Below are 55063 nucleotides of genomic sequence, written 5' to 3'. Positions count from 1 at the left end.
CACTCGTTGACATGGGCGATGCGGACCGCCCAGCCGAGTTCGCCGCCGTTCTCGCCGTCGCCATCGGCGGGGCCGTCAGTGGGCACGTGGCGCTCCAGTTCGCGCACGGCCGACCGTGCGACCAGCGCATTGCGGTGCACGCGCAGGAAGCGGTCGCCGAGCCGCTGCTCCAGGTCGCTGAGGGAGCCGTCCATCACATGGCTCTGCGTCGCGGTGCGCAGCGTGAGGTACTTGAGCTCGGCCTTGAAATAGAGCACCTCGGCCAGCGGCACGCGCAGCAGCCGTCCGCGCTCGGTGATGTTGATGACCGGCGCCTCGGTGCCCGGCGACGACTCCTGCCCGTTGGCATCGCGCTCCTCGCGCGCCTTGGCCGCCGTCCGCTCGTCGATGCGCTGCATCGCCCGCGCCAGGCTGGCCTGCAGGCGCTCACGCCGCACCGGCTTGGTCAGGTAGTCCAGCGCCTCCAGCTCGAAGGCCAGCAGCGCGTGCTGCGCATGCGCGGTGACGAACACGATGGCCGGCGCGAAGGGGCGCCCGCGCAGCGCCTGCGCCAGCCCCAGCCCGTCCAGGCCCGGCATCTGCACGTCGAGCAGGATCAGGTCGCAGGCGTGGTCCTTGAGCCACGCCAGCGCCTGGTCGCCGCTGCCGGCCTCGGCCACGACCTCGGCGCGGGGTTCCTCGTTGGCTTCGACCAACCCCCGCAGACGCAGCCGCGCCAGCGGTTCGTCGTCGACGATCAAGACCCTCAGCGGCGGATGCGTCAGCATGTCCTTCCCTCCCGTCCCGGTGTGCTCATTGCTCTCGTTGCTTCCGTTGTTCGTGCGGTTCCCGTGAGCGCCGCCTCAGCGCGGCATCACGATGCGCACCACGAAACGTCCCTCGCCGGGACTGGCCTCCAGGCGCGCCGCCACATCGTGCATCAGCCTGAGCCGCTGCCGCACGTTGCGCAGCGCCAGCCCGTGCCCCTTGCCGCGCGTCGGCAATCCGACCGTGTTGACGACGCGGATCTCGATCTCGCTGCCGCGCGCCCGCGTCACGATGTCGACGTCGCCGCCGCCGTCGTTGGGCTCGACGCCATGGCGCACGGCGTTCTCCACCAGCGGCTGCAGCAGCAGCGGCGGCACGCGCGCCTCCGCGGCATGCGGATCGAGCTGCCAATGCACCCGCAGCCGGTCGCCGAAGCGCAACTGCTCGATCGCCAGATAACGCCGCGCCAGCTCGACCTCCTGGTCGAGCCGCACGCCTTCGGCCGTGGGCCCCGCGTCCGCCAGCGCCACGCGGAACAGCTCGGCCAGGTCCTCCAGCACCTCCTCGGCGCGGTTCGGGTCGACGCGCACCAGCGCGATCGCGGTGTTCAGCGTGTTGAAGAGGAAATGCGGCCGGATGCGCGACTGCAGCTCGACCAGACGCGCCAGCGCGTCGGCGGGCGCCTGGGCACGCTCGCGCAGTTTCAGCCAGCTGAGCAGCGCCCCCGCCGCCAGCGCCCCCGCCAGCAGGGCCGCAGCCCGCTGCAAGGCGCCGAGCACGCCGATGTCCACCGCCTCCAGCAGCAGCGTCCCGCCATGCGCGCACAGCGCGCCGAGCACGATCGGCAAGGTCCACTGCGCCCACTCGGGCAGGCGCGCCAGCACCCGCTTGGACGCGCACACGATCAGCAGCCAGGCCAGCACCCCGCTCAGCGCCGCGACCGAGGCGCCGCCCATTGCCCAGGTCCATTGCGCCAAGGTCTCGGAGGTCATCGCCAGGCCCAGCGACAGCACCAGCTGCACGCCCAGCACGGCGCGCATCACCAGGCCGACATGGCAGACGTCGAAACGCCGCTGCGCGTCGATCAGGCGCGGCGGCTCGGCCGGCCGCGCGTCCAGGCGGGTTTCCTCCCAGGCGGGCTGCATCGGCATCGGCCGGCTGTCCAGGGGCTGCGTGCTCAGCGGCTGGGTGGACGGCCCCCGTGGATCCGGCGCCGGCGGACCCGCACGCCCGTCGCGCGACGGCCGGGTCGAGCGCGACGGATCCTTCCCCGGCGTTCTCCCGTTCGTTGCCTTCGTGGCCATCGGCTCCTCCCGTCCCCGCACTGTCCTGCCCTCTGACTGCAGCCCCTCGGGCGCCACGGCGGCGCCCCTTTAGAATCGGCGGCTCATTCTCACCCAGGCGTCCGTCCGCTTCCCATGCGGATACGCCCGGGGTGCCGCGAAGTCGTAACGCCTTGCAAGCCGATGTCCTCCTCCCCTACTGACCAGCCTTCCACTCCCCAGGTCGCCGACAACCAGCTCGCCAACAAGACGCAAGCCTGGTCCGCCCTGTTCTCCGAGCCCGTCAGCGAGCTGGTGAAGCGCTACACCGCCAGCGTCGACTTCGACAAGCGCCTGTGGGCCGCCGACATCCAGGGCTCTCTGGCCCACGCGGACATGCTGGCCGCGCAGGGGATCATCGGCGCGGACGACCTCGCCGCGATCCAGAAGGGCATGGCGCAGATCCGCGAGGAGATCACCTCGGGCCGCTTCGAATGGCAGCTGGACCTGGAGGACGTCCACCTGAACATCGAGGCCCGCCTGACCACGCTGGTCGGCCTGGCCGGCAAGCGGCTGCACACCGGCCGCAGCCGCAACGACCAGGTCGCCACCGACGTGCGCCTGTGGCTGCGCGGCGAGATCGACACGCTGGCCGGCCTGCTGGCCGAGCTGCAGCGCGTGCTGGTCGACCAGGCCGAGCGCCATGCCGACGTGATCCTGCCGGGCTTCACCCACCTGCAGGTGGCGCAGCCGGTGGCCTTCGGTCATCACCTGCTGGCCTACGTCGAGATGTTCGCCCGCGACGTCGAGCGGCTGCTCGACACCCGCAAGCGCGTGAACCGCCTGCCGCTGGGCGCCGCCGCGCTGGCCGGCACGAGCTATCCGCTGGACCGTGAGCGCGTCGCGCGCACGCTGGGCATGGAAGGCGTCGCGCAGAACAGCCTGGACGCCGTCAGCGACCGCGACTTCGCGATCGAGTTCAGCGCCGCGGCAACGCTGGTCATGGTGCACATCTCGCGCCTGTCGGAGGAGCTGATCCTCTGGATGAGCCAGGCCTTCGGCTTCATCGCGCTGCCGGACCGGTTCTGCACCGGCTCGAGCATCATGCCGCAGAAGAAGAACCCGGACGTGCCCGAGCTGGCGCGCGGCAAGAGCGGCCGCGTGGTGGGTCACCTGATGGGCCTGATCACGCTGATGAAGGGCCAGCCGCTGGCCTACAACAAGGACAACCAGGAAGACAAGGAGCCGCTGTTCGACACCGTCGACACGCTGAGCGACACGCTGCGCATCTTCGCGGAGATGATGGCCGGCCTGACGGTCAAGGCCGACGCGATGGAACGTGCGGCGCTCAAGGGCTACGCGACGGCGACCGACCTGGCGGACTACCTGGTCAAGCAGGGCCTGGCCTTCCGCGACGCGCACGAGATCGTCGCGCACGCGGTGAAGACGGCGCAGGCGCAGGGCATCGACCTGTCGGCGCTGCCGCTGGAGGCGCTGCGGCAATTCGATCCGCGCATCGGCGAGGACGTCTACGAGGTGCTGTCGCTGACGGGCTCGCTGAACGCGCGCAACATCCTCGGCGGCACGGCGCCGGCACAGGTCCGCGCGCAGGTGGCGCGCCACCGCGCGCGCCTGGGTGCGTCCGGCACCGACGGCGCCGCCTCCTCCGTCGTGAAGGCCTGACCATGAGCGCCCTGGCCTGGACCGACGAGCTCGTGCTGAATCAGCCGGAGCTGGATCACACGCACGAGGAATTCGTGACGCTGCTGAACCGCTACGCCGACGCGCTCGATCGTGGCGAGGACGCGCTGCCCGCATTCAAGGAACTGCTCGCCCACACGGAGGAGCACTTCGCGATGGAGGAGCGCTGGATGGCGGCGACCGGCTTCGAGCCGGAGAACTGCCACAGCAGCCAGCATGCGATGGTGCTGAACGTGATGCGCGAGGTGGTGCGCTATGCCGAGGACCTGGGCGACCGCGAGCCGCTGTCCATCGTCCGCACCGAGCTGTCGCAGTGGTTCCCCGGTCATGCCGAGATGATGGACGCGGCGCTGGTCTACACGATGGAACAGCGCGGCTTCGATCCGAAGACCGGCGAATGCCGCGATCCGATCCGGGCCGCGGGGAATGCCGATGCCAAGGCCGAGGAGGCCGAACTGGCCGAGCAGACCGTCTCGGCCTGTGGATCGACGAGCTGCGGACACTGACCGTCGCCGGCCCTGCTGACAGCGAGTGTCAGCGCCGGCGCTCACAATCCCTCGCATGGCCGAGCCGACGCCAGCGCTGCCCGATCGTCTGATCGCCCACCTGGACATGGACGCGTTCTACGCGTCCGTGGAGCTGCTGCGTTATCCGGAGCTCAAGGGCCTGCCGGTGGTGGTCGGCGGCCGGCGCGCCCACACGCCGCAGGAGCGGCCCGACGGCACGCGCGAGTTCTTCAAGCTGGCCGACTACACCGGCCGCGGCGTCGTGACGACGTCGACCTACCCGGCGCGCGACTTGGGCGTGTTCTCCGCGATGGGGCTGATGAAGGCGGCGCTGCGCGCGCCGCAGGCGATCCTGCTGCCGGCGGACTTCGATTCCTACCGGCACTTCTCCCGGCTGTTCAAGGCGGCGGTGCGCGAGATCGCGCCGGTGGTCGAGGACCGCGGCATCGACGAGATCTACATCGATCTCACCGACGTGCCCGGCGCGCGTGAGGCGGTCGGCCACGACCCGCTCGGCGGCGTGCGCGCGATTGCGCGGGAGATCAAGAACTCGGTGCAGCGCGCGACCGGGCTCACCTGCTCGATCGGGGTGACGCCCAACAAGCTGCTGTCCAAGATCGCGTCGGAACTCGACAAGCCCGACGGCCTGACGCTGATCATGATGGAGGACCTGCCGACGAAGATCTGGCCGCTGCCGGTGCGTCGCATCAACGGCATCGGCCCGAAGGCCGGCGCGAAGCTGGAGGGGCTGGAGATCCACACGATCGGCCAGCTCGCGGCCGCGGCGCCGGAGCTGCTCCGGCAGCATTTCGGCGAGGGGTACAGCGCCTGGCTGCACCAGGCGGCCTGGGGCCTCGACGAGCGGCCGGTGGTGACCTACAGCGAGCCGGTGTCCATCAGCCGAGAGACGACCTTCGAGCGCGACCTGCATGCCAAGCGAGACCGGCCGGAGCTGTCGCGGATCTTCACCGCGCTGTGCGAGCAGCTTGCCTCGGACCTGCAGCGCAAGGGCTACCTGGGACGCACGATCGGCATCAAGCTGCGCTTCGAGGGCTTCCGCACGGTGACGCGCGACCTGACCCTGGACGCGCCGGTGCAGGACGCGGCCTCCATCCGGCACGCGGCGGGGCTCTGCCTCAAGCGCGTGGACCTGAGCCAGCGGCTGCGGCTGCTCGGCGTGCGGGTCGGGAAGCTCAGCCGGGCCGGCGATATCGAGCCGGTGCGGCGCACGCGCAGCGCCGCCAGCAAGAGCGGCCCCGCGAGCGCGATGCCGAAGCCTGAGAACCTGCAGCTGTTCAGTTGAGGCGCCCAGGACCGTCCGCGAGGGATAGGTCGCCACGAATGTTGATGCAACGAGCGGAATCGTTGATCAAGCCGTGGGAAGGCGCCAAAGCCAGAGGCCGACCGCCAGGCAGCAGACGGCCGGTAGCCACGGCACGACCGGCATGACGAAGGCGGAAATGATCGAGCTGATCGCCATCATTCCCCAGGCCATCTGCTTGGCCCGGAGCGGCACCGCGCGGTTGGCGCGCCACTGGACGATCATCGGCCCGAAGCGCGGGTGGCCGACCAGCCACGCCTCGCAGCGGGCAGACCCGCGCGCGAAGCAGAACGCGGCCAGCAGGACGAACGGGGTCGTCGGCAGCAGCGGCAGGAAGATGCCGATCACGCCCAGCACCAGGCTCAGCGCGCCGCCTACCATCCACGGCAGACGGCGCCACAGGGACGCCTGCTCCAGCACGCGCACGGTGGCGTCGTCGGCAGCGGCCTCGTCGGCAGCAGCGGTCAGGCTTCTCTCGGGAACTTCGGACATCGCGCCACTGTAGCCGCGCTCTGAGGCCCCTCGTGCGCTCGCCATCCGGCATCCCTGACGGGTCCGGGGGACCCGAACGCGCCGGACGCTACAGTCGCGCCCATGAGCGATTCCTCGCGCCACGCCCCCGGCGAGCCCTTGGCCGACACCTTGCGCCTGCCCTCCATCGACGGCCTGCTGGCCTTCGAGGCGGCCGCGCGCCTCGGCAGCCTGGAACGCGCCGCGGAGGTGCTCCACGTCAGCGCGAGCGCCGTCGGCAAGCGCATCGCGACCTTGGAAGAACGACTCGGCCAGCCGCTGCTGACGCGCAATCCGCTACGCCTCACCGCCGCCGGCAAGGAGTACCTCGCGCAGGTCCGCACTGCGCTGTCGCTGCTGGCCGACGTGCCGCTGCACCGGCGCGAACAGCAGCGCGTTGTCCGGCTCGGCATCACCAGCCCGCCGACCTTCGCGCGTCAGGTGCTGGTCCCCGCCCTGCCCGGCTTCGAGGCCGCGCATCCGGACATCGAGCTCGAACTGCTGCTGTCGACGCCCTACCTGGACCAACCCGCGCCGCCGGCCGACGTCGAGATCTTCGCCGGCGCCATCCCGGCGGGCGGCGAGGTGCTGCTCGACGACGTCGTCACACCGATGGCGGCCCCGTCGCTGCTGGCGCGCCTGCCCGCGGTCCACGCGCTCGCGGACCTCGCCTCCGCGCCGCTGCTGCGCACGCCGCTGCAACCCTGGCAACCGTGGCTGCGCGCCGCCGGCCTCGACTGGCCCGAGCCCGCGCAAGGCACACGCTTCGTCGACCTCGGCCTCACCCTGGAAGCCGCCGCCTGCGGCCAGGGCATCGTGCTCGGCCGCCCGAGCCTCGCCGCCACCTACCTGCGCGGCGGCGCGCTCAAGCGGCTGTTCGACCTCGCCGTGCCCGCGGCGATGCCCTACGGGCTGGTGCGGCATGCCGACAGCGACGCCGCGCGCTCCTTCGCGCGCTGGCTCGTCCGGCATTGCCAGTCGCTGAGCGACCAGTCAGGCACGACTGCGGACGCGGACGCAGGCGCGGTCGACGGCGCGGCCTGACCGGAACGCCCCGGGAAGTCCCTGAGCCCGTCGGAACGTTCTTCCGAGCCGGCCCGCGAAACTTTCCGGCCATGGCCCGCCCGGTTCGCCTAGCATCCGGCGCATGAGCGTCATCACCTGCATCGAAGACCTGCGCGTGCTCGCGCAGAAGCGCGTTCCGCGGATGTTCTACGACTACGCGGACTCCGGTTCCTGGACCGAGAGCACCTACCGCGCCAACGAGGCGGACTTCCAGTCCATCAAGCTGCGCCAGCGCGTCGCGGTCGACATGGAGGGCCGCAGCACCGCGACCACGATGATCGGCCGCCCGGTCGCGATGCCCGTCGCCATCGCGCCGACCGGCATGACCGGCATGCAGCACGCCGACGGCGAGATCCTCGGCGCCCAGGCGGCCGAGGCTTTCGGCGTGCCGTTCACGCTGTCGACGATGAGCATCTGCTCGATCGAGGACATCGCCGCGAACACGACGGCGCCGTTCTGGTTCCAGCTCTATGTGATGAAGGACAAGGGCTTCATCCACAGCCTGATCGACCGCGCCAAGGCCGCGAAGTGCGAAGCGCTGGTGCTGACGCTGGACCTGCAGATCCTCGGCCAGCGCCACAAGGACCTCAAGAACGGCCTGTCCGCGCCGCCCAAGCTGACGCTGCCCAACCTGATCAACATGGCGACCAAGCCGCGCTGGTGCCTGGGCATGCTGGGCGCGCAACGCCGGCACTTCGGCAACATCGTGGGCCACGTGAAGGGCGTCGGCGACATGAGCTCGCTGTCCGAGTGGACCGCCAAGCAATTCGATCCACAGCTGAGCTGGAACGACGTGCAGTGGATCCGCGACCGCTGGGGCGGCAAGCTGATCATCAAGGGGATCATCGACGAGGAGGACGCGAAGCTCGCGGCCGCTTCCGGCGCGGACGCGCTGATCGTCAGCAACCACGGCGGCCGCCAGCTTGACGGCGCCGAGTCCAGCATCCGCGCGCTGCCCCGCATCGTCGAGGCGGTCGGCGATCGCATCGAGGTGCACCTGGACGGCGGCATCCGCTCCGGCCAGGACGTGCTCAAGGCCTGGGCCTTGGGCGCGCGCGGCACCTACATCGGCCGCGCGTTCCTCTACGGCCTTGGCGCGATGGGGCGGCCCGGCGTGACCCGGGCGCTGGAGATCATCCACCGCGAGCTCGACCTCACCATGGCCTTCTGCGGCCATCGCGAGCTGCGCAACGTCGGCCGCGACATCCTGCTGCCGGGCACCTTCCCGCAATGAGCGTCTGAAACGAGAACGCCCCGCGCGAGGCGGGGCGTTCATCGGATCCATCGTCCGGATCGCTCAGCCGAGCGACCCGGGGGAACGCGCGATCACAGCGCGTTCATTTCCTTCAGCAGGCGGTCCGCCTTGTCGACGACCTTCATCTGCCACAGCATGTAGCGTGCATCCAGGCAGATGCTGCGGTTCATGTGGTCGTTGAAGTCCCAGTCGGAGATCACCGCGTCCAGCGTGCCGTCGAACAGCAGCCCGACCAGTTCGCCGTTGCCGTTCAGCACCGGCGAGCCGGAGTTGCCGCCGGTCGTGTCCAGCGTCGCCAGGAAGTTCACCGGGACCGAGTCCAGCGCCTTCACGCCGTACTTGTCGAACTGGCGCGCCTTGATCGCGGCGAGCTGCTCGGCAGGCGCGTTGAACTCGCCCGTGCCGGTGTGCTTGGCCACGATGCCGCGCAGCGTCGTGAACGCCGTCCAGGTCGTGCCGTCCACGCCCGGCGTGCGGCTCTTCACCTGACCGAAGGCCACGCGCAGCGTGCTGTTCGCGTCCGGATAGACCGGCTGGCCTCGGCTGGCCTTGAAGTCGATCTCGGCCTGCATCGTCGCCGCGTAGGCCTGCTGCGTCTTGCCGGCCAGTTCCTTGTCGCGGATCTCGCGCGCCTCGTCGTCGGCGTGCAGGGCCACGGCGGCCTTGACCAGCGTGTCGGCGCTGCCTTCGAAGGCGGCGGCGTCACGCGACAGCCAGGCGGTGCGCTCGGCCTTGTCGGTCAGCTTGGTGCCCGCGTACAGCGCGTCCACGCGCGCCGTCACGGCGGCGGCGTCCATGCCGGCGCGCACGCCCAGCGCGTTCAGGAACGCGGCGTTCAGTTGGTCGGCCGGCAGGGCCAGGTATTGCGTCAGGAAGTGGCTGACCACCTTCTTCTCGGTCATCTCGTCGAAGCGACGGTCCAGCGTTTCCACGGCCTGCTTGCGGCGCAGCTGGTCGCGGTCCTGGTAGCCGGACTTGCGCTCGGCATCCGGCTTCTTGCGCTGCAGCGCCTGCTCGTACAGGTCGCTCGCGCTCTTGACCAGCGACGGCGTCGCGTAGCTCAGCAGGAACTCACGGCGCACGATGCCCTGGCGTTCCGCGATCAGGCGTTCCACCTCGACCAGCGACGGCCCATAGGCGGCGCGACGCTTGGCGTCCGCGTTCACCCAGGCCTTCATCTCGTCGAAGGCCGCCTGCTTGCGCGCGAGGATGTCGCTGCCCGCGTAGCTGGCCATCTGGCCCTGGTAGTTCTTGTAGTAGTTGTTGACGCCCGCGACCGTGTTGGCCAGCTTGATCTCGGCGTCGCGGCGGCCGGCCGTCGATTCCTTGATCAGGTCCAGCTGCTCGCCCATCGCCTTGACGCGATGCGGGAAGTCCCACGAGAACGCGAAGTCGACTTCCGTCGGCAGACGATGGCGGTTCGTGCGGCCCGGATAACCGGCCACGGCCACGAAGTCGTTCTCGTTCAGCGGCGAGCTCGCCATCTTCAGGAACTGCTGCGGCTGGAAGGGCTTGTTGTCCTTGCTGAAGTCCGCCGGCTTGCCGTCCGGACCGACATAGGCGCGGTAGAAGCTGTAGTCGCCGGTGTGGCGCGGCCACATCCAGTTGTCGGTATCGCCGCCGAACAGGCCCACGCCTTCGGCCGGCGCGTGGACCAGGCGCACGTCGCGGATCTCGAGCTGCTTGGTCAGCTGGTACATCAGGCCGCCGTAGAACGCGCCCACCGAGCAGCGGTGGCCGGCGTCCTTCTCGCACGCGGCGACCAGCGACTTCTCGTTGGCCTCGATCGCGTCGATGCGGGCCTTGCCCTGCAGCGCGGCGGTCTTCTTGTCGATGACCTTGTCGGTGACGTCGGTCAGCGCGACGGTCACCAGGATGCGGCTGCCCGGCGCGGCCGGCAGCTCGTCGGCCAGCGACGCGGCCAGGAAGCCGTTCTTCAGCAGGTCTTTCTGCGGCGTCGAGTTGTACTGGATGCTGCCGAACGCGCAATGGTGGTTGGTCACCACCAGGCCTTGCGGCGACACGAACGAGGCCGTGCAACCGCCCAGGCTCACCACCGCGCCCATCGGATAACCCAGCGGCTGCGACAGCCGGGCCGGGTCGAATTTCAGGCCCAGGGCCTTCATGTCCTTGGCCACCAGCGGCAGCTGCTGCGGCATCCACATGCCTTCATGCGCCTGGGCGCCGGCCGCGGCGTACAACGCCAGCGCGGCCCACATCAGTCGTTTCATTCGCGGGACTCCTGTCCACCTTCTGAGAAGGGGCGAACCATACACGAGGCGGCAAGGCCGGACCCGTGCCGGTCGGCACCCGGCCCCCATGCCGCATGGCGGGATAACCCGCAGCTCCACTCGGGCTCCACGACCGTGGGATGGGGAAACCCTGACTCCAAACTTACACTTCCAACCCTTCCGATCGCCGCCCGTTCCGGGCGCTCCGCCCCTTCGCCCGTCGTCCAGGAGCCCGCCATGACCCTCACGCAGCTCAGCCAGGTGAAGCGCTGGATGGTGATGCACAGCGCGCGTCACCCGGTCGAGCTGGCGGTCTGGAACGTCGTGCTGACGATCTGGATGCTGGGGTTCATGGGTGTTCCGGGCGCGTTATTGATCCGGGCATGGATCGCACTGCCGTTGTGCCTGATGGCCTGGCTGTTGCCGATGGCTTACACCGGCGGTCGACGCAGACTCCACCGATCGGGTCGCCTGCGCTGCGACTGGCTGACGGCCCTCTGACCGACAAGACGAGCCCGGCCCCGGGGTATCTCGCAGCCGGCGGAGCCGGTGCCCCTCGAAGCGAACCCTGAGCGAAGCGAAGACTGTGAGCGCCGAGGGGCACCGGCTCCGCCGGCTGCCGCTCGGTCTCCGCAGGCCCCCCGAACCGCCACCCCTGCCTTGACATCATCGTCACTTCTGACGATGATCCGCCGCATGAAGTATCCAGGCGGCAAGGGCAAGACGTACCAGCACGTCATCAACCTGATGCCTCCGCACCGGGTGTACATCGAGACGCATGTGGGGGTGGCGCGGTCCTGCGCCACAAGCTGCCGGCGGAGCGGTCGATCGCCATCGATGCCGACGAACGGGTCATCGCGCGCTGGCGCGACCTGGCCCTTCCCGGCGTCGCGCTTGTTCACGGCCGTGCCGAGGACTTCCTCGCGCGGCACGTGTTCGAGGGTGATGAGCTGGTCTATGTCGACCCGCCCTATCACCCCGAGACGCGCCGGCAGACGCGCATCTACCGGCACGAATACGGCGCGGCGGACCACGAGGCGCTGCTCGCGCAGCTCGCGGCGCTGCCGTGCCGGGTGATCGTGTCGGGCTACGCGCATCCGACGTACGACGCCCTCCTGCGGGGGTGGCGCACGGCGGAGTTCCGCGCGAAGACCCACACCGACGTGCGTACGGAGACCCTGTGGTTCAACTTCGAACCGCCCGAGATGCTTCACGACAGCCGGCACCGCGGAGCCACCTTCCGCGAGCGCCAGACCCACAAGCGGCGTCTCGAACGCCTTCAAGAGCGTGTCCATGCCATGGATCCGGTCGAGCGCGCCGCGTTCGCCCAATGGCTGAACACCACCTATCCAGCCGCCCAGAGAGGCGGCGCTCCCCTTCTCCCATGACCCAGATCGTTGCCCTCGTCTCCCGCCACGGCTCCCTCCAAAGAGAACTTCCCGATCCCCACCATCTCCTGCTGACCGGCGTGCGCTGGGGCGCCGTCGAGGAGTTCCCCACCCCGGCCTACTGGACGCAGCAGGCGCTGGCCCGTCGCCTGGATCGTCCCGGCGCGGCACTGCCCGTGGCGTCGGGCCGCTCGCTGGCCGAGGAGGTCGGCGCGTCGCTGCTGGGCGGGCCCGGCATCCCGGCCGCCGTGGGCCTCGCGGCGTTCGCGCGCGTCCGCGAGCGCGGCGCCTTCGTGCAGCCGGGCGTCTGCGAGCTCACGCTCACCGCATGGCTCAGCGAGCCGCTGGAGGTCGAAGGCAAGGTCCTGGGTTTCCGCTTCGCGGCACAGAAGGCGAAGCACCTCGCGGCGGTGATGCCGGCGCTGCTCTCGGCGCCGGACTTCGAGGCCGGGCAGGACGTGCGCAACTGGCTGATGGAACTTCCCGGCGTCGGGCCGAAATCGGCGTCCGCGATCGTGCGCGGCTGGTTGGCGTCCGAGGACGTCGCGCTGCTCGACGTGCACCTGCTGCGCGTCGGCCAGGTGATCGGACTGTTCTCACGCAAGCTGACGGTGGAGCGGCACTACCTCGAGGCCGAGGCGCGCCTGCTCAAGCTGTGCGCGGCGATGGACGTGCGGCCGTCCGAACTGGAAGCGGTCGTCGCGGCGGAGATGATCCGCTCGCCGGAAACGGCGCGCTTCCTGGTCGATCACCTGAAGGCGACCGAGCCCGGCGCGAGAACGACGGCGGCCTCCTCCGCCTCGTCCAAGACCCGCGGGATGCGCGAGCCGGAGCAGATCTCGCTGGTGTTCACGGCGTGACGCCGAGACCTAGTTGGCCAGCCTGAACCTCGCCACCACCTGACTCAGCCGCGCGGCCTGCTCCTTCAGCGCCTCGGCCGCGGCGGCGGATTCCTCGACCAGCGCGGCGTTCTGCTGCGTCATGCTGTCGAGCTGGGTCACGGCCGCGTTGACCTCCGACAGGCTCTGCGTCTGCCCACCGGTGGCGTCGGCGATCTCGCGGATCAGCTGGCTGACCTGCTTCACCGCGTCGACCACCTGCGTCATCGTCGTGCCCGCGTCGCCGACGGCGCGTGAACCGGTCTCGACCTGCTCGACCGAATCCGCGATCAGGGTCTTGATCTCCCGCGCCGCCTGCGCGCTGCGCTGCGCGAGGCCGCGCACCTCGGAGGCCACCACGGCGAAGCCACGCCCCTGCTCGCCCGCGCGGGCCGCCTCGACCGCGGCATTGAGCGCGAGGATGTTGGTCTGGAAGGCGATGCCGTCGATCACGCCGATGATGTCGGCGATGCGCCGCGACGACTGCTGGATGCCCGCCATCGTCGAGACGACGCGGCCGACCATGTCCCCGCCACGGCTGGCCACGCCGGCCGCGTCCTGTGCGATGCGGCTGGCCTCGTCGGCGCTGGTGGCGCTCTGACGCGCGGCGTCGGTCAACTGGTGCATCGCCGCGGAGGTCTGCTCCAGACTGGACGCGGCCTCCTCGGTGCGGCTGGACAGGTCGCTGCTGCCGGTGGCGACCTCGCGGCTGGATTCGGCGATCTGATCGGCGCTGGAGCGGACCGTCGACACCGACGCGTGCAGCGCGTCGCGCATCTTGCCCAGCGCCCGCAGCAGGTCGCCGAGTTCGTCCCGGCGGGAGGCTGCGGCAATGTCGCGCAGGTCGCCGTCGGCGATGCGGTCGGCCGTCTCGGACGCCGCGCGCAAGGGCTGCGTCAGCGAGCGCGTCAGCAGCCAGCCGACCACCGCGCCCAACGCCATCGCCGCGACGACCAGGGTCCAGATCGCAGTCAGCACGACGCGATAGTCGGCGCGCGCCTGCTGGTGCGCGTCGTCCGCGCCCTCGGCGTTGATCTTCACGAGCTCCGATTGCCGCTGGGTCGCGCCCCGGAACGCGTTGCGCGAATCGCCCCGCAGCAAGGTCACGGCCTCGTCCCGCTGTCCGGCGCCGAGCGCCGCCACGTAGCGCTCCTGGACCGCGCGGTAGGCCTTCACCTGCCGTCCCAGTTCCTCGAAGACCTGTCGCTCCTTGTCGCTCGCGATGAGCTTCTCGTAGGTCGACAGCAGCCCGGGCAGCACGCCCCACTGCTCGGTCAGCCGCGCCGCCTCGTCCGCGACCGCCTTCGCATCGCCGCCGACCAGCATCTGCAGCTCCGCGCGACGCATCTGGTTCATCGAGTCGCTGATGGTGCCGAGCAGACGCGTGCTCGGCAGCCAGTTGATGGCCAGGTCGTCGACCTTGGCCTGGACCTGCGCCACGCGGCTCGCCGAGAAGGCGCCCATCGCCAGCATCAGCAGCAACAGCAACGCGAAGCCCAGACCGAGCCTCACGCCCACCTTCAAGTCGGACAGCATTCCCATGTGATCCTCCTGTCGGCGCCGGTTGTGGCGTCGTCCTCGCAAGCTAGCACCAGTCCGCGGGCCTGCACAGCCCCGGTGGAAGGGGCAGCGCGGACCGCGATCAAGGGGAAGCCCCGGTGGGAGCCCGTCCGCGGGATCCGGTTCGGGGGTGCTCGCGGGACCGCCCGGGAGATCGGGAAGATCTGGACGGACACCCGCCGGAACGCGCAGCCAATAGCGTCGACGCGTCGCCCGCTCGCAGTCGTTGAGCGGGACGGAACGGCGATCGCTGCGCCAGCGCCATGCGCCGCAGTCGACGGTGTTGAGCAGCAGCACCCCGGCGGCGACGTAGCGCGCCACGACATCCGGCTTCGGATGGCCGAAGCGGTTCAGGTAGCCCGACTGGACCGCCGCCACCCGGGGCGACACCGCCCGCACGAATGCCGCCGTCGACGAGGTCCGGCTGCCGTGATGCGGCACCACGAGGACCTCGGACCGCAGGCCGTCTTCGCCGTCCTCGCGCACCAGACGCGCCTCCTGCGGCGCCTCGATGTCGCCGGTCAGCAGCACGCGGCGGCCGGCGGCCTCGATGCGCAGCACGCACGAGGTGGCGTTGCGCCTGGCCTCCTTGCGGGTCCTGCGGGTCTCGCCTTCCTCCACCGGCGACAGCACTTCGAAGCGTACGCCGTCCCAGGTCCAGCGCTGACCGCGCCAGCAACCCTCCCCGCCCGGCACGGCACCGAGCCGGCGTGCCACCGGCATCGCCGCGAGGATGCTCGCCGCGCCGCCGAGGTGGTCCTGGTCCGCATGGCTGACCATCAGCAGGTCCAGCCGCCGCTCACCAAGCCCCCACAGCAGCGGCAGCAGCACCCGTTGCCCGGCATCGGACCCGGGCCCCCACGACGGCCCGGCATCGAAGACCATCGCGTGGCTCGCCGTCCGCAGGATCGCCGCCCCGCCCTGGCCGACATCGGGCACCCAGAGTTCCAGGTGGCCAGGCGCGGGGCGCTCGGTCACCGGCCAGAACATCGGCACGCACAGCGCGAGTCCGCCCAGCCGCAGGCGCCACGGCCACGGCATCGCCAGCACGGCGCCGCCGATCAGTCCCAACGCCTGCGCGCCCGCCGTCGGCCACGGCAGGTGCCAGACCGCCAGCGGCAGGACGCGCAGCGCCTCCAGCATCGCGTTCATCAGCGCGACGCACCACGCGCCGAGCGTCCACAACGGCGGGCACAGGATGCCGAGCATCGCCAGCGGCGTGATCACGTAGGACACTAGCGGAATGGCGAAGGCGTTCGCCACCAGGCCCACGATCGACAGCTGCTGGAACAGCAGCAGCGTCAGCGGCGCCAGACCGAGCGTCACCACCCACTGCGTGTGCCAGGCGTTGCGCAACGCGCCGCGCCAGCCGGGATCGGCGCGGTGGTCCGCGGCCATCAGCAGCGCGACGGCGCAGAACGACAGCCAAAAGCCGGCCTGCGTGAGCGCCCACGGGTCCGCAGCGCATACGCCGGCCGCGGCGGCGCACAGGCTCGTCGGCCAGGGCCAGCGCGCGCCGGCCTGACGCAGGAGCGCGAGGATCGCCAGCAGCCCGACCGTGCGCTGCGACGGCACGCCCCAGCCGGAGAACAGCGCGTAGAGCCCGGCCGAGACCACGCCGATCCACATCGCCGCGCGCGGCGCGGGCCACCACAGGCACAGTCGCGCGCTGCGCCGCCAGACCCAGCCGGCGGCAGCGCCGGCGAGCCACGCGAACATCGTCACGTGCAGCCCGCTCACGCTGAGCAGATGGGACACGCCGGCATCGCGGTACAGCCCCCAGTCGGCCGCATTCACCGCACCTTGATCCCCCAGGCTCAGCGCGGCCAGCACGCCGGCGCCGCGGCGGTCGCGCCGCTCGCCCAGCTGGCGGTCGATCGCGTCGCGCATCGTCTGCCGCAACGCGTCGACGCTGAAGCCGCCCGCTTCCAGCCGCTGCTGACCCTTGCTGCGACAGCTGCCGGCGGCGGGCAGGTCCTGGTCGAGCATCCACAGCGCCTGGTCGAAGCCGTGCGGATTCATCAGGCCGTGTGGACGGCGCATCTTGACGTCGAGCCGCCAGCGCTCGCCGGCGCGCGGCGGGACCGGCATCTGATAACAGGACAGCAGCACGCGCGGCGGCGCACCGGCGCCGACCGCGGTCGGCTCGACCTCGAGGATGAAGCGCCATCCCTCCATCCCGCCGATGCCGTCGGTGCGCTGGGGCAGACTGTCGATGCGCCCGCTGAGCGTCATGACCTGACCCTCGCGATCGACGGGCGGCACCTCGGCCATGCGGGCGCCGGCCCGGGCGGCGGTGAGTCCCGACCCGGCGATCGCCGCGAGCATGGTCCAGGCCAGCCAATGGCGACCCCAACGCGCAAGCGTCAGCGCCATCGGCAGTCCCGTCGGCAGCGCGATCGGCAACGCCATCGTGGTCGCCAGCGCCACGGCGATGGCGGCCCAGGCCCGCCAGACGGCGGGACCGGGCAGTTCCGGCAGGACATGGACCAGCCCCATGCCGAGCAGGGCTGCCAGCGGGACGAGTGTCCAGCGCCATGCCGGGGTGTAGGATTCCCGGCGATTTTTTCCACTTCCGCGCAGATCCTCATGACCACTTCCGTCTACGACCGCCTGACCCAGCTCGGCATCGAACTTCCGCCGGTGGCGGCGCCGGCCGCGGCCTACGTGCCGTTCGTCCGCACCGGCAACCTCGTGTTCCTGTCCGGTCATATCGCGAAGAAGGACGGCAAGCCCTGGGTGGGCCAGCTGGGCAAGGACACCGACACCAAGACCGGCCAGCAGGCCGCGCGGGCGATCGCGATCGACCTGCTGGGCACGCTGCACGCGGCGGTCGGCGACCTGAACAAGGTCACACGCGTCGTGAAGCTGATGAGCCTGGTCAACAGCACCGGCGACTTCACCGAGCAGCACCTGGTGACCAACGGCGCGTCCGAGCTGATCGGCGAGGTCTTCGGCGCCGAGAAGGGCGCGCATGCGCGCAGCGCCTTCGGCGTGGCGCAGATCCCGCTCGGTGCCTGCGTCGAGATCGAGCTGATCGCCGAGATCGCCGACTGATGCGAGCGCTGACCGCCTCGCGCGTGCTGGCCTTCAGCGCGCTGGTCTCGCTCGCCGCCGTGGCGGCGGCCCTGGTGGCGCAGTACCAGTTCGGCGTCAAGCCGTGCCCCTGGTGCGTGATGCAGCGGGGGATCTTCCTGCTGATCGCAGTGGTGAGCGCCCTGGGTTGGGTGCTGCACCGCGTCGGTGCCGTGCGCGTGGTGGCGCTGCTGCTGTCGGGCGCATTGGGCGTGGCCGGGCTGTTCGCCGCCGGTTACCAGCATGAGGTCGCCTCCAAGCTGGCCAGCTGCGACATGACCTTCGCGGACCGCGTGCTGACGGCGCTGAAGCTGGAAGATCGGATCCCGAGCATCTTCATGGTCACGGCCAACTGCAGTGAAGCGTCCGCGTATTCGCTGCTCGGTCTGCCCTACGAGATCTGGAGCGGCGCCCTGTTCACCCTGATCGCGCTGCTGTGTCTGCTGACGCTCAAGCGCGGAGCGGTGCATCGTCGGTGAGACCGGGCGGATGCGTCGTTGAGATGCATCAACAACGACGCAAGACGTCCAAAGCAACGGGGTCCCGATCGGGACCCCGTTTTCCTTGGCCGGGCGCGGTGGCTACAGCTGCTTCAGCGCCTGGGCACGCACCTTGCGCGCCAGCACGACGAAGCGCTCGAATCGCTGATTCGCCGCCGTCTCCAGGCCGGCCGCGCCGTTGGCGTCGACGTAGCCCTGCAGCATGGTGTCGTAGGCCTTGCTGATCGCGGCGGCGAACGCCTCTTCGATGCTCTGCAATTCTGTCGGATTGGCCATTTGCGTCTCTTCCTGGTTGAACGGGTCGCGCAGTCTAGTCGCGGTGGCGCTCGCCCGACCGGGGCGCTACGCTCCGGCATTCGTGACGACTGGAGTGGTGGAATGAAACGAGTCACCGGCATCGGCGGCATCTTCTTCAACGCCAAGGACCCGGCGGCCCTGCGCGACTGGTACAGGACCCATCTCGGTGTCGACGTACAGGCGTGGGGCGGCGCCGCCTTCACCTGGACGGATGACGCGGGCCAGCCCACGGGCGGCTCGACGATCTGGTCCATCGGCGCGGCCGAGGGCGGCGACGGCTTCGGGCCGAACAAGGCGCCCTTCATGATCAATTACCGCGTGGCGGATCTCACCGCGCTGCTGAAGGCGCTGCGCGACGAAGGCTGCAACGTCCTGGAGAAGAGCGACGACTCCGAGTACGGGAAGTTCGGCTGGGTCATCGATCCGGAGGGCAACAAGGTCGAGCTGTGGGAGCCGCCGGCGGGGCAGTGAGAAGAGACGGCCTTTGACGCCGACTCTTCGGTCAACGCTCAGAAGTTCAGTTGCCCGGGTCGGATGCCCAATGCATTCGCAATCCGCTCCCGCGACGAGCGTCGTGGACGTCCGCTCGCCTCCAGCTGTGCATACGCCCCCTGTGTAATTCCGAGCCGATCCGCGACCACCTGCTGCGTCAGTCCCAGGTGCGTGCGCCATGCTTTGGCGCCGGTCATGTTCTCGTTGAACACAAGCTGCGCAACGGCGTCGGGAATCAGGTCGCCCACAGCCTCAAAGTGCCGCACGAACTCGTCATAGGGAAGCACGACGAATGCGGGCATTCCATCGGCGCCGAGGATGGTCTGGAAATCAATACGTTTGTTCATCGCGCTTCTTCACTTCCTCGATGGAGACGATCCGGACCTCGGCCGCGAAATCGAAGAACACACGGTAGTCCCCGACTCGCAGCCGATAGGCATACGGATGGTTCATCAGTCGTTTGACGTTGCGGGCAGCCTTGAGGTCCGCCAGCTCGATGACGACGGCACCGGCTATCGCCTTCACCGCCTCGCGTGGCAACTTCAACATCTGACGCATCGCCTTCTCTGTCCAATTGATGCGATTCATGGAATGCTATACGTTTCGATTAGTTTTTTCGAGGCTAATCCGATGTTCGTAGAGCAGCGTTGATATCCATCAACATTGGATTTCAGCTCCCTCTCCTGCGGGAGCCGATGGGGGATACGGCGTGTTGCGAAGACGCTGACAGGTGGCGGCGAGCGCTGGTCACCTCCCCGTCACACCCTCCCGGCAGCATCGCGGGCTTCGCCCTTTTGATCTCTCCGGGAGACCCGCATGGACCGCCGCCGCTTCCTCCACGCCAGCACGCTTCTCGGAGGTGCTTCGCTCCTGACCTTGCCCGGCGCGCGGGCGCAGGCGCCCGCGATCATCACCCGCGACGCGATGCGGCCGCAGATGCCGCATGGCATCCAGTCCGGCGATCCGGTCGCCGACGGCGCCATCGTCTGGACCCGCGGCGACCGGCCGAGCCGGCTGTGGCTCGAGTGGTCCACCACCGCCAGCTTCGCCAACCTGCAGCGCGTGCGCGGACCGCATCTGCTCGAGGACTCCGACTTCACCGGCCGGGTCGACCTGCGCGGCCTGCCCGCCGGCCAGGAGATCTTCTATCGCGTCGTCCTGCAGGACCTGCACAACGAACGCGTCATGTCCGAACCCGTCGCCGGACACCTGCGCCTGCCAGCGACCTTCGGCGCCAAGGGCCTGCGCGACGTCCGCTTCGCCTGGAGCGGCGACACCTGCGGCCAGGGCTGGGGCATCAACGAACAATGGGGCGGCATGAAGATCTATGAGCAGATCCGCCGCATCAACCCCGACTTCTTCCTCCACAGCGGCGACACCATCTACGCCGACAGCCCCATTCCCGCCGAGATCAAGCTCGCCGACGGATCGCTTTGGCGCAACGTCGTCACCGAGCAGACCAGCAAGGTCGCCGAGACGCTCGACGAGTACCGCGGCCGCTACCGCTACAACCTGATGGACGCCAACGTCCGCCGCATGTCGGCCGACGTGCCCCAGATCTGGCAGTGGGACGACCACGAGGTCACCAACAACTACTCCGACAGCAAGGACCTCTCCGGCGACGCCCGCTACACCGAGAAGAACATCCCGCTGCTCGTCGCCCGCGCCACCAAGGCCTTCCAGGAATACGCGCCGATGCGCCGCTTCGGCGACGCCGAGGGCGAACGCATCTACCGCCACCTGCCGCAGGGGCCGCTGCTCGACGTCTTCGTCGTCGACATGCGCAGCTACCGCGGGCCCAATAGCGCCAACCTCCAGACCGAGGAGAACGCCGACAGCGCCTTCATGGGCCGTCCGCAGATCGCGTGGCTGCTCGACGGGCTGAAGCGCTCGAAGGCCGTCTGGAAGGTCATCGCCGCCGACATGCCGATCGGCCTGCACGTCAACGACGGCAAGGATGCCGAGGGCCGTGACAAGTGGGAGGCCATCGCCAACGGTGACGACGGCGCGCCGCGCGGCCGTGAGCTCGAGATCGCACGCCTGCTCAGCGAGATCAAGCGTCACCGGTTGCACAACATCGTCTGGCTCACCGCCGACGTGCACTACACCGCCGCGCACTACTTCGATCCCGCCAAGGCGAAGCACACGGACTTCCTCCCCTTCTGGGAGTTCGTCTCCGGCCCGTTGCACGCCGGCGGCTTCGGCCCCAACAAGGCCGACGGCACCTTCGGCATGCAGGTCGCGTACCAGAAGGGGCCGGGCATTGCCAACGCCGCGCCGGCGCCCGACACGCAGTTCTTCGGCCAGGTCGACATCGACGCCAAGACCCGCGCGATGACGGTCACGCTGAAGGATCTGGAAGGCTCGACCCTCTACAAGAAGACCCTGGAACCCCAGCGCGCCTGACCTCACCCGCAGTCCTCGGTCGCAAAACCGAGGAAGTACGGGGATGGTGGGGGACGGGAGGTCGAGGGGTTTCGGCGCTTGCCGCCGGGGCCCCTTGACCTCGCGGCCAACGCTGCGATCTCAGCAGGCAGACAACCTCAAGCCCGCTCCATCGCCCGCAGCACGCCCTGCATCGGCGGCAACTGCGCCACCATCGACACCAGGTCGCGGATGCTCTCCGTCGCCGTCTTCGCCCGCACGCTCGCGATCTGCGTGCGCACGGTCGAGATGGCCACCCCGTGGCGAAGCGCGATCTCCTGCGGCTGCAGGCCTGAGCAGAGCGACTGCAGCACCTGCAGCTCCGCCGCCGTCAGCTGATGCTCTCGCGCGAAGGCCAGCATCGGCAGCTCACCGCACAGGTTGCGCTTGCCGAGCACGACCATCGCCTGCGAGGGCCGCCCCTGCCCGTCCTGCAGCGGCAGCACCGACAGCGACAGGCGTCCCGCCCCGCGCCCCAGGCAGATGAGATGCCGCAGCCCGCGCTGCACGTCGGCGAGCGCGCTGTCCCATCGCAATTGATCGTTGCGCTGCGCCGCGACCAGCTGACCATCGACGATCTGCAGCGGCGACGTCTCGTCGAGCTGCCGTCGCGCGGTGCTGTTGGCATAGAGGAGCTGGCCTTCGCCGCCGACCAGGCAGACGCCCAGGTCGATCTCCTCGAGCGCATGGCGCCACCACCGATCCGGCGCGCCACGCCGGCGCTCGGGCCCTCGATAAGACAAGAGCCGTCCCAACTCCGGGGTCCTCCCCAGCATTCCATCCATCTCAGCCTCCCTGGTGGGCGTGCGTGGAACGCGGCCCTCGACTCGCACTCGCGCACGGTCTTCTCGCCGTTGCAGGTGCTTGGGGGCCTCGGCAAGATGTTAGGAGAACGTCAGGGTCTTGCGTAGCGGAACGCGACGGACGGTGCCCCCTAGGGTTGGGGGACCCGCGGATGTCGGGTTCCGGGCCGATTTTCCGAGGACACCGGAAACGCGGAGAAACCCCTATCCATCGGAGCTATCGCCGGTCCACGTGATCCATGACGGTGCATGTCACCTCATGAAGCCGAGGTCGGTGCCGGCGAAGTTGCCGATGTTGGGCAGGACCGTGCGCAGCTCCGACGGCGGCACGCCCATCCACAGCGCCAGCGTCGAGGCGAGCTGGTCCACCGAGGTCGTGGGCAACAACCGGCCCTGGCCCACGTCGTCCGGCCCGTTGACGCTCACCGACGGCGCCGTGCCGTAGAAGCGGCCGCCCTTGACCGCGCCGCCCATCACCAGATGATGCGACCCCCAGCCGTGATCGGTGCCGTCACCGTTGCTGCTGAGCGTGCGGCCGAAGTCCGACGCGGTGAAGGTCGTGACCTGGTCGGCCATGCCCAGCTCCTGCAGCGCCGCGTCGAAGCTCGCCATCGCACCGCCGACCTGCTGCATCAGCGCCGGATGGCGCGTCGTCAGCCCGTCGTGCAGGTCGAAACCGCCCATGCCCACGAAGTAGACCTGCCGCGTCATGCCCAGCGAGGCGCGCGCGGCGATCAGGCTCGCCACCATCTTGAGCTGACGCGCCAGCGAGTCGGCCGCGAAGGCGGTCGACAGCGTCGCGCCGCCGGCCAGCGCGGTGCTCAGCGTCGTCTGCAGGTCGATCGAGCGCGCGGTCACGCGGTTGAGTTCCGATTCCATCGGATGCGTCCGGTCCTCGGTGATCAGCGAGCGCAGCAGTTTCGCGCACGAAGTCGAGCCGAACACCTGGCTCCCGATGCCGGTGATCGGCTTCTTGCCGCCGGGGCCGGTCAGGTACTGGAACGCCGCGTCGCCGGCCTGGAAGATCGCATTGCCGTAGACATTGATGCAGGTCAGCCCCGCCCGGCCGTTGCCCGACAACATAAGGTCAGCCATGCGCCCGCCCCAGCCGGTGCGCGCGCCGTCGACGTTGGACGATTGCCAGAGGCTGGACTGGTCGTTGTGGGAGAACAGCTTGGGCGGCGCCGGCACCGCGCCGGACTTGAACTGCGCCAGCGTCATCGGCGCGGTCAGCGTGCCGATGTTCAGCATCACCGCGAGCCGGCCGGCGTCGAACACCGGCTTGACCGCGGAGAGTCCCGGTGCCAACGCCATCTGGCGTCCATCCGGCAATGCCACCGTCGGCGCCAGCGCGGTCGCGGCGAGCGCATCGCGTCCGATCGCGAGCGTCGGTCGGATGGCGGTGTAGGCCTGGTGGCTGACGGCGTCGTACGGGATCACCGTGTTGCCGTGGTCGTTCCCGCCATACAGGAACACGCACACCAGCGCCTTGTAGTCGCCGCCCGTCGTCGCGGCGGCGGCGTCGCCGATCGCGGCGAGCTGCAGCGCCCACGGCGCGGCGGCGCCCACGGCGGACGCGACCGACGCGCACTTGAGGAACTCGCGACGATGCAGCGAGGACAGCTTGGACACATGAGCCACGGAAAGTCTCCGGTGAAGGTCGCCGCGAGGCGACGTCATCATTTCTGGATCTGGTATTCGGGGCAGGCAAGCAGCAGCATCCAGCCGGCGCGGGAGCGGTTGATCTTGCCGTCGTCGGTGTTGGCCGCGATCGTCGTGACCGCGGCCGCGATCCGCTGCTGGGTCGCGTCGGAGATGCTGCCGCCGCCGAGCAGCAGCGCCTGTCGCGCCACCATCGCGCGCGCGTCGGTGGACAGCGCCATGTCGTCCGTCAGGTCCGGCTTCGCGTCGCCCTGCCCGGTCGTCAGCAGCGTCTGCATGAAGTTCAGGTAGCCGGTGACGGTCACCTCGTTGAGCAGCTGGAACTCCGGCGCGGTGACCCCGGCCGCGGTCATCGCCGAGTTCGGCGGCACGTACCCCGGCCGGTAGAAGTTGAAGACCGACGGACTGAAGAACGGGCTCTGACCCAGACGCGTCTCCGGATCGCTGGTGTCCGGGATGGTCCACTGGCCGGCCGACGTCAGCTTGATCGAACGCGCCACCTGGACGAATCGCAGCACCGGCTCGCGCAGCTTGCCGGAGCTGCTCACGCCGGCGTCGATGAGTCGCGCTTCCGGATCCATCAGCACGGCGCGCAGCACGGCCTTCAGGTCGCCGCGCACCCCTTGCCCGTTGTTGTTGAAGGCTTGCGCCACGCGCTGCACATAGGCGCCGCTCGGGTTCGAGCAGACGAAACGCTGGATCAACTGCCGGCCGAAGAACGGGCCGACGTTCGGATGGTTCGCCAGCGTGTCCAGTGCCTGACGCAACGCGGTAGGACCATCAACGCCGGCAGCAATGGTGTTGCCGAGCACGGTCTTCGCGCCGGTCGAGAAATTGGCCGCGCTGTTCACCATCGGCCGGCGCATGAAGGAGCCATCGGCGCCGGCGGCGTTCGCCGTGTCGAAGTCCCAGCCGGTGAAGGCGCGCGCCAACTGCGTGACCGCGGTCTGGTCGTAGGTCTCGATCGGGCGGCCGCCGGAGGTCTGGACGGAACCGTCCAGGTTCAGCTGCACGAGGCCGATCGTGAACAGCTGCATCACCTCGCGGGCGAAGTTCTCGTCGGGCTGACGGCCCTTGCCGTCCTCGTTCTTGCTGCCGCGCATCGCCAGGAAGGTGCCCATCGCCGGCGACAAGGCCACGGCTTCCAGCAGTCCGCGGAAGGTGCCGAAGGCGTTGTCCTCCAGCACGTCGGCATAGGCGGCCAGCATCATCGTGCGCCACGGCAGCGTCGCGCCGACGGCCGAGACGACGAAGATCTCCGACAGCGCCAGCACCATGCGCTGACGGAGCTGGTCCGGCGAGGTGATGAACTTGCACCACACGCTGTTGGGGAAGCCGTCGAAATTCGCGTTCTTCTTGGCGTCGGTGGCGTAGCCGTTGCGCGTCAGCCAGTCCCAGTGGGACTCGGTGCGCGGCGCGACGAACTGCAGGTCCAGCCAGGCGTTGTAGCCGACGGACTTCAGCGTGGCGATGTCGGCCTCGGTCGCGGCGAAGCCAGCCTGCGCCAGGAAGCGCGCGGCCTGGGCATCGCTGGGCAGTGGCAGCACGAGACTCGCGGCCGGGAGCGGCGACGGCGCCGGTGCGGCATCCGGGACTGGCGCGGGAGCAGGCGCCGGCGTGGGCGCGGGTCCCGGCGCAGGTGCGGGTGCGGGTGCGGGGCCCGGCGACGGCGCGGGTGCGGGCGAGCCGTCAGGCGTCGGTGCGGCGCCGGCCGGAGCGGCGGGCGAATCACCGCCGCCTCCTCCGCCACCACAGGCGCTGAGGGCCGCGGCGGCAGCCGTGGCGGCTGCGGAAGACCAGGGGAAACGGAACATGGTGGGGGTGCGTCGGTACTGCTGACGGCCGCGACTCTAGAGAGTCCCACCCCGGAAATCAGCATCCAATCCGCAACAGCGGAAAGGCCCGGAAACGCATCCGGTTACTGTGTCGTTCGACCTCGACAGTCGAGCGTTTGCCCCGTGATCATCGGCACCTCCGTCAATCGACCGGTATTTGTTCCGGCGCCGGCGTGAGGTCCGTGCGGGTTCTCACGATCTGACCCCCAGGCCAGGCCGGCGCGTTCGACACGCGCCCTCTTCACACCCTCCGCCGACGTCGCGCGATGTAATTGGCGGGGACAAACCCGCCAGTTCCGTCGATCGTCGGCGAGATGTTCGAAATCAGGCCGCGAAGAGCCCGAGGTCTTTCTGGTTGAAGTTCACGATGCCCGGCAGGATCCCCGGCAGGTCGGTCACCGGCACGCCCATCCACAACGCCAGCGTGGCGGCCAGCTGGTCGACCGAAGTGGTCGGCAGCAGGCGCCCCTGACCCACGTCGTCGGGGCCGCTGACGGCGACCGTCGGCGCCGTGCCGTAGAAGCGTCCGCCCTTCACCGCGCCGCCCATCACGAAGTGATGGCTGCCCCAGCCGTGGTCGGATCCGTCGCCGTTGGAACTCAGCGTGCGGCCGAAGTCGGAGGCGGTGAAGGTCGTGACGTTCTGGGCGACGCCGAGCTCGACGAGCGCCGCGTCGAAACTGGCCATCGCGCTGCCGACGTTGCCCAGCAGCACCGGCTGCTGCGACATCAGGTTGTCGTGCAGGTCGAAGCCGCCGATCGAGACGAAGTACACCTGCCGCTTCACCCCCAGCGAGGCGCGGGCGCCGATCAGGCGCGCCACGGTCTGCAGCTGCTGGGCCAGGTTGTTGCCGTTGGTCTCGAACGGCGTCTGCAGCGTGGAGGTGGACAGCGCGGTGGTGATGGTGCCCTGCGCATTGACCGAACGCGCGGTGACGCGGTTCAGTTCCTGCTCCATCCAGTGCTGGCGCTCACCGGTGATCATGCCGCGCAGCGCTTCCGCGCAGGCGGCGGAGCCGAACAGCGAGCGGTTCGCGCCGTTGATGGCGACGGCGCCGCCGCTGCTCATCTGGTACTGCACCGCCTGGCCGCCCGACATGAACACGGCGTTGCCGGACACGTTGATGCAGCTGAAGGTCGCGTTGCCGTTGCTGGCCAGGAACTGGTCGGCGACGCGCCCGCCCCAGCCCGAGGTCGCACCCTCGGGCCGCGACGACTGCCAGAGGCTGGACTGGTCGTTGTGCGAGAACAGCTTGGGCGGCAACGGCACGTTGCCGGCCTTGTACTGCGCCAGCGTCGTCGGCTGCATCAGCGGGCCGATGTTGAGCATCACCGCGAGCCGGCCCGCGTCGAAGACCGGCTTGAGCCGGTTCATCGTCGGCGCGAGCGCCAGCTGCCGGCTGTCGGGCAGCGCGAGGGACGGCGTCAGCGCCGTGGCGGCGAGCTGGTCGCGCGGGATCGCCAGCGCCTGGCGGATGTTCGCGTACGACTGGTAGTTCGCCGTGTCGTACGGGATCACGGTGTTGCCGTAGTCGTTGCCGCCGTACATGAACAGGCAGACGATGGCCTTGTAGTCGTTCGGCGCGGCGGCCGCGGCGGCCTCGCCGATGGCGGCCAGCTGCAGCGCCCAGGGGGCGGCGGTGCCGGCGATGGACACCGCCGAGGCGCGCTTGAGGAATTCGCGACGGCGCAGCGCGGGAAGCTTCGAGATGTGGGTCATGGTCGGCACTCCGCTCGGCTGTTTATTTCTGGACCTGGTATTCGGGCGCCGCCAGCACCATCAGCCAGGAGGCCTTGACGCGGTTCAGCTTGTTCGTGTCGGTGTCGACCTTGATCGTGGCGACGGCGGTGGCGATCGTCGTGATCGTGGCCTCCGAGATATCGCCGCCGCCCATCAGCAGCGCCTGGCGACGAACCAGCGCGGGCGCGTCGGCGACCAGCGCGAGATCGGCGGTGTAATCGGGCTTCATGTCGCCGACGCCGTTGCCGATCAGGCCCTGCATGTAGTTCAGGTAGCCGGCGACGGTGCTCTCGTTGCAGAGCTGGAACTCGGGCGCGGTCACGTTGTTGGTGCCGAGCTGCGAGTTGGGCGGCACATAGCCGGGCCGGAAGAAGTTGAAGACCGAGCCGCTGCGCATCGGGCTCTGCCCCAGGCGCGAGGAAGGATTGCTGGTATCGCCGATGGCCCAGAGGTCGCCCGGCGAGCTCAGGCCCACGGTGCGCGCCCACTGGATCATGCGCTGCACGGGCTCGCGCAGCTTGCCGGAGCCGGGCGCGGTCGAGCGCGTGCGGGCCTCGGTGTCGAGCAGGATTGCCTTGATCACGGCGCGCATGTCACCGCGCACGCCCTTGCCGTTGTTGTCGAAGACGGCGGCGACGCGCTGCACGTAGGCTGGGCTGGGGTTCGAGGCCACCAGGCGCTGGATCAGCTGCCGGCCGATGAACGGGCCGACGTTGGGATGCGCGGCCAGCGTGTCCAGCGCGACCTTCATCGCGGCGGCACCGTCGGCCGTGGCGGGGACGACGGCGTCCAGCACCTTCTTCTCGCCGGTGGAGAAGCGCGAGGCGTTCTGACGCATCGGGCGCTTCATGTAGCTGAAGTCGAGGCCGTCCACATCGGAGGAGTCGACGTCGAAGTCCCAGCCGGTGAACACGCGTGCCAGGTCGGTGATCTGCTGCAGCGTGTAGGTGTCGACGGTCTTGCCGCCGACCATCTTGGGGGTGCCGTCGGCGTTGAGCTGGTTCAGGCCGATCGTGAACAGCTGCATCACCTCGCGGGCGTAGTTCTCGTCGGGCTGGCGTCCGCTCTTGAGGTCTTCCTTGCGGTTGCCGCGCATGGCCAGGTAGACGCCCATCGCCGGGGACAGCGTCACGCCCTCGATCAGCGCACGGAAGCTGCCGAAGCAACGCTCCTCGAGCATGTCGACGTAGCCGGCAGTCGCGAACTGCGGCCACGCGATCGGCAGGCCGTTCATCGAGACGACGAAGATCTCCGACAGGGCCAGGACCACGCGCTGGCGCAGCTGGTCGGGCGAGGAGATCAGCTTGCGCCACAGCGTCGCGTCGACGCCGTCCAGGCTGTACCGGTTGGCCTCGCCGCCCCGGCCCTTGTCCACGAGCCAGTCGTAATGGCTCTTGGTGCGGGGGGCGTCGAACTGCTGATCCAGCCATCGTGAGAAGCCGCCCTCCTTGACGCTGGCCAGGTCCGCCGCGCTCGCGGCGAAACCGGCCTGGCCGAGGAAACGTGCCGCCTCGGGCTCGGTCGTGGGAACGCTGTTCTGGGGATTGCTGTCCGGGCCGGCGGACGCATCGTCGCTGCCTCCACCGCCCCCGCAGGCCGCGAGCAGCGCCGCTGCGGCGGCCGCCGCCAGGGCTGCGGGCGTACCGATGGCGGTGGCGTCACCGACGACGCGGTCGTCATCGGGTTGTGCAGTCGGAGCGAAGGGGGTCAGGGCAGCAGCGGTCATCTCGGCATCGGCTCGTAGCAGCGGATGCGGGATGGTGGCGAGGGGCGGCGTTCAATACACCGTCATTCGTACAACTTGTGAAAGGCGTGGCAACAGGCTGTTGCGGCGTGACTTATTCACGCACCGAACTTGTCCGGCTCGGATAAGCGCGAGAAACGAAGCGGAAATAAATCGCCCGCGCGTGGCACGCGGGGTGCCCGGGATCTTCTTGCTCCCTCTCCCGCTTGCGGGAGAGGGCGGGGTTGAGGGCCCCACACTCGCTCGCTGCCCGTGGGCCTGGGGAGTACGAGTGGCAGGTCTTGCCACCCGTGGGGCCAGGTCTTGCTCAGAGCAGCGTGACGCCGGTCTTGCTCTGCACGAACTCGCGGGTCACTTCCGGAGCGAGTTCGACCAGCTTCAGGCCTTCCGGCGTCACGTCCATCACCGCCAGGTCCGTGATGATGCGGTTGACCACACCGACACCGGTCAGCGGCAAGGTGCAGGACGGGATGATCTTCAGGTCCTCGGTGCCATCCTTCTTGCGGGCGACGTGCTCCATCAGGACGATGACGCGCTTGACGCCGGCGACCAGGTCCATCGCGCCGCCCATCCCCTTCACCATCTTGCCGGGGATCATCCAATTCGCGAGGTCACCGCGCTCGCTGACCTGCATCGCTCCCAGGATGCTGAGGTTGATCTTGCCGCCGCGGATCATCGCGAAGCTGTCATGGCTGCCGAAGATCGAGGAGCCGGGAATCGTGGTCACCGTCTGCTTGCCGGCGTTGATCAGGTCCGCGTCGACCTCGTCATCGGTCGGGAACGGGCCGATGCCGAGCATGCCGTTCTCGCTCTGCAGCCACACTTCCTTGTCGGCCGGCACGAAGTTGGCCACCAGCGTCGGAATGCCGATGCCGAGGTTCACATAGAAGCCGTCTTCCAGTTCCTGCGCGGCGCGTGCCGCCATCTGGTCTTGGGTCCAGGGCATGTCTTCTCTCCTCAGGCAGCGGGGCGGATGGTGCGCTTCTCGATGCGCTTCTCGGGATTCGGGTTGTGCACGATGCGGTGCACGTAGATCCCGGGCAGATGGATGCTGTCGGGATCGAGCTCGCCGACCTCGACGACCTGCTCCACCTCCACCACCGTGACCTTGCCGGCCATCGCGCAGGCCGGATTGAAGTTGCGCGCCGTGCGCCGGAAGATCAGGTTGCCGCTCTTGTCGGCGATGTGCGCCTTGACCAGCGCGACGTCCGGATTGAGCGCGCGCTCCATCACGTACTGATGACCGTCGAACTCGCGGAGTTCCTTGCCCTCGGCCACCAGCGTGCCGACGCCGGTGCGCGTGAAGAAGGCCGGGATGCCGGCGCCGCCGGCGCGCAGCTTCTCGGCCAGCGTGCCCTGCGGCGTGAACTCGAGTTCGAGTTCGCCCGCCAGGTACTGGCGCTCGAACTCCTTGTTCTCGCCGACGTAGCTGGAGATCATCTTCTTGATCTGTCGCGTCTCGAGCAGCTGGCCCAGGCCGAAGCCGTCCACGCCCGCGTTGTTGCTGATGACGGTCAGGCCCTTGGCGCCGCTGTCCCGCAGCGCCGCGATCAGCGCCTCCGGGATGCCGCACAGGCCGAAGCCGCCGACCGCCAGCAACTGGCCGTCCGCCACGATGCCGTCCAACGCCGCCTGGGCGCTGGGGAAAAGCTTGTTCATCCGATGTCTCCTGCTTGCCGTTGAATCACGGGTTTCCAGAACTTGGTCGGCCAATCTACTACGTAAGGCATTACGTAAGCGGTACGTAGAATTGATTAACTGCGCCCGTGCAGCCATCCCGCCACCGCGCCGCCGTGCCACCCGAAGGAAGCCCGATGACCCTGCCCCCGGACGCCCGGTCCCCGGACGCGATGTCTCTCGACGACCTGCGCGCGCAGATCCCGAAGATCTTCGCGCCCTGGATCGTCGCACTCGGCCTGGATCCCGTCCATGCGGAAGACGGCCTGCTGCGATTGACGATGCCGGTCGCGGCGGACCTGGTCCATGTCGGCGGCGTGATGTGCGGGCAGGCCTCGATGGCCGCGGCCGACACGGCGATGGTCCTGCTGATGATGCGCGAGCTGGGCGAGTTCCGCCCGATGACGACCGTCCAGCTGCAATCGACCTTCCTGCGCCCGGTGTCGGGGACACGCTGCACGATCGAGGCACGCCTGCTGCGACGCGGCAAGAACCTGGCGTTCGGGCAGATCGACCTGTTCGACGAACAGGGCCGGCTCGCGGTGCAGTCGACAACGACCTACGCGTTGCTGTGACCCGCCCATGAGCCTCGACTACCGCATCGCCTTCGACCAGGCCCCGATCGGGCTGGTGATTTCCGAGCACCGCCTGATCAAGGACTGCAACCGGCTGGTGCTGGAGATCTTCGGCGCGGAGCGCGAGCAGCTGATCGGCCACAGCTTCGCGCTGCTGTATCCGAGCCCCGTCGAGTTCGAGCGCACCGGCGAGCGCATCGTCGCCAGCCTCGATGCCGCCGGCTATTACGCCGACGAGCGCGTGATGAAGCGTGTCGGCGGCACGCGCGCCGGCGAGCTGTTCTGGTGCCACGTGTCCGGCCGCGCGCTGGACCCGTCGCAACCGCATGCGAGCGGCATCTGGAGCTTCGAGGACCTGTCCGCGACGCGCCAGCTCAAGGCCGACCTGACACCGCGCGAGCGCGAGATCGCCGCGCTCCTCATCGAAGGTCTCACCAGCAAGCTGATCGGCCGCAAGCTCGGCGTCAGTCCGCGCACGGTCGATGTGTACCGCGCACGGCTGATGAAGAAGTACGGTGCGGCGAGCACGCCGGACCTTGTCCACCGTCTGCTCGTGTCATGAGTTTTGTTGCGTGATGTATTCCCGGGCGAGACTCGACGTGGTCGGGAAATCACCTGGAATGCCCCCTTGGCAACATCGCGGAAACCTCGTTGCAAGCGCTCACAAGATGACCGGGAACCCCGATTCCCATTGCGTTCGCGCAAGACGTGACCCCGGATAGGCGATTTCATCGATGATTTGCGGGGCAACCCGGGGACGCGCAGGTGATTTCTCACGCACAATACGCGCCGTCCGGCGTTAGTCGGGCCCTAACCGCAGAGTCAAACGAATGAACAAGACCGAACTGATCGAACACCTGGCTTCCAAGCACGAACTGACCAAGGCCGAAGCTGGCCGCATCCTGGAAACGCTGCTGGACGCGGTGGTGTCCACGGTGAAGAAGGGTGGCGCTGTTTCCATCCCTGGCTTCGGTGCCTTCAAGCAACACGCCCGTGCCGCCCGCACCGGCGTGAACCCGAGCACCGGCGACAAGATCAAGATCGCCGCCGCCAAGCTGCCGAAGTTCACCCCGGGCGCCGGCTTCAAGGCCGCCGTGGACCCGAAGGCTGCCGCTCGCAAGGCTGCCGCCAAGCCGGCCAAGGCCCCCAAGGCCGCTGCCGCCAAGCCCGCCAAGAAGGCCGCCAAGAAGTAATCCACTTCTGGCGCACGCCGATCGCCAGGGTCGCTTCCGCGATCCCGGCGGTCCCGAACAAACCCGGCTCCTGCCGGGTTTGTTTTTTTGCTTCTACAGTTCCGACATGTCCGCCCCCGCGCCCACCGCCGCGCCCGACGCCGCGTCCCCGCCGACGCCCGCCCCTGCGCCCACCCCGCGTGTGCTGTCGCTCATCCCCCCGATGACGCAGCTCAACACGCCCTACCCGTCGACCGCCTACCTGACGGGGTTCCTGCGCTCGCGCGGATTCCAGGCGGCGCAACGCGATCTGGCGCTGGCGCTGGTGCTCAAGCTGTTCTCCCGCGACGGCCTGAAGCGCGTGCGCGAGGCCGTGCACGCGATCCCGCTGCCGGACCGCGGCATCGCCTCGCGCCATTTCGACGAATCCTTCGACCGCTACTTCGCCACGATCGCACCGGCGATCGCCTTCCTGCAGGGACGCGACCCGACGCTGGCACACCGCATCAACACGCGGACCTTCCTGCCCGAGGGCGCGCGCTTCCAGACGCTGGAGGTCTACGTCGCCGAGGACGGCGAGGATCCGCTGGCCTGGGCCTTCGGCGCGCTGGGCCTGCAGGACCGCGCGCGGCACCTGGCGACGCTGTACCTGAACGACCTGGCCGACGTGCTGCGCGAATCGGTCGATCCGCGCTTCGAGTTCGTCCGCTACGCCGAGCAGCTGGCGACCAGCCAACCGACTTTCGATCCGCTGCACGACGCGCTGAACGCGCCGGCCAACCTCGTCGACGACCTGCTGCGCGAGCTGACGCTCGCCGCGATCGACGCGGAGCGTCCCGACGTGGTGCTGCTGTCGGCGCCCTTCCCCGGCGCGGTCTACGCGGCACTGCGGATCGGCCAGACGATCAAGCGCGAGCGGCCGCACATCAAGATCCTGTTCGGCGGCGGCTTCGTCAACACCGAGCTGCGCGAGCTCAACGAGCCGCGCCTGTTCGACTACGTCGACTTCGTGTCGCTGGACGCGGGCGAGCGGCCGCTGCTGGCGCTGCTGGAGCACATCGCCGGCAAGCGCAGCCGGCAGCGGCTGGTGCGCTGCTTCATCCGCGAGGAAGAGGGCGAGCCACGGGGCCAGGTCCGCTACATCAACTTCGTCGAGCCGGACGTCCCCTTCGAGGACGTCGGCACGCCGACCTGGGACGGCCTGCCGCTGCACGACTACCTGTCGCTGCTGGACATGCTGAACCCGATGAACCGGCTGTGGAGCGACGGCCGCTGGAACAAGCTGACCATCGCGCACGGCTGCTACTGGAAGAAGTGCAGCTTCTGCGACATCACGCTGGACTACATCTCGCGCTACGAGGCCGCGTCGGCGAAGACGCTGGTGGACCGCATCGAGGCGATCGTCGCGGAGACGGGCCAGACCGGCTTCCACTTCGTCGATGAGGCGGCACCGCCCAAGGTGCTGAAGGCGCTGGCGCAGGAGCTGATCGACCGCGGCGTCTCCATCAGCTGGTGGGGCAACGTGCGCTTCGAGAAGACCTTCACCCCCGAGCTCTGCCAGTTGCTCGCCGACAGCGGCTGCATCGCGATCAGCGGCGGGCTCGAGGTCGCGTCGGATCGCCTGTTGAAGCTGATGCAGAAGGGCGTCTCCGTCGAGCAGGTAGCGCGCGTGACGCGGGCGTTCACCGAATCCGGCATCCTCGTCCATGCCTACCTGATGTACGGCTTCCCGACGCAGACGGTGCAGGACACCGTCGACGCGCTGGAATACGTACGACAGCTGTTCGAGAACGGCTGCATCCAGAGCGGCTTCTTCCACCGTTTCGCGTGCACGGTGCACTCGCCGGTGGGACAGGACCCGAAAGCCTTCGGCGTCGAACTGCTGCCGCTGCCGCCCTCGCCGTTCGCGAAGAACGACGTCGGGTTCGTGGACCCGACAGGCACGGACCACGATGCCATGGGCGATGCGCTCAAGAAAGCGCTCTACAACTTCATGCACGGCATCGGCGTGGAGCAGGACGTGCGGCGCTGGTTCAGCGTGCGGGTGCCGAAACCGAAGGTGTCCAAGCAGTTCATCGCGGAAGCGCTGGACGCTTGAGGTTGCCTTCATCCGGGAGGATGAGCGCGGGCTCTCCACGGTGCATGGGGCCTCCCTCCGGGAACCCCAAGCACCATTCCGGCCCCACCGTCACTCGTTGACTTCGGGCCCGCTGACCTCGAGAGGCCGCTGGCCCTCACCCCTGCCCTCTCCCGCAAGCGGGAGAGGGACTAAGAAGGGCGCCTCGCGCGAGGGGACGTGGTGTAGAAAGTAAGCCGGTCGCACTCCCTCTCCCGCTTGCGGGAGAGGGCGGGAGTGAGGGACAGCGGCCGTGGCCTAGCGCAGACCCGCCGGCGCGATCATCGTCGCGGCCGGCACCGCGTTCGTCGTCGGGCTCGCCCCCGGATCAGGCAGCCGCACCGGCCGGATATCCAGCCGCACATCGAGCAGCGTCACGTCCTTCCCGTCGCCGTCGACATCGATCCATCCCTGCGTGTCCGCACCGCGGTAGAGCCGGAAGACGAAGCCCGTGCGATCGCGATCGCCCTTGGCATCGGGCCGGATGCGCGCCGCCATCGCACGGACCTCGGCGGCCGGCGAGCTCAGCAGTTCGGTCATCGCCTGGACGATGCGGTTGTCGCCGAGGATGTCCGGCTGGAAGCTGTCCACCGGTCCGCGCGACGCGCCTCCCCGCCGTGCGTCGAGGCCAGGACCGGCACCGGCGCGCCGGCCGCGGTCTTCCTCGGCGCCGGCATCGTGACGCCGGAGCGCAGGTCGTGGCGGTCGCCGTTGTCGAGGTAGCTGATCCGCGCGCCGCGCACGTTGAACATGCCCAGCGAGGCGTCGCTGCGCGCATCGCGCAGGTCGACGAACAGCGCACCGCGTCCGCCGATGACATCGATCCGATCGCCATGCACGACGGCGGCGCTGTTCTCCTCGACGCCCAGCCCGAAGCGGTAGCCCTTGGCCATCATCAGCGGCAGCATGCGGCCGATGCGCCCGCGCTTCAGGAAGTGCTGATCGACGAAAAGCTCGTCGCCGACGAAGCCCAGGCCGCGGTCGATCTCGTGGCCTTCACGCAGCGTGCCGCGCATGACTTCCATGACGTTGAGCGCGTCGCGGAACATCACCCGGCTCATGATGGCCGCGCCCGCGCTGGTGCCGGCGACGACACCGCCGCCCCGGTAGACATCCCAGATGGCATCGAGCATCGCGGTGCGCCGCCCGTCGGGCTGCAACGTGTCGACGATGAAGCCCTGTGCGCCACCGGAGAAGAAGACCGCGTTGGACGCGCGCACCTTGGCGATCAGCTCGGGATCGTTGAGGTTCTTCTGCAGGTCGGCGCCTTCGAGGCGCGGCGCGACCGGGATGTGCTCGGCCTGCGCGCCATGCTTCTTGAGCACGTCGATGATGAGCTTGGCGGAGAGCTCCGGATTGGCCGCGGCCGTGGCGAGCACCGCGAAGCGTGCCTTGCCGGGCCCGCCGGCCTCCTGGACGATGCGTTCCCAGACGGGATCGTTGTCCATGCGCAAGGCGCCGCCGATGACGATGGCGGTCTGGGCCGAGACGGCGCCGGAACCGAGCATCGCCGCCACGGCGAGCAGCGCGCGCATCCGGATCGAGATCAGGCGGTAGGCATCCATGCCGCCTATCTTGCATATCGCGTGCCAGAAGTGAAGCAGGGTCTGCCTTCAACCTGGGGATGCGAATGGGGAATACGGCGCGCCCTCCCCTGAAAGCGACCGGATGTACGGGGCGGACACCGCACGGTAGACAAGGCCAGGAGTGTCCGAGCGCGTCCCTTCCATGTGGGATGACGCCCGGCCCTCGGGTTTCCATACTCGGCCACGGCCCGGTCGGGACCGAGGAGACACGCGATGACGACGAAGATGTACTCGAACGAGGACCTGAGACAGGGCCGGACCGACTTCAACCAGTTCGTGCCGGTGATCGCGCACGGCGACTCGTGGGGCTCGTTCGGCTCATTGCCGACCTGGCTGACGGGAAGCCTGTTCAACGCGCTGGACTTCGGCAAGGACGTCGGCATCGTCAACTACGCCATGCCCGGCCAGTTGCTGCGGGACCTGCCGGACCCGAAGAAGTTCTCCAAGTTCAATCAGGCGATGACGGCGAGGGGCGCGCCCCAATGGCGCGCGCTGATGATCTCGGGCGGCGGCAACGACCTGATCGACTGGATCCGCCGCAGCCCCGGCTTCGATCTCTCGCAGCGGATCCTGCGCCGGCAGGACGAGTGGCAGGACCCGAGCCAGGGCGTGGCGCGCTACCTGTCGCAGTCCGGCTGGACCAACCTCTGCGACGAGCTGATGGACGCCTACGTGAAGCTGGACGCGCTGCGCGACGGCAACTTCGCCGGCATGGTCATCATCACGCATGTCTACGACTACATGACGCCCCGCTTCGCGCCGGTGATCGGCGGCGGGTCGAACGCCTGGATGGCGCCGGCGTTCGAGATGGCCGGGATTCCGAAGGGAGACTGGACCGCGGTGGCCCACGTGCTGGTGGACTGGTTCCACGACTTCCTCGATCACCAGGTGAAGGCGCGCATCGGCGGTTTCCTCGTGCTGGACACGCGCGGCGGCAGCAGGCCCGCGGCGCCGGGCACGACCGGCGTCAGCAATGACTGGGCGAACGAGATCCACCTGACGGCGCAGGGCTACAGGACCCTCGCCGGCGCGAAGTGCAACGCCACCTTGACAGCCCTGGCCGCGACCTGGACCACCGGGGAGATCGCGGATGCCGGCACATCGCCCGCGGCGGCGGCACTGCGCGCGCTGGAAGCGGCCCTGCGTGTGTCAGAGCGTCCGACTCCAAAGCTCGCGAAGGCGTCGAAGAAGGCAACGGAGCAGGCTCCCGAGAAAGCGCCAAAGAAGGCGCTGAAGAAGGCGTCCGCCACGCGCGCAAAGCAGGGGAAGCCGGCGAGGAAGGCCTCCCTCAAATGACTTGGACCCCGAGCCCGGCGACGAGCTCCGCCGCCTGGTCGGCCGAGATGATGCTGCCCTTGAAGTGCTGCAGCAGGTCCCCGACCTGGAGCGAACCCAGCTTCGCCCGGCGCAGGTCGGCGCGGGCGAAGCGCGCGTTCTTGAGGCTGGCGTCGGACAGGTCGCAATCGACCAGGACGGCCTCGGTGAAGTCGCACCCCGACAGGTCGGCGCCGGAGAGGTTCAGCCCCACCACGGTCTGCTTGCGGAACGACAGCCCGCGCAGGTCGGCATTGACCGCGAGGCTCTCGCGGAGGGTCAGTCCCAGCGTCTGCGCCTCCGTGAACTTCGCGCCGGTCAGCTTGACCTCGGCGAAGGTGGCGCCGGACAGCCTGGCACGCCGCCAGTTGGTGTTGCTCAAGTCGCATCCGTCGAACTTGGCGTCCGTCAGGTCGGACAGCTCGAACGCCGAGCCGGCCGCGCGGCAGCGCCACCAGCTGGTTCCCGTCAGCGTGGCCCGGGCAAGGCTTGCACCAACGAAGGTGCAGCTCCGGAAGGTGGCGCCGCGCAGTTCGATGCCTTCGAGGTCTTCCCCGTCGAATGAGCAATGCTCGAACACGAGGGGACCATCGGCCTGGGCTTGAAGCTGCGCCAGCAGCGCCCGGTCGAGCGACTGGTGGACGACGGCGGAGGAATCGGCAAAGAGAGGGAGCGACATCACGACGGAGACAGCGGACGAGGCGCCACTCTAGTCCGCCTGCGGTCCGGATCGGTGGATGCCCTTCCGCGATCGCAAGGCCTTTCGTCCGTCACGTTGACGGCGCGGGCCAGCTGTGAACAAACCGTTCACGACACCCAAGGGAAGCAAGGCATGCAAGGCACACCGGTGCGGACAGACACGTGACGCCCCATCACGAGCAAACACGAGCGATTACGAGCGATCACGGGTGCTCACGCGGTGCCGTCGCGACCCTTGCGCTGCTTCCGCCGCGCCTTGCGCACGCGGTAGATGAGCAGCGGCACGAAAACCGCCAGGCCGACGACGAGCATGGAGACGGCGCTGCCGCCCTGGCCACCGGGACGCGTCAGCCCACGCAGGGCGCCCATCAGTTGCCCGAAGCCGAACGTGATGAGCCAGATGAAGAAGAGTGTGACCAGCGCGGAGAGCGCGAGGCCGAAAAGAGTGCGTTTCATGGAGACCGTGATGCTACGCGGTCCGACATGCCCTTCCCGCACGTCCTTCCGATCCGGCCCAGGCGATCCGCCCTATCCGATGCGTTTGGCGGGGAAGCTCAGACGCCGTTCGAGCGCGCGATCAATCGCTGGAATGCGTCGGTGACCACGTCGTCGCTCAGGGCGAGCAGGTTGTCGCCGACGTAGATCTCCGACACGGCCCGGCCCGGAGAGCCCGTCTCGCGCGCCGCGTTGAACAGCCAGAGACCGTCGCTGTCGGCGATCGCGTTCCGGGCCGCCACCAGGCGCTGCACATCGCCGTCCATGTGAACGTGGAACATGTTGGCATGCGGCGCGGCGGGATTGATCCGGAGGCCTGCCACCTTGCCCAGGGCCTCGACCACCCGGACCGTGCGTTCGAAGAGTGTTGGCATCAACGCCAGGCGTTCGTCCAGGCGGCAGGCCGCGGACGCCGCGAGCGGCGCCAGCTGATAGATCGTCCCGCCCATGCGCCGCCGCCACACGCGCGCCTCGGCCATGGCGCGCGACTCGCCCGCGAGCAGCGCGCCGGAGAATCCGCCGAGCCCCTTGTAGGTCGAGACGTAGACGGTGTCGACGCCGGCCACGATCTCGGCGTAGCTCTTGCCGTACCAGGCGGCGGCTTCCCACAGACGCGCGCCGTCGAGGTGAAGTCGCGTGCCGCTGGCGGCCGCCCAGTCCTTGATCGCCGCCAGTTCGTCCCAGGGGGGCGACTGGCCGCCGATCACGCGGGCGGGAAGCTCAAGCACCACGGCGGCCAAGGCTTCCGCAGGCTGCGCCAGATCACCCCGGGTCAACGTCCGATGCGGCTGTCCGAGGACCGTCGCGTGCAGGTTCATCACGTGCGAGAAGGCCTGCTCCTCCTCCGTCGCCAGATGGCAGGTCGCATGCATGCCGAAACGCGGCAGATGCTTCTCGTCCGCATGCAGGCGCAAGGCGATCAGCTGTGCCATCACGCCGCTGGGCATGAAGACGGCCGCCGGTTTTCCCAGGAGCCCGGCGACGCGCTGCTCCAGCAGCTCGACGGCACCGCCTTCGCCATAGACGTCGGCGGACACCTCGTTGGCCCTCGCCCAGGCGGCGACGGTCTCCAGGTCCTCGGCGAAGGACCGGGGCGCAAAGCCTGACACCCAGCGGGTGCAGCGCTGCTTCAGGGCTTGGGTCTCAGAGGGCGTCATCGCTGGCTCGCTCGCGGTCATCGGAGAGCGATTGCAACACGGGCGGCACCGGGTCCGGCAGTGTCACTTCGGATACCCGACGTAGAACTCGCTGGCGATCTTCCACTGACCGCCCACCTTCAGCAGGTGGAGCACCTTCCAGCCCTTGCCGCTGTACGGCTCCTGCTGCAGGGCGGTCTCGTAGTCGAGCGAGACCTGCGCCAGCAGGCCGACCTGTTCGATCTTGATGTTGGAGTGCCGCTGCTTGTAGCGGTTCGCAGAACCGAAGAGGGCCTGCTTGAAGCCTTGATAGTTCTGCACGCTCGCCAAGCCGGCGGACGCGCCGAAGTCCTTCGAGACGCCGGAGAACGGGATGTTCAGGTCCAGCAGCAGCGACTCGAACCGCTTGGCATCGCCCTCGTTCACGCTGCTGGTGTACTGCGCGAGCAGTTGATGGATGAGGGTCTGGTCTTCGGGCGAAGGGGCGTTCACGGTGGCGTCCTTGAAGGGCTGTGTCGACGCCACGGCGGTCCTGTCGGCCGGCGCGGCGCGGACCGCGACCGGCAGGCTGGTCGATGCAAGGCACGCGGCGATCAGGCACAGCGAGCCCCAGGGCTTGTTCAATCCGGGCATGGGTCTTCCAGTGGTGGCGAGGGCGCCGTCGCCATGAGTCCCATCGGCTCCCTGGAAACGGCACGCTGCCAGTGTCATGACCCGGTCGCCCCCGGACAAGACAGCCCACCGCAAAGCAGCCATGCGCGCGGCGCAACGAGGCACGGTCTCCGCGCCTCGCCCGCCCTTCCCGACACGCGGCGCGCCGCATCGCGCGCCGCGTCGCTCACAGCTTCGTGCCGCCGCTCGCGTCCAGGATCTGCCCGGTGGTCCAGGCACCGTCCGGACCTGCCAGGAAAGCGACCACACCGGCGATGAAAGCCGGCTTGCCCACGCCCGGCAACGCCTGCACCTGCGCCAGCGTCTCCTTGCCGCCCGGCTCGTTGATCCAGGCGCCCATGCGGGTCTCGATGGCGCCGGGCGCGACGACGTTGACCGTGATGTTGCGCGGGCCGAGTTCAGCCGCGAGTTGCAGGCTCAACGCGTCCACGAAGCCCTTGGTCGCCGAGTAGGCCGTGATGCCCGGGAAGGCGATGCGCGTCGCCGCCGTGCCGATGTTGATGACGCGGCCGCCGTCGGGCATGACCGGCACCACGCCCTTCGTGACCTGGAACAGGCTGCGCATGTTGACGCTGACCAGGCGCTCGAAGTCCTCGACGCTGGTGTCGACCAGCCCGGCGAAGACGGCGATGCCGGCGTTGTTGACCAGGATGTCGATGCGCGGCAGTCCCAGCGCCGTCACGCGTGCGACCAGCTGCTGTCCGCCGTCGATGGCGGACAGGTCCGACTGCACCACATGCGCGGTGCCGCCAGCGGCACGCACGGCCGCGGCCACCGCTTCCACCTCGTCGCGGCCGCTGCCATAGTGCAGCACCACCTCCGCGCCGTCGGCGGCGAGACGCTGCGCGATGGCGGCGCCGATGCCGCGCGACGCGCCGGTGACCAGGGCGATTTTTCCAACCAGGGATTTGCTCATCATCAGCTCCAAATAGACCAATCGGTCAAAATAGGGGAAAGAAAGGCCGCTCGTGCGGCCGGTGGGGAAATCAGGAACGGCTCCGCTGTGCCTCGGAGGAGGCATCAGCACGACATCGGGAAGATCGAGGGCGAGGGGACGGTCAGCTCATGTCGAGCACCGACAGCGCGAGTGCCACGGAGCGCTGCATCTGCTCCCGGCTGCGCCCCGCCTGCGCAGAAACACGGAGCCCGCCGGTCAGCGCGATCAGCAGATCGGCGAGTTCCGCCGAGGGCGTCGGGCTGACGATGGATCCGTCGCGCTGCCCGCGTTCGACCGCGCTTCGCAGCAACTCATGCGTAGCCTGCCAGCGGCTCGTCAGCTCCCAGGCGAGCGGCGCGTCCGACAGCCCTTCCAGCAGGCCGCTGGTGACGATGCAATGCCTGTCGACGGGGTTCTCGCTGCTGCAGCTCAACACCATCGCGTCGTAGTACACCTCGATGGCCGCCCGCCCTGTCTCCGCCGCCTGCACGGCGGCAACGGTGTGGGCGGCGCGCTGCGCCGCGCAGTCGATCGCCTGCAGGTACATGGCCTGCTTGTCGCCGAAGGTGTTGTACAGGCTCTGCTTGCCCAGGCCGGTCGCCTCCTGCAGCAGCGCCAGACTCGTGCTCGCATAGCCGTGCGTGGCGAAGACGTCGGTCAGACGCTCCAGGACTTCGGGCTCGGAAAAGCGGCGTTCGCGTGGCATGGGACGGATCCTACGGCGTATTGGACCGATCGGTCAATGTCCGCATTTTCCGTCCGGTCTCTGCCACGCGGCGCCTCCGCGAACGTCCTCCGTAGAGGATGACGAAGGAACCGTCCCGGCCCCGCCCCTCACGCCTTCGACAGGTCCGTGTCCTTCAGCGGCAATTGCCGGATCCGCTTGCCGGTGGCCGCGAACACCGCGTTCAGCACCGCCGGTGCGGCCACCGCGATCGTGGGTTCGCCGACGCCGCCCCAGAAGCCGCCCGACGGCATGACGATCACTTCCACCGCGGGCATGTCGTACAGGCGCATGACGCCGTAGGTGTCGAAGTTGGTCTCGGCGATGGCGCCGTCCTTCACCGTGTTGCCGCCGAAGAGTGCGGCGCCCAGCCCGTACACGAAGGAGCCCGCCACCTGCGCTTCCACCTGCTGCGGATTGACGACGTGGCCGGGGTCGGTCGCCGCGACGATGCGCAGCACGCGCAGTTGCCCGTCCTTGACGGACACCTCGGCGACGGCCGCCGTGTAGCTGCCGAAGCCCATGTATTGGGCGATGCCGCGGAACACGCCCTTCGCCGCGGGCTTCGTCCATCCCGCGCGATCAGCCACGGCCTGCAGCACCGCGAGGTGCTTGGGCCGCTTGGCCATGTGCAACTTGCGGAACTCGAAGGGGTCCTTGCCGGCGGCATGCGCGAGCTCGTCGATGAAGCACTCGCTATAGATCGCGTTCTGGTTGGTGTTCACGCCGCGCCAGTAGCCCGGCCGCACATGCGGGTTGCGCATCGCATGGTCGATCAGCAGATGCGGCACCTCGTAGCCGAAGTGCCCTTCCGGCGAGTCCGCCAGCAGCCCCTGGAACACGGTCGCATCGCCGTTGGCGGTGATCGCCTTCGGGTTGACGAAGGAGGTGATCGACTGACCCGCGATGCGCATGTGCAGCGCGCCGATGCGGCCCTGGGCATCGAGCGTCGCGCGCAGGCGGCACTGCGTGACGGGGTGGAAGCGGCCCTGGCGCATGTCCTCCTCGCGCGTCCACATCATCTTGACCGGCACGCCCGGCCGTTGCCTGGCGATGCGCACCGCCATCGCGAGGTAGTCCGTCGCGAGGCGGCGCCCGAAGCTGCCGCCGATGCGCATCGGGTGGACTTCGCAGGCGGTGATGTCGAGTCCCGCGGCGTCGGCGACCGTCGCGAGCGCCGCTTCCGCGAGCTGCGTCGGCGCCCAGACGTCGCAGCGCTGGGCGGTCCATTGCACGGTCGCGGACAAGGGCTCCATCGGCGCGTGGTTCTGGAACGGCGTGCCGTAGTCGGCCTCGATCAAGCGGGAAGCGCCCTGCAACTGCGCCTTCGCATCGCCCTGGCGATTGCCGACGAAAGGCGTGTCGCCCTGCAGGCCCTCGCTGATCAGCGCGGCGATGGACGCGCTGCTGACCGACGCATTCGGTCCCTTGTCCCAGACGATGGGCAAGGCGTCGAGCGCGCGCTTGGCCTGCCAGAAGCGATCGGCCAGCACGGCGACGGTCGCCTCATCGACCTTGATCACATCACGCACGCCCGGCATCTTGAGCACGGCCTGCTTGTCGAAGCTCACCAGCGTGCCGCCGTGGACCGGGCAGGCCTTGGGCAGCGCGACGATCATCCCGGGCAGGTGCAGGTCCATGCCGTAGACCAGCGAGCCGTTGAGCTTGTCGGCGGTGTCGAGCCGCTTCAGCGGTTTGCCGGCGATGCGCCACTGCGACGGGTCCTTGAGGGCGACGTCCTCCGGAATCGGCAGCTTGTTGGCAGCCGCGGCGACGGCGCCGAAGGTGGTCTGGCGCTTGGAGGCCGCATGGCGAATGGTGCCGCTGTCCACGCTGCATTCAGTGACCGGGACGGCCCACTGCTGGGCGGCCGCGCTGACCAGCATCGAGCGCGCGGCCGCGCCGGCCTTGCGCACGTAGTCCTGCGAGCCGCGGATGCCGCGCGAGCCGCCCGTGCCCATGTCGCGCCACACGCGGGCCCGGGCGCGATTGGCACCCGGCTTCACCAGCTCGAAGCGGACGTTGGACCAGTCGCACTCGAGCTCCTCGGCCACCAGCTGCGCCAGCCCGGTCAAGGTGCCCTGCCCCATCTCCGCGCGGGCGATGCGGATGACGACGGACTCATCGGGATGGATCAGCAGCCAGGCCGTCACTTCGCCGGCCGGGGCCGCGCCCGGCGACGCTGCCTGCGCCGGCGGCTGCGCTTGCGCCACCGCGCCGGTCACGGGCAAGGTGAACTCGAGGGCGAAGCCACCCGCCGCGAGGCCCGTCGCCTTCAGGAAATGGCGTCGTGTCGCGCCCGTCGCGGCAGCACCCATCGCGGCAGCGCCCGTGTCTGCGGCACTCTTGGTGGCGGCACTCTTGGTGGCGGCACTCATCGCTGTGCTCCCGCACCGCGCAGGCGTTGGGCGGCCAGCTTCGTCGCGGCCAGCACCCGCGGGTAGGTTCCGCAGCGGCAGATGTTGGTGATGCCCGTGCGGATGTCCTCATCGCTGGGATCGGGCGTCTGGGCGATCAGGGCGGCGGCGGCCATGATCATCCCGGGCTGACAGTAGCCGCATTGCGCGACATCGAGTTCGGCCCAGGCCTCCTGCACGACCTTGAGCCGTGTCTGCCCCAGTCCCTCGATCGTCACGATCTTCGCGGTGGCCGGTACCGCGCTGGCCGGCATCACGCACGAGCGCAGCGCCGCGCCGTCCAGGTGCACCGTGCAGGCGCCGCACTGCGCGACACCGCAGCCGTACTTCGTGCCGGTGAGCTGCAGCTCTTCGCGCAGCACCCACAGCAGCGGCGTGTCGCCGTCGACGTCCGCGCGCAGTTGCCGGTCGTTGACGTTCAACTCGGTCATGGTCATGGCTTGCCTCCCTGTTCCAGGATCCAGGTGGAGAGCGCTTGTGCGTCTTCGGCGCTCACCTGCGGATTGGCGGGCATGGGCACGGGACCCCAGCGGCCCGAGCTGCCCTTGACGATGCGCGTGGCGAGGTCCGCGGCGGCGCCGTCCTGCTTGGCGTACTTGGACCCGATGTCCTTGAACGAAGGACCCACGAGCCGCTTGTCGACGGCGTGGCAGGCCATGCAGTTCTTCTTCTGCGCAAGCGCGGGATTGGCCAGGGCAAGACCCGGCACGGCGACCAGCAACGCGCAGCACGCGAGTGCAGACAGCTTCCTCATGAATGGCTTCTCCGGAGTGGCTTTTCGAGGCGGCGTTCGCGCCGTGGAGGCACTCTAGGCGCGGCACGGGCCGCCCACAATGCGCGAAAGCCTGCTTTGGGCGGCGGGCGCCCCGCACCGCAGGGCCCACCACGCGCGGCATGGCCTGTCGCCGCCGCGGTGCACTCTAGGAGAGGAATCGGACAGCGGATAGTCCGCGGGACCTTGAAGGATTGACAAACGATCCTTGCCAATCGGCCGCGCGACGCCGCCGGGCATCGGGCGCCGGTCACGGCCTGCCGGAGACACCCGGCAGGCGATCGGCGCTCAGGGCCGGATGGCCAGCAGATGCGGCATCGGCCCGCCCTTCGCCTCGACCATCCGATCGATCAGCCAGCGCGTTTCCTCCGGACCGAACTTGCCCACGTCCCGAACGCTGGCGGACCGGCTGAAGGCCCACATCCCCAGGACCGCCAGCCATCGGGGGAATCCGCCCAGCGCAGCGACGACGCCAGGACGCAGCGGATGCCCGAGGCGCCGGACCAGCGCGAAGCCCTCGGTCCAGGCTGCGGCAAGCCGGCGGGACTCCGCCCAGGTCAGCGCGGACGGCCGTTCGCAGGTCCACAGTCCGGCGACGAACAGCGGCACCACCATGGCCGCGTGGCTGCGCAGGAAGGCCGGCATGTCGAGCTCGACCTTGCAGCGCAATCCGGCCTCGGCGAACAGCGTCCTCAGGTCGGGCCGCGAGACCGTGACGATCATCCCGGGGCCGTCCACGTTGAAGCGCACACGCTGGTCCTCGAGGAAGGCCAGCATGTTGGGGAAGCCCAGCGCCACGCGTTCGCCGCCGAGCGCCTCGCGATAGACCGCCGGATCCACGAAGCTGTTGAACATCAGCAGGACGGTGCGGGCGGCGCTGGCCGCCAGGGCGGGCAGCAGCGGCGCGAACTGGTACTCCGGCACCGTCACGATGACGAGGTCCACGGCCAGGCCGGGTTCCAGCGCGGCCACCGCCGTCACGGGCGCGGCCCGGTCGTCGACGGTCCGCACCGCGCCGTCGCGCTGCAGCGCCCTCAAGCGATCGCCGCGAGCGACGACGGTGACCTCATGACCGGCCTTCGAGAAATGGAATGCGAGCGTGCTGCCGATGCGTCCGGCACCCAGGATCAGGATCTTCATGCCGCGATCGTAGGGAGCGCGTGGCTACCCGGGAACGGGCACCACCGCTAAACTGCTTTCCATCCATGGACAACCTCTCCTGGGACGATCTCCGCGTCCTGCTCGCCGTTCACCGCGGCGGCAGCCTGCTCCAGGCTGGCCGTCAACTGGGCCTGTCGACGTCGACGACCGGGCGGCGCATCGCCGCGCTCGAAGCGGCGCTGGGCGCGACGCTCGTGCTCCGGTCCCAGGTCGGCACCACGCTCACCGCCGAGGCGCTGCGGCTGATCCAGCTCGTCGAAGGGTTCGCGCATGAGCTGCAGGCCTTGGGGCGAGACGCGTCGCCCGTCATCCGCAAGCTGCGGATCTCCGTGCCCACCGGCATGGCGGCGCCGTTGGCGGGACCGCTGATCGCGCTGCTGCGCGACCGCCCTCACCTGGACATCGAGCTGGTCGGCGAGAACCGGATGGCCGACGTGGCCAAGCGGGAAGCGGACATCGCCGTCAGGCTCGTGCGCTCCACCTCGAACGTGCTGGTCGAGAAGTCCCTGGGGACCTTCCGCTTCGCGCTCTTCGCCTCCGCCGACTACGCGCGGCTGCGCCTGCCCGATCGGCGGCTCACGCGCGACGCCGCCGCGGACCATCTGTTCATCGGGCTCGGCACGCAGTGGAAACATCTGCCGCATGAGCGCTGGATGGCGTCGCTCGGCGCCCGGCGATATGCATTCACGTCCAGCGCGATCGAGGCGATCGTCGAGGCCACGCGACAAGGCATGGGACTGGCGGCCTTGCTGGAGGCCGACTCGAGGCACGACGACCTGGTGCGGATCGAGACGGAGACGGTGGGACCGTCCCAGCCGCTCTACCTCGTCTATCACCGCGATCTCAGGCGCTCGCCGGATCTTCGCGCGGCGGTCGCCGCGATCGAGTCAAGCCTGCGCGCCGCCGGCGGACTGCGCAAGGCTGGCTGACGACGCCTTCCTGAGCCGCTTCATCGCCGCCTCGCGTTCGAGCCGCTTGCGACCCAGGTACAGCCACCAGCCGGTGATCGTGAACGCCGGCAGCATCAGCGCCGCGGTGCACATCGCGATGCGCCCGGGCAGTCCGAACAGCGTGCCCATGTGCAGCGGGTAGATCGCCGCCAGCGCGCGCCCGCCAATGGCCTTCGCGCCGTAGCGCTCGTCCTTGACGACCTCGCCGCTGTCCGCCTTGATCGTCGTGCGGTTGCGCGCGCGTTCATGGGCGGGCGAGGTGTCCAGCCAGGTGAAGAGGATCGGTGCCTTCGCGCCTGTCGGAACGCGGACGATGACTTCGCTCCAGCCGCCCGGCACCGCCGCGCGCTCGAAGGCTTGCCACGCGGTGTCGATCGCGACGTGCCGGTCGGCCTTCTTTTCCGCCGACCTTTCCCCCGTCTTCTCCGCCTTCGCTTCGTCGTTCTTCCCGGCCATCGGCTTGGCGGGCGCGCGCGGCGGCCGCGGCTCGCCGAGCCACGCGCTCACCGGATCCCGCACGCCGTCGAAGGCCCAGAAGACCCCCGTCAGCGTCACCGGCACGTAGGCCACGAGGCAGGCCGTGCCGACGACCAGATGCAGGCGCCGCAGCAAGGTGCGCCCCCGCGTCTTGCGGTCGATGCGCCACCAGTCCGCCACGCTCTTCCAGTCCCGCGGCCAACGCAGATACAGCCCGGACAGCGCGAGCACCAGCAGCCCGATCGCCAGCACGCCGGTGACGACCCGACCCGGCTCGCGCGGCAGCAGCAGCCAGCGGTGCAGCGATTCCGCCACCTCGAAGAACGCCGCGCCCGTCACGTCCGGCAGCGGCGCGCCGGTGACCGGGTTCAGGTAGAGCACGTCGCCGCGCCGTTCTCCCGGCGCGGGTTCCAGGATCGCCTTCGGCGTCCGCCCGGGTTCCGCGTAGAGCGTGAGGGTCGCGACGCGCCGCTCGGGCTCGGCAGCGGCGAAGCCCTGGAGCAGCACATCCGGTGTCGCGGGGCGGTACGACGGCGCCGCTATCCTCAGCACGCCGGGATTGATGAGCTCGGTGATCTCCTGGCGGAAGGCGAGCGTCGCGCCCGTCAGTCCGATGAGCAGCAGGATCGTCCCTGCCGTGATGCCTAGCAGCCAATGCAGCTGGGTCCAGAACTTGCGCGCGGTCATCGCCTTCCTAGGGTTGTCGTCCCGCCGCCCAATCCACGGCGGCATCGAACAGCGCGAGGCCGCTCGGCGAGAGGTTGGTGAAGGTGTCGTTGTCGAGGAACACCATGACGCGGCGTGCCGGCGCGAGGGACTCGTAATCCATCGTCGCGCCCTTCTCGTAGCCGAAGAGCGCCGCCTTGCCCGGTTCGCCGTAGATCGTCGCGATCGTCGTCGCGCCGGGGCCCGGCCGGCCCCAGCCCATGCCGGCCTGCTTCACGTAGACGTTGGCCAGGCCCGCGGGCAGTCCGCCCGCCATCGGATGCGGCGCGTTGACGATCCAGAGGTAACGCTCCTTCGTCTCCGCACCGAAGTCCACGTCGTGCTTCTTGCCCGTCATGGCGAGGTCGTCGAGGAAGTCGTTCTCCCAGGTCAGCAAGGGCACGCGCACCTGGCGCCAGCCGGGGTCGACGTCTTTGCTCGAGACGGTCGACGACAGCACCACCAGCGCCGCGTCCGCAGCGATAGTGGGCGACGCCTTCTGATCCTCGATCTGCACGGCAAAGCCACGCTCACCCAGACGTTTGGCCACTGCGTCGTCGACCGCGCGGTGGGGGCCACTCTTCTGCACGACGAGCACGACGCGCTGGCCCGCCGCGAAGGCGGGCGACGTGGCGCAGATCCCGATGGCCACGAGCATCGCGGCGCTTCGCAGGAAGGTTCGGCGCGCACTCATCTCAGAACTCCATCGTCGCCGACAGCAGCACCTGGCGCGCGTCGCCCATGGACACGGCATAGGTGTTGACGCTGGACGAGTAGTAGGTGCGGTCGAACAGGTTCTTCACGTTGAGCTGCAGCTTCAGCGGACGACCGCCGGCCTTCGTCTCGTAGGTCGCGAACGCATCCGCGACGCTGTAGGCCGGCAGCACGAAGCTGTTGGCGGAATCACCGGGGCGGCGGCCGATGTAGCGCGCGCCGCCGCCCAGTCGCAGCGTGCCGGGGCCGATCTGGCCGACCTCGTGGACGACCGACAGCGAGCCGGTCGCGCGCGCCACGTTCCACAGCCACAGGCCGGCGAACTGCGGGTCCTCGGTCGTCTTCGCGTCGGTGTAGGACAGCGCGGCGATGCCCTGCCAGTGCCGGGCGAACTCGCCGGCGATGTCGAACTCGACGCCGCGCGAGCGCGCCGCGCCGTTGGTGCGCCAGTCGGTGACCTTGGTGACGTCGTTGAACTGCGAGACCAGCACGTTGCGCTTCCTGATCTCGTAGACAGCCAGCGTGCTGGTGACGCGGCCCGGCAGGTCGAGCTTCACGCCGGCCTCCCAGGACTTGCCCTCTTCCGGATTCACGGTCGAGTCGATCACGACGCCCGACGACAGCGGCGCGATCGTCGATTGCGGCTTCAGCGAGGTCGAGTAGTTGCTGTACAGCGAGACCGTGTCGGTCAGGTTGTAGACGAGGCCGACGCGCGGCAGCCACTTGTCGCCGCTGGTGTCGGTGTTGGCCTTGAACGGACGGCCGCGACCGGCCTCCTGCGTCCAGTGCTGGTAGCGCAGGCCGCCGACGACGGTCCAGCGCTCGCCCAGCCGCAGCGCGTCCTGCAGGAACACCGACTGGTTGTGCAGCTTGTCGGTCTGGTCGCTGTCGGTGGCGGAGACGGTCTGCGACGGCTGCTCCGTGCCGTAGACGGGGTTCACATAGCTGAAGACCGTCTTCGTCGCCTGGCGCAGCAGGTCGCGGCGGTAGATCAGGCGGTACTCGGCGTCGGCGCCGACCTGCACCTCGTGCGTGATGCCGCCGGTCGAGAACTTGCCGTCGACATAGGCGGTGCCGTAGCTGTCGGTGCTGAGCGCGCCGTGGGTGGCGTCATTGCTGCGTGTCAGCGTGCCGGTCTTGGTGTTGACGCCGTTCACGCGCAGCTGGTTCGCGTCGTAGGTCTCGCGGTTGTAGCTCGCGTTCACATGCGCCGCCCAGCTGCCGCCGAGCTTGTGGTCCACCGACAGCTGCGCGAGGTGCGTCTCGCCGTCCATCTGGTTGAAGGGCTCGTCCAGGCGCTGCGTCTTGGGGACGGGCAGCGGCTGCTTCGTCGCCGGATCGAAGGTCGTGCCGCGGTCGAAAGGCGTCAGGTAGTTGCGGTACTCGTACCAGAGCACCGCCTGCGTGTCGCGCCCGTACCAGGCCACCGAAGGCGCGATCAGCGTCTCGCGGTGGGTGCCGGAATTGCGCCAGTAGTCCTCGTTGACCTGGTCGACGACGAGGCGGTAGGCCAGACCCGTCTTGTCGGCGGGATCGGGAGTACCGATGGGGCCGGTGGTGTCGAGCGTGCCGCCGACGCCGGTGCGGCCGCCCGCGTAGCCGGAGCCCAGGATGGACACGCTGGTGCGCGCGTTCAGCCGCGGCTTCTTGCTGACGACGTTGATCACGCCGCCCGGGTCCATGATCCCGTACAGCAGCGAGGACGGGCCCTTCAGCACCTCGACGCTCTCGGCGGCGGCGTTCATGCCGCGGCCCTGCACCAGCGGCATGCCGTTGTGCATCACCGAGCCGTCGCGGTTGCCGCCGAAACCGCGCTTCATGATCGTGTCCTGCGTGCTCGCGAGCGTGTTGCCCTGCGTGATGCCGCTGACGTTGTAGAGCGCGTCGTCGAGGTAGCGCGGACGCTGGTCGCGGATCACCTGCGCGGAGACCACGTTGACGACCTGCGGGATGTCCAGCATCGAGTCGGTCGTGCGCAGCGTCGAGGCGTCGGGCGTCGGCTGGTAGCGGCGGTCGGCCTCCTCCGGCGCCGGCGCGGCGCGCGCGACGACTCGCACCTGCGGCAGCGTGATGTCCGCTTCGGGCGCCGTCGCGGCGATCGTGGCGCCGGCCGCCGTCGCCTCGGTCGCGGCGCTTGTCGTCGCCTCCTTGCGCAGCGTGTAGACGCCGGGCGCGCTCGGCACGGCCTGCAGACCGGTGCCGCTCAGCAGCGCGGCGAACCCGGCGTTCACCGTGTGGCGGCCTTGCAGGCCGCGCGAGGCGATGTCCTTCGTCAGCGCCGGATCGAAAGCCAGCGTCACGCCGCTGGCGGCGGCGAAGCGGCCGAGCGTGGTCGACAGCGCGCCGGGTTCGATCCTGTACTCGCGCTCACCGGCGGGCGTGGCCGCGGCGGGTGGCGTCACCTGCGCGGACTGCGTGGACTGCGCATTCGCGACCCACGGCATCGCCGTCCCTGCGCACAGCAGCAGGGAGGCCGCCAGACCGACGGGCGTGAGGCGGTGGCCACGAAGCTCGGAAGCAGGCAGCGGACGAGGAGTCGAACGGGACGTCATGGAGGCGGTCTTTCCAGGGAATGGATGCAGCGCATGCGAAGGTTCTCGAAGCGCTCTTCCCTGTTGCCGGACGAGTCGGAAAAACATGAAGCGCGTGGGCGTTGATGTGTGCGCTATGCGCGCCACGTACGCCATGAGCGTCGTGAACGCTAGGCGCCGCGCGGACGCACGGTCGCCCAATACGCGTTCGCGCGATCCACGCGGACCGGCAGCGTCGCTTCCAGCGCGGCGAGTGCGCGATCGACATCCAGGACCGGGAACGCGCCGGACACGCGCAGCTCCGACACGCGGGGATCGCAGCCGAGACGACCGCGGCGATAACGATCGAGCTCGACGATCACGTCGCCCAGACGCGCGTTGTCGACGATGAGGCTGCCGCCGGTCCAGGCCGACAGGTCGGCCGCGATCGGCTCGACGCGACCGATGCCCACGTCGTCGACGCCGACCTGCTGCCCCGCGTCCAATCGCCGCACGGCGCCATTCGAGCCGCGGATCTCCACGGCGCTGTCCATGACGGCGACGTTCAGGTGCTGGTCCTCGAGGCGCAGCAGGAAGCGCGTGCCGAGCGCGCGCACGCGACCGAACCGTGTCTCCACGACGAGCGGGCGCGGATCCCGCGCTCCGTTGCCGCCGACGTCCGCGCCCAGTGCGCTGGCGGTCTCGATGAACACCTCGCCCTCGTGCAGACGCAGCGCGCGCCACTGCCGGTCGAAGCGGACGTCCAGCGCGGTGGCGGTGTTCATCACGACGACGCTGCCGTCGGAGAGGGCCAGTCGGTGCTGCTCGCCGGTGGCGGTGCGATGGTCCGCGAACCAGGCGGCGGTGAGGGATCCCTCGGTGCCCTGCCAGAGGCCGTAACCCAGCACGCCCGCCGTGCCGGCGGCCGCGACCGACTTCAGCAGTTGCCGACGCCGGGGCGCGGGGCGGCGCAGGGCTGGCGACGCGAGGTCCGCAGGCACGCCGGACATCATCCGCTGCACGCGCTCGACGCGGTCCCATTCGACTTGATGCGCGGGATCGGCGGCATGCCACGCGGCCCAGTCGCGCCGCTCCTGCGGCGTCGCGTTGCCGGAGGCCAGCAGCACGAACCACTCGACGGCGCGGGTGCGTGCGTCCGTGTCACTCACGGCCGCGCCCCTCGCGCGCGCATGCGTCGTGTCACGACGCGAGCTCGATGCAACGGGACATCGCGGTCGCCATGTAGCTTGCGATCGTGCGCTCGCTGACGCCGAGCGACTGCGCGATCTCGCGGTAGGTCAGGCCGTCGAGCTGCGACAGCAGGAAGGCTTCGCGCACCGGCTTGGTCAGTCCGTCGAGCATGTCGTCGATCGCCTGCAGGGTCTCCAGCAGGACCGTGCGCTCCTCGGGGCTCATCGCCCAGGCATCGGGGCGTGCGGCCATCGCCTCGAGCAGCGCGCGCTCCAGGTCGCGGCGTCGATAGAGATCGACGACGAGGCCGCGGGCGATGGTCGTGAGGAAGGCCCGCGGCTCCCGCCAGGTGCCGGGCTCCCGGCGGGTCAGCAGGCGCTCGAAGGTGTCCTGCGCCAGGTCCGCGGCGTCGACGGCGCAGCCCAGCTGCTTGCGCAGCAGGGACTGCAACCAGCGGTGATGCTCGACATACAGCGAGCCCACCAGCTGCGGCGACACGGACGGCGCGGACGTAGCGGACATGGACCGGGACGGGAGGCGGAGACGTCGGCCAGGACGGCAAGGCTTGCCGGCGTGGCCAGAGGCGCAAAAACGCGAAGGGCAGATGATAAATGCGAACCATTATCAACGGCAAATGTGCGGGAGACTTTGAGGGCGATTGGTGCGCGCAAGGCGGTGGTGCAGGGTCAGGCGTTGCCGAGGTGGCGCCGCGCGCGTTCCAGGTCAGGAGCTCAGGCGTCGACTTGGAGCGAGCGCAAGTAGACTGGATTCATGGGACTCGACATGGATAGCAAGCTCATTCGACGCCTGCCGCCCCACCGCACGGAGAGCCCAACATGAACGACACCACCCAACAGACACGCCGCATTCTTGCCAAGCTTGCTCAGGCCAAGGCCGCCGATCCCAAGCTCGAGGTGTTTGGCTCCAATACCCATGGCTATGCTTTGCATGCGCCGGCCAAGCCGCAGGCCTTGAACGACTTCGAGGCACGCCTGGCCATCACGTTGCCGACGGCATATCGCCAGTTTCTTCTCGACGTGGGAAACGGCGGAAACGGATCCAACAGTTCGGGGGCAGGCCCGTTCTACGGCGTCTATGGGATCGGCAACAGCATGGGAGCCATGCAGGGCGATTCGTTGGCCAAGGCAGTGGCCAAGCCCTGTGTCCTGTCACCCGGCATGTCACCAGCCGATTGGGATGCACTCGTCGCTCATGTGGGCCTGGACGGCAAGCTTGATGACGAAGCATATGACCAAGCCGTGGACACACTGTTCGGCGGACTGCTTCCCATCGGCTCGCAGGGCTGCTCCATGTATCACGGTGTGGTTCTGAATGGCCCGTATAGGGGCCGCGTCGTCAACTTCGACATGGAGCGTAGTGGGCCACCGGTCTTTGCGTTTGAGCCCGACTTCCTCGCTTGGTACGAGCGCTGGCTGGACGAAGTCATCGCTGGCGACCTGCAAAGGGGCCCTCCTGGTTCGGCTACACGCGCGGAGGGACGGAAGCTACGCTGCTCGGCGGCTGGCTGAGCAGCGAAGACGCACAGACGGCGAAGGAGTATCTCGCAGGGCTGCTTGCCAAGAGCTACCTGAGCGATGACACGCTGGACGCGCTCGCTGGACGCCAATCGGGGAACGAAGAGCACCTTTCGTTGATCTGCCAGATCGTTTGCAAGCACGCCCCAGGCAAAGCGCAGGCATTGCTCGCTGTGCTGGCGGTGCAGGAGCCGCTGGCTTTCCTGCAATGCCTGCACTGGCATGCGCGCGACCAAGTGCCGGATTGGCAGGCAGAGGTCCTGACCATCGCCGAACGTATTGCCGACCTAGATACCTTCCGCTTCTTCACCTACGTACTGGAAGCCCTGCCCGTTGACCGCGGCGCAATCCTGACGCCGTTCGTCCGTCACGAGCAGGCCGGCATACGCCGCCAAGCCATGCATGCACTGGGAAAAGTGCCGAACCGGCAGTTGTACATGGACAGCTTCATCGCCGGGTTGGGCGACGAGGACAGCACCGTTGTCCATGCCACGCTGCAGGCGCTGGACGGACTCAAGGACCGCTCGCTGCT

At 69.2% G+C, this 55063-nt stretch carries 52 protein-coding genes (2 of these 52 only partly in view); 20 read left to right on the top strand and 32 right to left on the bottom strand.

Features of this window, described 5'->3' with window-relative positions:
• On the bottom strand, positions 1–767 hold the 5' portion of the coding sequence (locus tag ACQ859_RS11810; RefSeq protein WP_431265946.1) for a LytR/AlgR family response regulator transcription factor. 61 nt of this gene lie to the left of the window's left edge; only the first 767 of its 828 coding nucleotides appear in the window; it begins with the start codon at positions 765–767; its stop codon lies beyond the left edge, outside the window.
• Positions 768–842: 75 nt separating this feature from the next.
• Positions 843–2051: a sensor histidine kinase gene (locus ACQ859_RS11805; protein WP_431265945.1), complete on the bottom strand. Its 1209-nt coding sequence runs from the start codon at positions 2049–2051 to the stop codon at positions 843–845.
• A 162-nt stretch (positions 2052–2213) separates the two neighbouring features.
• On the opposite strand from ACQ859_RS11805, the gene argH reads away from it, so the two are divergent.
• The 3 genes from argH to dinB are packed head-to-tail and all read left to right on the top strand — an operon-like array spanning position 2214 to position 5519.
• Positions 2214–3692 (top strand): argininosuccinate lyase, encoded by a 1479-nt coding sequence (argH, locus tag ACQ859_RS11800; RefSeq protein WP_431265944.1) that lies wholly within the window; start codon positions 2214–2216, stop codon positions 3690–3692.
• Positions 3693–3694: 2 nt separating this feature from the next.
• Positions 3695–4216 (top strand): hemerythrin domain-containing protein, encoded by a 522-nt coding sequence (locus ACQ859_RS11795; RefSeq protein ID WP_431265943.1) that lies wholly within the window; start codon positions 3695–3697, stop codon positions 4214–4216.
• A gap of 55 nt (positions 4217–4271) precedes the next feature.
• Complete coding sequence (dinB, locus tag ACQ859_RS11790; protein ID WP_431265942.1) at positions 4272–5519, top strand: DNA polymerase IV; 1248 nt, start codon at positions 4272–4274, stop codon at positions 5517–5519.
• Between the two features lie 66 nt (positions 5520–5585).
• On the opposite strand, the gene ACQ859_RS11785 is transcribed toward dinB, so the two are convergent.
• A complete protein-coding gene (locus ACQ859_RS11785) occupies positions 5586–6029 on the bottom strand; it encodes a YbaN family protein (protein ID WP_431265941.1) in 444 nt (147 codons plus the stop codon).
• A gap of 102 nt (positions 6030–6131) precedes the next feature.
• Between ACQ859_RS11785 and ACQ859_RS11780 the strand changes: the two genes are divergently transcribed.
• Together ACQ859_RS11780 and ACQ859_RS11775 are read left to right on the top strand one after the other, a co-directional pair.
• Positions 6132–7091, top strand: a complete 960-nt coding sequence (locus ACQ859_RS11780; protein ID WP_431265940.1) for a LysR family transcriptional regulator — start codon at positions 6132–6134, stop codon at positions 7089–7091.
• A 103-nt stretch (positions 7092–7194) separates the two neighbouring features.
• Entirely contained in the window at positions 7195–8346 is a 1152-nt protein-coding gene (locus tag ACQ859_RS11775; RefSeq protein WP_431265939.1) for an alpha-hydroxy acid oxidase, read from the top strand.
• Positions 8347–8438: 92 nt separating this feature from the next.
• Here ACQ859_RS11775 and ACQ859_RS11770 read toward each other — a convergent pair whose 3' ends face one another.
• Positions 8439–10598, bottom strand: coding sequence for a S46 family peptidase (locus ACQ859_RS11770; RefSeq protein WP_431265938.1), 2160 nt, complete (start codon positions 10596–10598; stop codon positions 8439–8441).
• 237 nt (positions 10599–10835) lie between these two features.
• Here ACQ859_RS11770 and ACQ859_RS11765 point away from each other — a divergent pair, with 237 nt between their 5' ends.
• The 3 genes from ACQ859_RS11765 (at position 10836) to ACQ859_RS11755 (ending at position 12846) form a co-directional block, all read left to right on the top strand.
• Complete coding sequence (locus tag ACQ859_RS11765) at positions 10836–11099, top strand: hypothetical protein (protein ID WP_431258381.1); 264 nt, start codon at positions 10836–10838, stop codon at positions 11097–11099.
• A gap of 431 nt (positions 11100–11530) precedes the next feature.
• Complete coding sequence (locus ACQ859_RS11760; RefSeq protein ID WP_431265937.1) at positions 11531–11986, top strand: hypothetical protein; 456 nt, start codon at positions 11531–11533, stop codon at positions 11984–11986.
• The gene (locus ACQ859_RS11755) at positions 11983–12846 is read left to right on the top strand and encodes a hypothetical protein (RefSeq protein WP_431265936.1); all 864 of its coding nucleotides are present in this window, start codon (positions 11983–11985) and stop codon (positions 12844–12846) included. Before ACQ859_RS11760 ends, ACQ859_RS11755 begins: the two co-directional genes overlap by 4 nt.
• A 9-nt stretch (positions 12847–12855) precedes the next feature.
• Here ACQ859_RS11755 and ACQ859_RS11750 read toward each other — a convergent pair whose 3' ends face one another.
• A complete protein-coding gene (locus tag ACQ859_RS11750; protein WP_431265935.1) occupies positions 12856–16923 on the bottom strand; it encodes a DNA internalization-related competence protein ComEC/Rec2 in 4068 nt (1355 codons plus the stop codon).
• 90 nt (positions 16924–17013) lie between these two features.
• On the opposite strand from ACQ859_RS11750, the gene ACQ859_RS11745 reads away from it, so the two are divergent.
• Positions 17014–17481 carry a RidA family protein gene (locus tag ACQ859_RS11745; RefSeq protein WP_431265934.1) on the top strand — a complete coding sequence of 156 codons (468 nt, stop codon included), beginning with the start codon at positions 17014–17016 and terminating at the stop codon, positions 17479–17481.
• Positions 17481–17978 (top strand): disulfide bond formation protein B, encoded by a 498-nt coding sequence (locus ACQ859_RS11740; protein ID WP_431265933.1) that lies wholly within the window; start codon positions 17481–17483, stop codon positions 17976–17978. The genes ACQ859_RS11745 and ACQ859_RS11740 overlap by 1 nt, the downstream gene beginning before the upstream one ends.
• 102 nt (positions 17979–18080) lie before the next feature.
• Here ACQ859_RS11740 and ACQ859_RS11735 read toward each other — a convergent pair whose 3' ends face one another.
• Entirely contained in the window at positions 18081–18275 is a 195-nt protein-coding gene (locus ACQ859_RS11735; protein WP_431265932.1) for a hypothetical protein, read from the bottom strand.
• 102 nt (positions 18276–18377) lie between these two features.
• Here ACQ859_RS11735 and ACQ859_RS11730 point away from each other — a divergent pair, with 102 nt between their 5' ends.
• Complete coding sequence (locus ACQ859_RS11730; RefSeq protein WP_431265931.1) at positions 18378–18767, top strand: VOC family protein; 390 nt, start codon at positions 18378–18380, stop codon at positions 18765–18767.
• Positions 18768–18805: 38 nt separating this feature from the next.
• On the opposite strand, the gene ACQ859_RS11725 is transcribed toward ACQ859_RS11730, so the two are convergent.
• Both ACQ859_RS11725 and ACQ859_RS11720 read right to left on the bottom strand, forming a co-directional pair.
• The gene (locus ACQ859_RS11725; RefSeq protein WP_431265930.1) at positions 18806–19135 is read right to left on the bottom strand and encodes a helix-turn-helix domain-containing protein; all 330 of its coding nucleotides are present in this window, start codon (positions 19133–19135) and stop codon (positions 18806–18808) included.
• Complete coding sequence (locus ACQ859_RS11720; protein ID WP_431265929.1) at positions 19119–19376, bottom strand: type II toxin-antitoxin system RelE family toxin; 258 nt, start codon at positions 19374–19376, stop codon at positions 19119–19121. Before ACQ859_RS11720 ends, ACQ859_RS11725 begins: the two co-directional genes overlap by 17 nt.
• A 228-nt stretch (positions 19377–19604) precedes the next feature.
• Here ACQ859_RS11720 and ACQ859_RS11715 point away from each other — a divergent pair, with 228 nt between their 5' ends.
• Positions 19605–21194, top strand: a complete 1590-nt coding sequence (locus ACQ859_RS11715) for an alkaline phosphatase D family protein (RefSeq protein WP_431265928.1) — start codon at positions 19605–19607, stop codon at positions 21192–21194.
• A gap of 137 nt (positions 21195–21331) precedes the next feature.
• Here ACQ859_RS11715 and ACQ859_RS11710 read toward each other — a convergent pair whose 3' ends face one another.
• The 7 genes from ACQ859_RS11710 to ACQ859_RS11680 all read right to left on the bottom strand — a co-directional run bounded on the left by ACQ859_RS11710 (position 21332) and on the right by ACQ859_RS11680 (position 30655).
• Entirely contained in the window at positions 21332–21955 is a 624-nt protein-coding gene (locus ACQ859_RS11710) for a helix-turn-helix transcriptional regulator (RefSeq protein WP_431265927.1), read from the bottom strand.
• Between the two features lie 312 nt (positions 21956–22267).
• Entirely contained in the window at positions 22268–23656 is a 1389-nt protein-coding gene (locus ACQ859_RS11705; protein WP_431265926.1) for a DUF1501 domain-containing protein, read from the bottom strand.
• Between the two features lie 38 nt (positions 23657–23694).
• Positions 23695–25224: a DUF1800 domain-containing protein gene (locus tag ACQ859_RS11700; RefSeq protein WP_431265925.1), complete on the bottom strand. Its 1530-nt coding sequence runs from the start codon at positions 25222–25224 to the stop codon at positions 23695–23697.
• A gap of 612 nt (positions 25225–25836) precedes the next feature.
• Complete coding sequence (locus ACQ859_RS11695) at positions 25837–27231, bottom strand: DUF1501 domain-containing protein (protein WP_431265924.1); 1395 nt, start codon at positions 27229–27231, stop codon at positions 25837–25839.
• Positions 27232–27253: 22 nt separating this feature from the next.
• On the bottom strand, positions 27254–28978 hold the full coding sequence (locus tag ACQ859_RS11690; RefSeq protein ID WP_431265923.1) for a DUF1800 domain-containing protein: 1725 nt from the start codon (positions 28976–28978) through the stop codon (positions 27254–27256).
• A gap of 325 nt (positions 28979–29303) precedes the next feature.
• Entirely contained in the window at positions 29304–29942 is a 639-nt protein-coding gene (locus ACQ859_RS11685) for a CoA transferase subunit B (RefSeq protein ID WP_431265922.1), read from the bottom strand.
• Between the two features lie 11 nt (positions 29943–29953).
• A complete protein-coding gene (locus tag ACQ859_RS11680) occupies positions 29954–30655 on the bottom strand; it encodes a CoA transferase subunit A (protein WP_431265921.1) in 702 nt (233 codons plus the stop codon).
• A gap of 155 nt (positions 30656–30810) precedes the next feature.
• Here ACQ859_RS11680 and ACQ859_RS11675 point away from each other — a divergent pair, with 155 nt between their 5' ends.
• The 4 genes from ACQ859_RS11675 (at position 30811) to ACQ859_RS11660 (ending at position 34518) form a co-directional block, all read left to right on the top strand.
• Positions 30811–31248 carry a PaaI family thioesterase gene (locus ACQ859_RS11675; RefSeq protein WP_431265920.1) on the top strand — a complete coding sequence of 146 codons (438 nt, stop codon included), beginning with the start codon at positions 30811–30813 and terminating at the stop codon, positions 31246–31248.
• 7 nt (positions 31249–31255) lie between these two features.
• Complete coding sequence (locus ACQ859_RS11670; protein WP_431265919.1) at positions 31256–31810, top strand: LuxR C-terminal-related transcriptional regulator; 555 nt, start codon at positions 31256–31258, stop codon at positions 31808–31810.
• A gap of 268 nt (positions 31811–32078) precedes the next feature.
• Positions 32079–32441, top strand: a complete 363-nt coding sequence (locus tag ACQ859_RS11665) for an HU family DNA-binding protein (protein ID WP_067269564.1) — start codon at positions 32079–32081, stop codon at positions 32439–32441.
• A 202-nt stretch (positions 32442–32643) separates the two neighbouring features.
• Positions 32644–34518 (top strand): B12-binding domain-containing radical SAM protein, encoded by a 1875-nt coding sequence (locus tag ACQ859_RS11660; RefSeq protein WP_431266517.1) that lies wholly within the window; start codon positions 32644–32646, stop codon positions 34516–34518.
• Between the two features lie 276 nt (positions 34519–34794).
• Here the strand turns inward: ACQ859_RS11660 and ACQ859_RS11655 are convergent, their stop codons facing one another.
• Positions 34795–35127 carry a hypothetical protein gene (locus tag ACQ859_RS11655; protein ID WP_431265918.1) on the bottom strand — a complete coding sequence of 111 codons (333 nt, stop codon included), beginning with the start codon at positions 35125–35127 and terminating at the stop codon, positions 34795–34797.
• Positions 35073–36101 (bottom strand): cyanophycinase, encoded by a 1029-nt coding sequence (locus ACQ859_RS11650; RefSeq protein ID WP_431265917.1) that lies wholly within the window; start codon positions 36099–36101, stop codon positions 35073–35075. The genes ACQ859_RS11655 and ACQ859_RS11650 overlap by 55 nt, the downstream gene beginning before the upstream one ends.
• A gap of 234 nt (positions 36102–36335) precedes the next feature.
• Between ACQ859_RS11650 and ACQ859_RS11645 the strand changes: the two genes are divergently transcribed.
• Positions 36336–37418 carry a hypothetical protein gene (locus tag ACQ859_RS11645; protein ID WP_431265916.1) on the top strand — a complete coding sequence of 361 codons (1083 nt, stop codon included), beginning with the start codon at positions 36336–36338 and terminating at the stop codon, positions 37416–37418.
• Here the strand turns inward: ACQ859_RS11645 and ACQ859_RS11640 are convergent.
• The 10 genes from ACQ859_RS11640 to ACQ859_RS11595 all read right to left on the bottom strand — a co-directional run bounded on the left by ACQ859_RS11640 (position 37411) and on the right by ACQ859_RS11595 (position 46428).
• Positions 37411–38115 (bottom strand): pentapeptide repeat-containing protein, encoded by a 705-nt coding sequence (locus tag ACQ859_RS11640; RefSeq protein ID WP_431265915.1) that lies wholly within the window; start codon positions 38113–38115, stop codon positions 37411–37413. The two genes, ACQ859_RS11645 and ACQ859_RS11640, sit on opposite strands and share 8 nt — an antisense overlap.
• 233 nt (positions 38116–38348) lie before the next feature.
• On the bottom strand, positions 38349–38591 hold the full coding sequence (locus tag ACQ859_RS11635) for a hypothetical protein (RefSeq protein ID WP_431265914.1): 243 nt from the start codon (positions 38589–38591) through the stop codon (positions 38349–38351).
• A gap of 98 nt (positions 38592–38689) precedes the next feature.
• On the bottom strand, positions 38690–39787 hold the full coding sequence (locus tag ACQ859_RS11630) for a threonine aldolase family protein (RefSeq protein ID WP_431265913.1): 1098 nt from the start codon (positions 39785–39787) through the stop codon (positions 38690–38692).
• A gap of 63 nt (positions 39788–39850) precedes the next feature.
• Positions 39851–40399 carry a nuclear transport factor 2 family protein gene (locus ACQ859_RS11625; protein WP_431265912.1) on the bottom strand — a complete coding sequence of 183 codons (549 nt, stop codon included), beginning with the start codon at positions 40397–40399 and terminating at the stop codon, positions 39851–39853.
• A gap of 205 nt (positions 40400–40604) precedes the next feature.
• Positions 40605–41354, bottom strand: a complete 750-nt coding sequence (locus ACQ859_RS11620; protein WP_431265911.1) for an SDR family NAD(P)-dependent oxidoreductase — start codon at positions 41352–41354, stop codon at positions 40605–40607.
• A gap of 142 nt (positions 41355–41496) precedes the next feature.
• Entirely contained in the window at positions 41497–42081 is a 585-nt protein-coding gene (locus ACQ859_RS11615; protein ID WP_431265910.1) for a TetR/AcrR family transcriptional regulator, read from the bottom strand.
• Between the two features lie 128 nt (positions 42082–42209).
• A complete protein-coding gene (locus tag ACQ859_RS11610; RefSeq protein ID WP_431265909.1) occupies positions 42210–44477 on the bottom strand; it encodes a molybdopterin cofactor-binding domain-containing protein in 2268 nt (755 codons plus the stop codon).
• On the bottom strand, positions 44474–44947 hold the full coding sequence (locus ACQ859_RS11605) for a (2Fe-2S)-binding protein (RefSeq protein ID WP_431266516.1): 474 nt from the start codon (positions 44945–44947) through the stop codon (positions 44474–44476). The genes ACQ859_RS11610 and ACQ859_RS11605 overlap by 4 nt, the downstream gene beginning before the upstream one ends.
• A 2-nt stretch (positions 44948–44949) precedes the next feature.
• A complete protein-coding gene (locus ACQ859_RS11600; RefSeq protein ID WP_331617961.1) occupies positions 44950–45270 on the bottom strand; it encodes a c-type cytochrome in 321 nt (106 codons plus the stop codon).
• Between the two features lie 306 nt (positions 45271–45576).
• Entirely contained in the window at positions 45577–46428 is an 852-nt protein-coding gene (locus ACQ859_RS11595; RefSeq protein ID WP_431265908.1) for a ketopantoate reductase family protein, read from the bottom strand.
• A gap of 65 nt (positions 46429–46493) precedes the next feature.
• Between ACQ859_RS11595 and ACQ859_RS11590 the strand changes: the two genes are divergently transcribed.
• Positions 46494–47378, top strand: a complete 885-nt coding sequence (locus ACQ859_RS11590; protein WP_431265907.1) for a LysR family transcriptional regulator — start codon at positions 46494–46496, stop codon at positions 47376–47378.
• Here the strand turns inward: ACQ859_RS11590 and ACQ859_RS11585 are convergent.
• From ACQ859_RS11585 to ACQ859_RS11565, 5 genes are all read right to left on the bottom strand, one after another.
• A complete protein-coding gene (locus ACQ859_RS11585; RefSeq protein WP_431265906.1) occupies positions 47337–48563 on the bottom strand; it encodes a PepSY-associated TM helix domain-containing protein in 1227 nt (408 codons plus the stop codon). The two genes, ACQ859_RS11590 and ACQ859_RS11585, sit on opposite strands and share 42 nt — an antisense overlap.
• A gap of 7 nt (positions 48564–48570) precedes the next feature.
• The gene (locus ACQ859_RS11580; RefSeq protein ID WP_431265905.1) at positions 48571–49275 is read right to left on the bottom strand and encodes a hypothetical protein; all 705 of its coding nucleotides are present in this window, start codon (positions 49273–49275) and stop codon (positions 48571–48573) included.
• 1 nt (position 49276) lies between these two features.
• On the bottom strand, positions 49277–51847 hold the full coding sequence (locus ACQ859_RS11575; RefSeq protein WP_431265904.1) for a TonB-dependent siderophore receptor: 2571 nt from the start codon (positions 51845–51847) through the stop codon (positions 49277–49279).
• Positions 51848–51996: 149 nt separating this feature from the next.
• Positions 51997–52974, bottom strand: coding sequence for a FecR domain-containing protein (locus tag ACQ859_RS11570; RefSeq protein ID WP_431265903.1), 978 nt, complete (start codon positions 52972–52974; stop codon positions 51997–51999).
• A 31-nt stretch (positions 52975–53005) separates the two neighbouring features.
• On the bottom strand, positions 53006–53518 hold the full coding sequence (locus ACQ859_RS11565; RefSeq protein ID WP_431265902.1) for a sigma-70 family RNA polymerase sigma factor: 513 nt from the start codon (positions 53516–53518) through the stop codon (positions 53006–53008).
• A 314-nt stretch (positions 53519–53832) separates the two neighbouring features.
• Here ACQ859_RS11565 and ACQ859_RS11560 point away from each other — a divergent pair, with 314 nt between their 5' ends.
• Both ACQ859_RS11560 and ACQ859_RS11555 read left to right on the top strand, forming a co-directional pair.
• Positions 53833–54525, top strand: coding sequence for an SMI1/KNR4 family protein (locus ACQ859_RS11560; RefSeq protein WP_431265901.1), 693 nt, complete (start codon positions 53833–53835; stop codon positions 54523–54525).
• A gap of 122 nt (positions 54526–54647) precedes the next feature.
• Positions 54648–55063 carry the 5' portion of a hypothetical protein gene (locus ACQ859_RS11555; protein WP_431265900.1) on the top strand. 124 nt of this gene lie beyond the right edge of the window, so 416 of the gene's 540 nt are visible here — the first part of the coding sequence; it begins with the start codon at positions 54648–54650; the stop codon falls past the right edge of the window.

This window comes from Roseateles chitinivorans (genome assembly GCF_050632235.1).
Classification (GTDB): domain Bacteria; phylum Pseudomonadota; class Gammaproteobacteria; order Burkholderiales; family Burkholderiaceae_C; genus Roseateles; species Roseateles chitinivorans_A.
The sequence above is the reverse complement of the archived record's forward strand: the minus strand, read 5'-3'. Positions and strand labels throughout refer to the sequence as shown.

What these genes read in the sequence shown, in the direction of transcription:
- ACQ859_RS11730 (WP_431265931.1), top strand. Translation starts at nt 18,378, where the DNA reads ATGAAACGAGTCACCGGCATCGGCGGCATCTTCTTCAACGCCAAGGAC.
- ACQ859_RS11650 (WP_431265917.1), bottom strand. Translation starts at nt 36,101, where the DNA reads ATGGATGCCTACCGCCTGATCTCGATCCGGATGCGCGCGCTGCTCGCC.
- ACQ859_RS11690 (WP_431265923.1), bottom strand. Translation starts at nt 28,978, where the DNA reads ATGACCGCTGCTGCCCTGACCCCCTTCGCTCCGACTGCACAACCCGAT.
- ACQ859_RS11745 (WP_431265934.1), top strand. Translation starts at nt 17,014, where the DNA reads ATGACCACTTCCGTCTACGACCGCCTGACCCAGCTCGGCATCGAACTT.
- ACQ859_RS11600 (WP_331617961.1), bottom strand. Translation starts at nt 45,270, where the DNA reads ATGAGGAAGCTGTCTGCACTCGCGTGCTGCGCGTTGCTGGTCGCCGTG.
- ACQ859_RS11765 (WP_431258381.1), top strand. Translation starts at nt 10,836, where the DNA reads ATGACCCTCACGCAGCTCAGCCAGGTGAAGCGCTGGATGGTGATGCAC.
- ACQ859_RS11785 (WP_431265941.1), bottom strand. Translation starts at nt 6,029, where the DNA reads ATGTCCGAAGTTCCCGAGAGAAGCCTGACCGCTGCTGCCGACGAGGCC.
- ACQ859_RS11660 (WP_431266517.1), top strand. Translation starts at nt 32,644, where the DNA reads ATGACGCAGCTCAACACGCCCTACCCGTCGACCGCCTACCTGACGGGG.
- ACQ859_RS11640 (WP_431265915.1), bottom strand. Translation starts at nt 38,115, where the DNA reads ATGTCGCTCCCTCTCTTTGCCGATTCCTCCGCCGTCGTCCACCAGTCG.
- ACQ859_RS11720 (WP_431265929.1), bottom strand. Translation starts at nt 19,376, where the DNA reads ATGAATCGCATCAATTGGACAGAGAAGGCGATGCGTCAGATGTTGAAG.
- ACQ859_RS11630 (WP_431265913.1), bottom strand. Translation starts at nt 39,787, where the DNA reads ATGACGCCCTCTGAGACCCAAGCCCTGAAGCAGCGCTGCACCCGCTGG.
- ACQ859_RS11675 (WP_431265920.1), top strand. Translation starts at nt 30,811, where the DNA reads ATGACCCTGCCCCCGGACGCCCGGTCCCCGGACGCGATGTCTCTCGAC.
- ACQ859_RS11645 (WP_431265916.1), top strand. Translation starts at nt 36,336, where the DNA reads ATGACGACGAAGATGTACTCGAACGAGGACCTGAGACAGGGCCGGACC.
- ACQ859_RS11695 (WP_431265924.1), bottom strand. Translation starts at nt 27,231, where the DNA reads ATGACCCACATCTCGAAGCTTCCCGCGCTGCGCCGTCGCGAATTCCTC.
- ACQ859_RS11565 (WP_431265902.1), bottom strand. Translation starts at nt 53,518, where the DNA reads ATGTCCGCTACGTCCGCGCCGTCCGTGTCGCCGCAGCTGGTGGGCTCG.
- ACQ859_RS11580 (WP_431265905.1), bottom strand. Translation starts at nt 49,275, where the DNA reads ATGAGTGCGCGCCGAACCTTCCTGCGAAGCGCCGCGATGCTCGTGGCC.
- ACQ859_RS11685 (WP_431265922.1), bottom strand. Translation starts at nt 29,942, where the DNA reads ATGCCCTGGACCCAAGACCAGATGGCGGCACGCGCCGCGCAGGAACTG.
- ACQ859_RS11615 (WP_431265910.1), bottom strand. Translation starts at nt 42,081, where the DNA reads ATGCCACGCGAACGCCGCTTTTCCGAGCCCGAAGTCCTGGAGCGTCTG.
- dinB (WP_431265942.1), top strand. Translation starts at nt 4,272, where the DNA reads ATGGCCGAGCCGACGCCAGCGCTGCCCGATCGTCTGATCGCCCACCTG.
- ACQ859_RS11635 (WP_431265914.1), bottom strand. Translation starts at nt 38,591, where the DNA reads ATGAAACGCACTCTTTTCGGCCTCGCGCTCTCCGCGCTGGTCACACTC.
- ACQ859_RS11595 (WP_431265908.1), bottom strand. Translation starts at nt 46,428, where the DNA reads ATGAAGATCCTGATCCTGGGTGCCGGACGCATCGGCAGCACGCTCGCA.
- ACQ859_RS11795 (WP_431265943.1), top strand. Translation starts at nt 3,695, where the DNA reads ATGAGCGCCCTGGCCTGGACCGACGAGCTCGTGCTGAATCAGCCGGAG.
- ACQ859_RS11670 (WP_431265919.1), top strand. Translation starts at nt 31,256, where the DNA reads ATGAGCCTCGACTACCGCATCGCCTTCGACCAGGCCCCGATCGGGCTG.
- ACQ859_RS11610 (WP_431265909.1), bottom strand. Translation starts at nt 44,477, where the DNA reads ATGAGTGCCGCCACCAAGAGTGCCGCCACCAAGAGTGCCGCAGACACG.
- ACQ859_RS11740 (WP_431265933.1), top strand. Translation starts at nt 17,481, where the DNA reads ATGCGAGCGCTGACCGCCTCGCGCGTGCTGGCCTTCAGCGCGCTGGTC.
- ACQ859_RS11725 (WP_431265930.1), bottom strand. Translation starts at nt 19,135, where the DNA reads ATGAACAAACGTATTGATTTCCAGACCATCCTCGGCGCCGATGGAATG.
- ACQ859_RS11665 (WP_067269564.1), top strand. Translation starts at nt 32,079, where the DNA reads ATGAACAAGACCGAACTGATCGAACACCTGGCTTCCAAGCACGAACTG.
- ACQ859_RS11620 (WP_431265911.1), bottom strand. Translation starts at nt 41,354, where the DNA reads ATGAGCAAATCCCTGGTTGGAAAAATCGCCCTGGTCACCGGCGCGTCG.
- ACQ859_RS11770 (WP_431265938.1), bottom strand. Translation starts at nt 10,598, where the DNA reads ATGAAACGACTGATGTGGGCCGCGCTGGCGTTGTACGCCGCGGCCGGC.
- ACQ859_RS11805 (WP_431265945.1), bottom strand. Translation starts at nt 2,051, where the DNA reads ATGGCCACGAAGGCAACGAACGGGAGAACGCCGGGGAAGGATCCGTCG.
- ACQ859_RS11625 (WP_431265912.1), bottom strand. Translation starts at nt 40,399, where the DNA reads ATGCCCGGATTGAACAAGCCCTGGGGCTCGCTGTGCCTGATCGCCGCG.
- ACQ859_RS11560 (WP_431265901.1), top strand. Translation starts at nt 53,833, where the DNA reads ATGAACGACACCACCCAACAGACACGCCGCATTCTTGCCAAGCTTGCT.
- argH (WP_431265944.1), top strand. Translation starts at nt 2,214, where the DNA reads ATGTCCTCCTCCCCTACTGACCAGCCTTCCACTCCCCAGGTCGCCGAC.
- ACQ859_RS11735 (WP_431265932.1), bottom strand. Translation starts at nt 18,275, where the DNA reads ATGGCCAATCCGACAGAATTGCAGAGCATCGAAGAGGCGTTCGCCGCC.
- ACQ859_RS11575 (WP_431265904.1), bottom strand. Translation starts at nt 51,847, where the DNA reads ATGACGTCCCGTTCGACTCCTCGTCCGCTGCCTGCTTCCGAGCTTCGT.
- ACQ859_RS11590 (WP_431265907.1), top strand. Translation starts at nt 46,494, where the DNA reads ATGGACAACCTCTCCTGGGACGATCTCCGCGTCCTGCTCGCCGTTCAC.
- ACQ859_RS11680 (WP_431265921.1), bottom strand. Translation starts at nt 30,655, where the DNA reads ATGAACAAGCTTTTCCCCAGCGCCCAGGCGGCGTTGGACGGCATCGTG.
- ACQ859_RS11605 (WP_431266516.1), bottom strand. Translation starts at nt 44,947, where the DNA reads ATGACCGAGTTGAACGTCAACGACCGGCAACTGCGCGCGGACGTCGAC.
- ACQ859_RS11585 (WP_431265906.1), bottom strand. Translation starts at nt 48,563, where the DNA reads ATGACCGCGCGCAAGTTCTGGACCCAGCTGCATTGGCTGCTAGGCATC.
- ACQ859_RS11775 (WP_431265939.1), top strand. Translation starts at nt 7,195, where the DNA reads ATGAGCGTCATCACCTGCATCGAAGACCTGCGCGTGCTCGCGCAGAAG.
- ACQ859_RS11780 (WP_431265940.1), top strand. Translation starts at nt 6,132, where the DNA reads ATGAGCGATTCCTCGCGCCACGCCCCCGGCGAGCCCTTGGCCGACACC.
- ACQ859_RS11755 (WP_431265936.1), top strand. Translation starts at nt 11,983, where the DNA reads ATGACCCAGATCGTTGCCCTCGTCTCCCGCCACGGCTCCCTCCAAAGA.
- ACQ859_RS11750 (WP_431265935.1), bottom strand. Translation starts at nt 16,923, where the DNA reads ATGGGGCTGGTCCATGTCCTGCCGGAACTGCCCGGTCCCGCCGTCTGG.
- ACQ859_RS11715 (WP_431265928.1), top strand. Translation starts at nt 19,605, where the DNA reads ATGGACCGCCGCCGCTTCCTCCACGCCAGCACGCTTCTCGGAGGTGCT.